Below are 52,497 nucleotides of genomic sequence, written 5' to 3'. Positions count from 1 at the left end.
GAAAAGCTGAAAAGCTGAAAAGCTGAAAAGCTGAAAAGCTGAAAAGCTGAAAAGCTGAAAAGCTGAAAAGCTGAAAAGCTGAAAAGCTGAAAAGCTGAAAAGCTGAAAAGCTGAAAAGCTGAAAAGCTGAAAAGCCAGAACTCTAAGAAGCTCGCTGAAATGAAAATGACAAAATTGGGCGCTGGTTTATATCTTTGCGCTTCATATTTTTTCTCAAATGGGGACAATGTGCCTGTTTCAGCCGTGCGTTAAATAGATGTTTACGATATATCACTCTCAATTTGGCACGTAAATTTTCAACTTTATACGTAAAACTCGGGTTAGGGCGCAAAGAAATGAACCATTTGATGACTGGTTTGAAGCGCGTAATTTATACTGAGATGTAATATTGATTTGCAGATAGAAGCTGAATGTTAATTTACGAAAAAAGATGGAGTTATTTTAAAAATTTCCCTGCCAGTATATTTTCGTTTGCCACAGTCTTTGTGTCTGGGCTGGCAAGGAGTGAGCTTTTTGTCAATGATTGTTTTCAATATGATTAAGTGCAAACGATAACACTGGGTAGACCCTTTAAAGATGCTGCCAAAAGCAGGTTAATTTTAAAGGCATGTCTTCCATGAAATTGAACATAAAAAATTTTAACGGGGAGGAAAAGATATGAGCAAAAAGGGCAAGGATGTGAAGTTTTTCTTTTTTTACAAAATGCAGACCTGAAAATAATTTTCAAAGAATGGATAGCTATTTTAAAAGAGGGGAAAGGCTTCCATGGTAGCAGAGAAGAGCATTATCAATAGGGAGAGGTTTATTGATAAAATTTACTTTCTCTCTTAGAAGCTTTCTTAGAAAATTGTATAGAACAATCTTTTATTTCTCAATAAGAGTCTTTTGAGGATAGGATTTTGAGAGTTAAAAATGTCAGATTTGAGAAAGTAAAAGTGTAAATTAGGATTTTTGAGAAGGGCTAAGTAATTTGCTTCTTAGCTTTTATTTAAATACAATTAGTAAGCACTTCTGTTTTGAAAACAAATCCTGAAGATTGTAGATGTTTAACAAGTTGTGGAAGCGTCTCTTTTACGTGGTCATTGAAAGGAATGTATATAATTCCGCTCGCATCTGAAGGAATTTCAAGGCTTTGTTTTTTTAGAATGGCAACATTTTTACGTGTAAGCGCGGCAATTAACATTCCCATTTCAAAAACAACATTTTGTCGAGCACGAGGTTGAATTTCTTTTTCACCAGCAGATTTAGCGTAACCCATGTCATCGGGTGTAAGGAGAACAATACCAAACTTAGCAGAATTATCTTGCGTACAAATTTCTTTTTCCAAAGCTTCAATAATAGTTAAACTACCATTGCTACCATTTTGCAGAACATATGGCTCAAGTCCAAGCTTGTGAATGATAAGCTCAAGTTGTTCCTGAGCAGTGGAATCATAACCATGGACATAAAAATTTTGTCTTTTACTGGAGGAAATTCAGGTACAGAAGCTTTGGGAGGTTCAGATATAGTAGCTGATAGAGTTCTCTCTATATGTTCACGTAAGTCTGCTTTTAGCTTTTCTTTGGCGTTTTTTTCGCCTTGGAAGTGGATTGTCCCTGTTGATTCATACCGGTTAATGACTGCTCTCTTGAGAGTTTTGATCTGACACTGCCCATTGCTATGTCAATTACTTTTCGTAATTTTATATTCCAGCTTTGCGAACTATTTGTGTTAAGTTCTCAAAAGTTCCATTGTACTTCATTTTTCTTATAATCCGAGTGTTGTGGTGAAGATGGAGATCAACATAAAAATCTCTTTTTTCTGCCTTAATTTCCAAATTCACCCAGCGAAAATAAATGAAACACCCCTCAATAACCAATCTGTTTTTCCAGTGGTTTTGTCGCGATTTACAATGAGAAATAGGATTTTAAATACCCAGATTACCGAAACGATTTTTAAATTTAGAAACGCGTCCACCACGATCCACCAATGTTTGAGACCCTCCTGTCCACGCTGGATGCGTTCTTGGATCAATATCCAGATTAAGGGTGTCCCCTTCTTTTCCCCAAGTAGAGCGTGTTGTATATTGGGTACCATCCGTCATAACAACGGTAATTTTGTGATAGTCAGGATGAATATTCGGTTTCATGTGGCAAACTCTCTGCTTTCATATATATAACGAAGTGGCACATGCTCTATTTTTTAAGTGCGCTTTTTTCGTCTTTTTGATAAATTTATTAAAGTTTTTTCTCTATAACTGAGCACGCATAAAAAAACAAGTGTCCAAGATGTACCACTGCATCAGAGTTATAACAATCTAATATCTAATATATAAGCGAGATTCCATGAAGCTCTTTAATCATTCAGAAAAATCTGCAAATTCTTCTCATACGAAACCTTCATTCTCGGTTCTTTCAAGTTTTTTTCCTTATATTTTGCGCTATCGCTGGCTCATTATCTTTGCTTTTTTGGCTTTGTTTGTTGCTGCCCTTGTTACACTGGCTTTGCCTGTTGCTATTCGCCAAATGCTCGATCACGGTTTTTCTGCTTCGAATCAGGGCAATATCAATTTTTACTTCGGTATTTTGTTTGTACTCGCTTTGCTTCTCGCACTTGCTTCGGCTTGCCGTTACTATTGTGTTATCACGTTGGGTGAGCGGATTGTTGCTGATTTACGACGCGATGTTTTTGCACATGTCACGCAACTTTCTCCTGCTTTTTTTGATCAGTCCCATTCTGGTGAAATTGTTTCGCGGCTTTTAACAGATACGACTCAAATAAAATTGGCAGTTGGTTCAACCGCGTCTACAGCTTTGCGTCATCTCATTGTGGTGATTGGAGCAGTTGTGATGATGGTTATCACAAATGCTAAATTATCTTTGCTTGTTCTGTTTGCTATCCCCTTTGTTGCCATTCCCTTGGTTATTTTTGGGCGCAAGGTTCGCAAACGTACACGCGCTGCGCAAGATCGTTTGGCAGATGCTCATGCCTTGGCAACAGAACAAGTAAGCGCTATGCGCACTGTGCAAGCTTTTACTGCTGAAAAACACATTTCTGCACGTTTTTCAGAGCTGGTGGAGCGTGCCTTTCAAACAGCACGCTCTTGCGTAACCTTACGTTCTTTTTTTACAGGTTTTGCGATTTTTCTGGTTTTTAGTAGCGTTGTTGCTGTTTTGTGGATTGGATCCCATGATGTGCTCAATGGCACCATGTCAGGCGGTGCCTTAGGTCAATTTGTCCTCTATGCAGTTTTTGGAGCTTCAACTTTTGCGCAGTTATCAGAACTTGGTGCAGAATTAATACAAGCAGCAGGTGCTGCGGAACGGCTTGCCGAATTATTGCAACAACAGCCCACAATTTTGGTTCCAAAAGTGCCTGCACCATTGGCACAACCTGTTCAAGGAGCAATCGTTTTTAATCAGGTTGATTTTACCTATCCTTCTAGACCAAAAGAAAAGATTTTACGCTCTCTTTCCTTTTCTGTGAAAGCAGGCGAAACTGTTGCTTTTGTTGGTGCTTCGGGGGCAGGGAAAAGTACCATTTTTTCTTTGATTCTTCGCTTTTATGATCCGACCAGCGGTAAAATCCAGCTTGATGGCATGGAGATTAATCGCCTTGCTCTTCATGATTTACGCAGCGCAATTTCTTATGTTCCGCAAGATGTTGCTATTTTTGATGGCACGTTACGCGATAATATTGCTTTTGGAAGCGAAAATGTCAATGAAGAACAAGTCATTGCTGCAGCAAAAACAGCCAATGCACTTGAATTTATCGAAGCTTTACCACAAGGCTTTAACACTGAAGTGGGAGAACGCGGTATCATGCTTTCGGGGGGGCAAAAACAACGCATTGGTATTGCACGAGCGATTTTAAAAAATGCTCCCCTTTTGTTGCTGGATGAAGCAACATCTGCTTTAGATGCGCACAGTGAAAAATTAGTGCAAGAAGCGCTAGAAGGGCTGATGCAAAACCGAACAACATTGGTGATTGCCCACCGTTTGGCAACGGTTTTAAAAGCAGATCGCATTCTTGTGATGGATAAAGGTGTTCTTGTTGAAGAAGGAACCCATGCACAACTTGTTGCACAAGAGGGAGTTTATGCAAATTTAGCAAAATTACAATTCGCACCCGAGTAAGCTGTCGTCAATCAATGTTAGCAGTGTTGGCAATATTAGCAGTGTTGGCAATATTAGCAATATTTCCAAATTGGCAATTTCTTCTTAAATTTATTGCCATTCATCGTCGCTGGGTTCAAGAAATATACAAAAAACTTCCCTCAATATAGCTTGTTTCTCAAATAAGCTGTTTTGAGGGCTAGATGCCTTTTTTGAGTGTTTTTTCTAATTTGATTCGGATGCGTTCATTGCCAGCGATGATATTTTTTTTGCCAAATATATCGTTCCCACCTTCTTTATCTGTGACAAAACCACCAGCTTCACGCACGATTAGCATTCCAGCAGCCATATCCCAAATTTGAAGATTATCTTCCCAAAATCCATCTGTTCGCCCAGCCGCGACATAAGCCAAATCAAGAGCCGCAGCTCCAAAACGCCGAATTCCAGCAACCTCAGCCATGACATTGCGCAATTCGATTAAATATGCCCCATGATGAGGACGGTTTAAATGGGGCATTCCTGTGGCAATGACACAATCTTCTAATTTGCGTCGTGCAGAAACACGGCAACGTCTGTCATTGAAGAAAGCACCGCCCCCTCGTTCAGCAGTAAAAAGCTCATCACTGACAGGATTATAGATCACACCAGCAACAATCTGTCCTTGACTCTCTAAAGCAATTGAGACAGCAAAAAAAGGAATGCCATGTAAAAAATTCGTTGTTCCATCCAAAGGATCGACAATAAAACGGTGCTGAGAATCTTCTCCAATAATTTCTTCCGATTCTTCCATCAGAAAGCTAAATTTTGGTCGTGCTTTACTCAATTCATGGAAAATAATTTTTTCAGCTTTGCGATCTGCTTGGCTGACATAATCTGCAGGTCCTTTCAAGGATACCTGTAAGTTTTGCACTTCACCATAATCGCGTATCAGAGAGCGTCCCGCTTTCATTGCAGCTTGCACCATGACATTCATTATTGCAGAATGAGCCATATTTTATCTCTTTATTTTATTTATCTTTTTCGTTTGCGCGGCGCAAATAAATCAGTTCATTGGTGTCGACAATGACACGTTCACCAGCATTGATAAAAGGTGGCACAAGAATACGAATGCCATTTTCAAGAATTGCTGGTTTATAAGAGGACGTGACCGTTTGTCCTTTAATTGCAGGATCAGCCTCAGCAATTGTTACAATGACTTGGTCGGGAAGCGATATGCCAATGGGTTTTTCTTGATAAAGTTCAACGGTTACTGTCATGCCATCTTGCAAAAAAGCAGCGCGCTCACCAACAAAATCTTTTTGTAATTCAAGTTGCTCATAGGATTGTGAGTCCATAAAAACCAAAGCGTCACCTTGTTGATAGAGGAAAGTAAAATCTTTTTGTTCAAGGCGCACTCTTTCAACAGTTTCGGCAGCACGAAACCGTTCATTGAGTTTTGTACCATCAATCACATTCTTCATTTCAACTTGATTAAATGCTCCCCCTTTTCCTGGTTTTACAGCATTGCATTTAACAGCTACCCATAAACCTCCTTGATGCTCTATCACATTACCAGGTCGAATTTCATTGCCATTAATTTTCATAGTTTATATCCAAATTTCGTTCTTGCAAAAAGAGCTTTCTATAGTTGTTTTGCACGAGAGAGTTACACTGTCTTTGCAGAGAAAAAAGCTTAAAAAGAATTTTTGTGTATCCTCATCTGTTTGCTTTTTGCAAGACCATAAAAATCATTGAGACGCAAGTCTTTTAAAAGTTTCCAAAAGATTTTTATGAAAATTGATGTGTTTATAGTAAAACGCGCCTTTTTATTAAACATATATTTAAAGAAAAGGAAGGTGTTTTATTGCTACTTTGCGCGCTTCTTCCAATTGTGTGCTACTCATACCTTGGAGCATCATTTCAAGGTCAGGCGCTTGCATTTTTGCTTGTTGTGCAACCATATACCATGCTGCGGCAGTTATAATATCGCCTTTTGTTCCTATTCCATCCCGATACAGTCTTGCAAGAGCAATTTGTGCTGGTGGGATCATGTTGATGGCATTGGTGAGGAGCAAATGAAATGCACGTTGAAAATCAGGCTTGCCTCCACGACCTTGCACAAGCCATTGGGCTAAAAGAATTTGAGCCATGAAATGGTTATTTTGAGCCGCAATCTCCATAAGTTTGCGCGCATTACGATCGTCCTTTGGTCGTGTTAAAGTTCCCAAAGAGAGAACCTTTGCAGCTGCAAAAGCAGCTTCAGAATCACCAAGAGCTGCACCTTTTAAGAACCATTTTAATGCGTGTTCAATTGCTTCAGTTTCGCGGGTTGGGGAAGAGACACCTGCAAGAGCTTGCTTTTCTTGCAAGGCTTTGTAAAGAAGCAGTTGTCCATAATAAAAATAGGCTTCTTTCACATCAGCTTCTGCAGATTTGCGAATAAATTCTTCACCAAGTTTTTTATTTTGTGTAATAAAATGACCATCAAACAACATGAGACCATAGCGCAGTTGCGCTTGTGGTTCACCTTGTTTTGCTGCACGCCCAAACCACAAAGCAGCGCGTGCTCCATCAATAGGAACAGCACATCCTTCCATATAAATTCGTGCAACCAAGGTTTGTGCGAAGGGGTCATTTTTTTCAGCGCGCTTGAGCGCTTCACGGAAAGCTTTTAAATAATAGCCTTGGATGTAATAGTCATAAGCTTGATCGTATTGTCCAGCTTTTAGGGGCTGAAAAGGCTTGTTAGTATTTGATGTATCTTGAATGGTATTGAAAGAACGCTCAAAATTTGACATTGCAGCAGTGGTTACAGGAAAACTTGTAACAACAACCACAAACCACATCCTCATCAGAATGTGCAGTCTGACACCTCTCTTTATCATGGGTGATATCCCCTTCCCATCAACAAGGGAGAATTTTTACATTTTTCTTTCATCATATCAAGCGCGCGTAAAGAATTATCGTGTGCAAAAAGCATTTCTTCAACGGCAATAAATTCACATCCCACTTTTATTACCTCTTCAAAAGCGGCAAAATCACTTCCTGCTTGGAGAACAGCAGGGATCTCCATAATTTCTGCCCACCATTGCGCTAATTGGATATTGCGGGGGTGCGCGTGGGGTTTTTTATCAGCGCCTAATTTGCCAAAAAACAGATAATCAGCGCCAGATTCAGCAGCAATCATTGCACAATGGCGATTACGTAAATTTCCAAAACCTTTAATTTTTTGTTCCTTATCCTGATTGTTGAGATTTGCAAGAGCGTGAAGATCATTCTCTAGATGCAAACCATCAGCTTTTATCCGTTCAGCAATGCGTCTCTCACCAGAAATGAGAAGTGCGGCGCCATTATATTGAATATCTTTGGCGTAAATTTGCGCTTGTTTTTGTAAAAAAGCGTTATCATCTTTAACGCCGTGGGAATCGTAAAGGATAACGCTGGCAAAAGACGCTGTTTGCATGATTTGACGCAAAAAAGCAGGGTCTAAAGTACGTCGAACATCTAATGTCAAAATCAATTGAGGAAAAAGATAGGGCTCAATTGGTTTATTGTTTTGTTGTGTCATACAAAATCCTTGACTGTAAGAAAAAATTCGTCTTATGAAGCACTGTTTGCTAAAATATATTCCAAATTATGACTGATGGGGGTCAATTTATGGGATACCACGGTGCTTTTAACCATGATATGCACATTTCTAACCGTGATACACGCATTGATGTTTTTCGTTCTTTAGCTTTGTTGACAATTTTCATCAATCATATTCCTGGAACTTTGTATGAGTATATAACACATAAGCATTTTGGTTTTTCCGATTCAGCAGAAATATTTGTTTTGCTTTCAGGTGTCTCTCTTGGGCTCAGTTTTCGTATACGTTTACATGGAAAACCTTTTTCTTTTATTGTACGCAAACTTTGGTACAGGGCTTTTCAACTGTATGGGGCATATCTTTTTACCACCTTTGCAACGTTAAGTCTTTTTTTAGGTGCTTTTTTATTGTGGCATGTAGAAAAACTGCTATGGATGAATAATGTGGGGTTATTTGTAACACAGCCCATTGTCGCATTTTTTAGCACCCTGAGCCTTGGGCACCAATTGGGATATAATAATATTCTTCCACTTTATATTGTTTTAATGATTTTTGCTCCTTTTGCGCTTTATTTGAGTTGCAGGCAGAAAGGGTTTCTGCTTTTGGGGTCGTTCCTGCTGTATTTGATATGCGGAATTTATAAAATTGCTCCTCCTTCTTATCCAATACAGGGGAAGTGGTTTTTAAACCCTTTGTCATGGCAATTCCTTTTTGTTATAGGGCTGGTGAGCACTTTATCTCTTAAATCAGGAAAAACAATCGTTTGCCAGCCTTTGTTGGTTATTTTATCAGCTGCGTATCTTCTGTTTTCGCTGCTATGGGTTCGTTTAAGCTGGTGGGGCGTGTTGGGGTGGCTGCAGTGGTCTTCTCCACTGGTTAACTTTAATAAAACATTTTTAAGTTTGCCTCGTTTACTCCATATTATTGCGTTATCATCCCTTATTCTTTGCTTACCGCGTGTGCATAAGTGGTTTTGTGTTTCACCACGGCACCCCTTAGCAATCTTAGGCAAGCATAGTTTACCCGTTTTTGTAACGGGAACCGTCTTTGCGATGTTTGGGCAAGTTTTAAAAACAGTAATGACGGGAACATTTTTGTTAGATAGCCTCTTGATTATAAGTGGTATTGCGATACAATTCTGGGTCGCTTTTTATTGTGAAAAACGCCAACTCTTTGAGCGGGCTTGTGTAAAAAAACCAGTGAGTTTATAAAAACACCTTATGACGTATTAACCCTAACGTAAAAAGCACGTTGCGTCAGTGTTTTAAAAGAGGTACTCAATTTTAATAAGGCATTTTATCTAGCACAAAAGAAACTTTTTAACTCTCTATTCGTTGAGTTTTATAATTTTTGTGCTGATATTGGAGTATAAAAGCGTGAGCGCATATAAATGTCCGTATGATGAACCCATTATCATGATTGAGCACGATGCTTTTGAGAGTGCTTTCAACCGTCTCTACGAGGAGACAATGACGCTGATCGAAGAGACAGCAGTTTATATTGACACAGAAGGAACATTAGTGACACGCTCTGTGTCAGCAGAAGTTGCTGCACTTTATGCAAAAGAAGCAACCTATTTGAGTACACGGCTTATGCAAATCGCTTCTCAACTTCTCCTTCTTCGCGCAGAACGTGAAGGAGAAATGTCTCCAGAACAAATACAAAAGGAGATCGTTAAAGTATCACGGTATACGCCAACGCTTAAATTTGAAAGCACATATTGGCAAGAATTGCCAGAAACTTTTCGTCACTTTGTTACCCGTTCACTTCGTCTGGAAGAGCGAATGCAGTATATGAACTATAGAAAAGAGCAACCATCTTCCCACATGTTGGAAGATGACAATCCCGTGAATAAACAAATCGAAATGCTTAAAACTGCTTTTAAACGTTCTTAGAAAATTTAAAATTTCATTTTTTCTACCTTCCTGCTGCTACCTTCCTGCTGCTACCTTCCTGCTGCTACCTTCCTGCTGCTACCTTCCTGCTGCTACCTCCCGCCTTGTTGCTGTCTTCCGCTTTTATGCCATCCTTCCTCTATGAGGCGCTTTTTTCTAAATTTTTCTCACGCTTTTTTTCATATTTTGCGCTTTGCTTTTGTTTTCTTTACTTTAAGTTCAGTGTCTAGGCAAAAGCAGAAAAATAGCATAGATTAACCCTTATGGCAGAAACGATTCGTATTATAGGCATTGATCCCGGATTACGGCGAACGGGATGGGGAGTGATCGACTTTTCTGGCAATCGTTTACAATTTGTTGCAGCAGGTACCGTCTCTTCTGATGCACAGCGCGATCTTGCTTCCAGATTGTGCCAGCTTTATAGAGGACTTTCCGAAATTTTGCATCAATTTATGCCCCATGAAGCCGCTGTAGAACATGTCTTTGTCAACAAAAACGCTACGGCAACTTTAAAACTTGGTCAGGCGCGTGCTGTTGCACTCCTTGTGCCAGCGCAAGCAAATTTGCCTGTTTTTGAATATGCTCCAAACACAGTAAAAAAATCAGTTATTGGCGTTGGGCATGGCGATAAAGAACAAATTCACATGATGGTGAAAGTGTTGCTTCCACGGGCTGAATTCGATAGCAGTGATGCAGCTGATGCGCTGGCACTGGCTCTTTGTCATACAACCCACCGCCAGACAACCCACAATGTAAAGCTCCCTTCTCATTTAGGAGTTACGGTATGATCGGTAAGTTAAAGGGTATTCTTGAGCATGTCTTTGATGATCATATTATTTTGAATGTGCAGGGTGTGGGCTATATTGTTTTTGTGTCAAATCGGCTTTTTCCTTCTTTACCAGCTGTGGGGGAAAGTTTAAGCCTGTTTATTGAAACGCACGTGCGTGAAGAGGCTATCCGCTTGTTTGGCTTTGCCACAAAAGATGAGCAGGAATGGTTTTGTTTTTTGCAAAATGTCCCTGGAGTGGGAGCAAAAGTTGCTTTGGCAGTTTTGGGCATTTTATCGCCAAATGAACTGGCACAAGCGATTGCATTAAACGATACTGTCATGATAAGCCGTGTCCCAGGAATTGGGAAAAAAGTCAGTGAAAGAATTGTCAGAGAACTCAAAAGTAAAACATTGCCATCCAACAACAACGCATTTTCTAACAACGCATTTTATTCTGCTCCAAGCCCCCATTTGGAAACAGCCGATCAACCTGTCCATGATGCACTGGCAGCTTTGGTCAAGCTCGGTTTTGAACGCGATCAAGCAGCAAGTGCTCTTGCTTCAGCAAAGAAAGCTCTTGAAGATGAAGGACAAACCATTTCTTCTGCATTGCTTATTCGTCAGAGCCTCAAATTGCTTTCTCTCCCACTTAGCACAAGGTCACAATGAATAAAGATGAAGATCAGCGCCTTTTGAGTGGCGCTTCCTTTCCAAGCGACCCAGATCGCTCCTTAAGACCACAAGTGCTTGATGACTTTATTGGTCAAGAAGCCGCGCGTGCAAATTTAAAAATATTTATCGAAGCGGCAAAAACGCGCAAAGAAGCGCTCGATCATGTTTTGTTTGTTGGTCCTCCTGGTTTAGGAAAAACAACGCTTTCACAGATTATGGCAAAAGAATTGGGGGTTAATTTTCGCTCTACCTCAGGTCCCGTTATTGCCAAATCAGGAGATTTAGCTGCTCTCTTAACCAATCTGGAAGAACGCGATGTTTTGTTTATTGATGAAATTCATCGTTTAAATTCATCGATTGAAGAAATTCTTTATCCAGCCATGGAGGATTATCAGCTTGACCTTATCATTGGTGAGGGACCTGCAGCACGCTCAGTGAAAATCGATTTAGCTAAATTTACCTTGGTTGCAGCAACCACACGGTTGGGGCTCTTGACAACACCATTGCGCGACCGTTTTGGCATCCCTATTCGATTGAATTTCTATACTATTGAAGAGTTAGAATATATCGTTCGACGCAATGCTCGCCTTTTTTCAGTACAAATTAGTGATGATGGTGCCCATGAAATTGCACGTCGTGCACGCGGTACCCCACGGATTGCAGGACGGCTTTTACGGCGCGTGTGTGATTTTGCCTTGGTCAAAAAGGTGGAAAAAATTGATCGCAGATTGGCTGATGAAGCTCTTTCTCGTCTTGAAGTTGATCATTTGGGTCTCGATCCATTGGATCGTCGCTATTTGCTGCTTATTGCAGAAACTTTTTTAGGCGGTCCTGTGGGCATTGAAACCATCGCTGCTGCTTTATCAGAAGCACGTGATGCCATCGAAGATATTACTGAACCCTATCTGCTGCAACAAGGCTTTATTCAACGAACTGCTCGTGGACGAGTGCTCACAGAAAAAGCTTGGTCCCATTTAGGACTTTGTGCTCCAGATTCCACGATTTCAACACAAAAAAACGCTCAAATGTCTCATATAAAAAATAATTCTCAATTACAGGCAACTTTATGGGACGCAGAAGATGACTGAGACAACTTCTTTCAAAAATGATTATGATTATGACTATGTCAATAATTTACAAGTACGCGTTTATGTTGCCGATACAGATTTTTCTGGCGTGGTTTACCATGCACGATATCTAGAATTTTTTGAACGCGGTCGTTCAGAATTTTTGCGGGATACGGGATTTAATAACAAGTTGTTAGCGTCAGGTGCTCAGGGGGAAAAACTGTTTTTTGTTGTGCGCCATATCGAAATCAATTTTTCTCGACCAGCACAGCTTGATAATCTTTTAACAGTTAAAACGCAGATAAACCACATCCAAGGGGCACGCTTTTTTATGGGGCAATCTATTTTACGTGATAATATCATGTTGGCTGCTGCGAAGGTTGAGGTTGCTCTCATAAATGAAGAAGGCAAACCACGGCGTTTGCCTCAAGGGCTTTTTTCAACACTTCTTGCTTAATTTTTTGCTGAAAAATGCTCTGAGTGAAAAAATACGGATAGGGTGGGTTTGTTCGTAAAAAAAACTGAAATTTGCTTTCTTAAGTTTATAGATTTATAAAATAAGCTCTAAAAATAAACTTTTTATTGAATTTTGATCGATAAATTTTTCAGTGAGAGGGACAAAATGATGCCGAGTACAGAATTAACGAGCCCTGATGCAATTGGAGTGTTCAGCTTGTTTTTGCAAGCCAGTTGGGCTGTAAAAGCTGTTATGGTGGGATTGTTTTTGGCTTCTATATGGAGCTGGGCAATTATTTTTGATAAAATATTGACCTATCGAAAAATACGACGTGAAATAAAACAATTTGAACGGACATTTTGGTCAGGTGTGCCTCTAGAAGAACTCTATGTAGCGTGTAAAAATCAACGTTCCAATAGTATCTCAGCGGTTTTTATGGCAGCAATGGCAGAGTGGAAAAAATCCCTTGCAAAAGGAATTCACACATCAATAAGTCTACAAAATAGGATTGATAAAGCAATGTATCTTATTTTAGAGCGGGAAAGTGCAAAAATAGAATCAAAATTAAGCTTTTTAGCCACACTTGGGTCGGCAGGTCCTTTTGTGGGGCTGTTTGGAACAGTTGTTGGCATTATGGGGTCATTCCTTTCTATTTCAGCATCTCAAAATACGTCGTTGGCAGTTGTCGCACCAGGTATTGCAGAGGCACTTTTGGCTACTGCTATCGGTTTGTTTGCAGCAATTCCAGCGGTAATTGCCTATAATAAACTGATTAATGAAAGTGCACAGATTATCACACAAATAGAAAATTTTGCTGACGAATTTTCGACAATTGTATCACGGCGCATTGATGAGACACGTACGTCCCATTCATCATTATAGAAGCCATATTATAAAAAGGAGCCGTTTATGGGCGTTTTTGTTGCTTCTTCTTCTCGTAAAAATACACGCAGGCGGTCTCGTTCGCGCAACAGACTCATGAGCGAAATCAATGTAACGCCTTTTGTTGATGTTATGCTGGTCTTGCTCATTATTTTCATGGTTTCTGCGCCACTTTTGGTCAATGGTGTTCCTCTTGATTTGCCTCATAGTCAAGCTGGACCTGTGCAAATGAAAGACTCTCCACTTACGGTTTCTCTTGATGCACAAGGGCGTTTGGCAATCGGTCAAGATTATTACGATACCTCAGAGGCTTTGGTTGCACAGCTCAAGGCTAAATTAATGACGGATCCTGCGCAAAAAAAACAACGTATTTTTGTGCGCGCTGCTAAGACTGTTGAATATCAACAAGTGTTAAAATTGCTCGCAGATATTCAAAAAGCAGGGTTTTCACAGGTTGCTTTAGCCAGTTTAGCGCAGACAAGTCATTGAAAGTAAAACACAAGGCACGGAGATGAATAAAAACTCTCATTATGGCATGAAACGAGGTTTGATTTTATCTCTTGGAGTGCATACAACCCTTCTCAGTTTGGGAGCTATGCACTTTACAGATTCTGTCTCTTTACAGCAACAACAATTGGAAGCAATTCCGATCATTTTTGCCCCTCTGGATCAAGAATTTTCTTCTCAACAAGGGACATTAGATGCACCCGTACAGGCAATCTCTGCAGTAAAACCAACCAATAAACCACAAGAAAAAGAAGAGGCTCATCATTTCGGAGATGGACAGGTCGATAGTATTGCACCCTTCATGCCGAAAGAAAAACCACGCAATGTTGAGACAACGCCTTTGTCATCAGGAGAGGAGCGCGCAACAGAGGAACCTTTAGTTTCTCCCGAGGTTACAGAAGCTGTTGTCCCCGATGAGCCTGCAGAGTCTGTTTCCGAGGTTGCAGAAGCTGTTGTCCCTGATGAGCCTGCAGAGCCTGTTTCCGAGGTTACAGAATCTGTTGTTTCCGATGAGCCTGCAGATTCTGCTCCCGAGGTTGCAGAAGCTGTTGTCCCCGATGAGCCTGCAGATTCTGCTCCCGAGGTTGCAGAAGCTGTTGTCCCCGATGAGCCTACAGAGTCTGCTCCCGAGGTTACAGAATCTGTTGTCCCCGATGAGCCTGCAGAGTCTGCTCCCGAGGTTACAGAATCTGTTGTTTCCGATGAGCCTGCAGAGTCTGCTCCCGAGGTTACAGAAGCTGTTGTTCCCGATGAACCTGCAGAGTTTGCTCCCGAGGTTACAGAAGCTGTTGTTCCCGATGAACCTGCAGAGTTTGCTCCTGAGGTTGCAGAAGCTGTTGCTCCCGATGAGCCTGCAGAGTTTGTTCCCGAGGTGATAGAGTCTGTTGTGCCAAAGGCATCTCCAAAAACGCTTAAAAATGAAGAGGTGATATTACCACAAAATTCAGCTCCGATGATACAAAAAAAGCCTGTAGAACAAACACCAGAACATCAACAAGCTCCCCAAAAAATGCTGTCAGAAAAATTGCCTCTCCCGCAGGTTAAGCCAAAACCTGATAAACATTTTGCAAACCAAAATGCGCAGACTGCAAAAAAACAAAATCAACAAACAGCTGAGCAGACAATTGAGCATGTTTTAGCAATGGAAGAAAAACATCTGCTTAATCATGCTCGCACGCAAGGAGGTGGAGCAAAACGCTCCAGCAAACCAGAAGCTTTTGGTGGACAAAAAAATACTAAAGATGCTACAAAAATAGCACAAACATTAGTAAGCATCACTGGTGCGTGTATTCAAAGAAAGCTGAAGCTTGTTGCTCTTGGTGGAGATTTTAGAAATCGTCCAGTTGTGCGTTTACGGTTTTCTCTCAATTACGATGGAATGGTTGTAGGAGATCCGATTATTGATCCACTCAGTGGTGATGAGAGCCAGAAAGCTATTATGACAAGGCAGGTGTATGCGGCTGTTTTTTCGTGCCAACCTTACGCAGACCTCCCACGCGATCAATATGATTTGTGGAAGCAAGGTTTCGATTTTAATGTTGATCCCTTCCAAGAGATAAGTCGATGAGACGCAAATATATTTTCTCTCCAATAAAAGGATACATTCCCATGGCTATAACGAGATACACATTTTTTTCTTGGTTTATTGTCACCGCAGGTTTGTGGCTTTCGAGTTTTTCATTTGCACATGCGCAACTGAAAGGTACCATTTCAAGTGCTGACTTTAATCCCATTCCAATTGCAATTACGGATTTTTTTTCCAATGATTCAATAGGAGAGAAAATAGCTGCTGTTGTGACTGCTGATCTTGAACGATCGGGACTTTTTTCTCCGCTTAACAAGGCATCTTTTTTTGAACAAATCCCCAACCCTGATATTGAGCCAAATTTTTTCGGTTGGAAAAAAACCAATGTGCAAGGTTTGGTGACAGGACAAGTGATAAGAGAAACTGACGGGCGATTGAGAGTCGATTTTCGTTTATGGGATGTCTTTGGACATAAGCAATTGAAAGGACGGCGCTTTTATACAGCCACAGAACGTTGGCGGCGTGTTGCGCATATGATTGCAGATGAAGTCTACAGTCAAATGACAGGGGAAAGTGGTTATTTTGATACGCGGATTGTTTTTATCGATGAAACGGGCCCCAGAAATGCACGTATTAAACGTTTAGCGATTATGGATCAAGACGGCGCAAATTTGATTTATATTTCTAAAGGTCGTGAATTGGTGCTGACACCGCGGTTTTCACCGAAGCGACAAGAAATTACTTATATGGCTTATGGGCACAAACAAACGCCCCATGTTTATCTTCAACAACTTGAAGTGGGGCAAAGAGAATTGATCGGAGCCTTTGATAATATGACAATTGCCCCGCGTTTTTCTCCTGATGGGCAAAAAGTGATTATGAGTTTATTACAAAATAATGGCAGTGCAAATCTTTATACCATGGATTTGCGAACGCGCACTATGACGCGGCTCACAACAACTTCAGCCATTGATACATCGGCTTCTTATTCGCCAGATGGGACACAAATCGTCTTTTCATCAGACCGCAATGGAAAACCACAAATCTACACGATGAATGCTGATGGCAGCAATATTCAGCGTATTTCTTCAAATGATGGCAGTTACTCTACGCCCATTTGGTCTCCGCGTGGAGATTATATTGCTTTTACAAAACAGTCTGAGGGACAATTTTCCATCGGAGTTATGCGTCCTGATGGGCTAGGAGAGCGGATTTTAACCACAGGGTTCCACAATGAAGGACCAACGTGGGCGCCCAATGGTCGTGTCTTAATGTTTTTCCGCCAAGATCCTGGTATGGGACCTAAAATTTACACAATTGACATTACTGGACGTAATGAACGCCAATTGCCTACACCCAATGATGCCTCTGATCCAGCGTGGTCGCCGTTGTTGAAATAAATAATCGTTTCATAAAATGAAGAGCTATTTAACGGTTGTGAGGTTCATGGAAACGTGTGTGTTTGGTTTAAAAGTGGTAAGTGGGCGTTTTTACAATCGACTTATACAAGTCGATTGATCGCTCTGAAATTCTGTGCTGCTGTAGAAAGGGCATAGAGAAAAGATTATGCCCGTCGATGATGACGTAAAGATGCCGTTGCTTTCGTTGTGCTGCTGTTTGTGTTGATGAAAATTTTTTAGGGAAGGATTTCTTAAGAGATTTACGTTTGAGCGTTTTGTGGAAAGTGCATGAGAGTATTTTCGCACCACGCATTTGATCCCCCGTTTAAAGCGAGGGGGGGGATTGTCGTGTGCAAAAACAAGGTTGATAATAGTTATGCAAGTTTGTGATAAGAGGTGTATAAAAGAAGGGTATAGAGAAAAGATTATGCCCGTCGATAATGACGTAAAGATGCCGTTGCTTTCATTGTGCTGCTGCTTGTGTTGATGTTTAGGGAAGGATTTTTAAGAGATTTACGTTTGAGCGTTTTGTGGAAAGTGCATGAGGGTATTTTTGCACCACGCATTTGATCCCCCGTTTAAAGCGAGGGGGGGGGGATTGTCATGTGCAAAAACAAGGTTGATAATAGTTATGCAAGTTTGTGATAAGAGGTGTACAAAAGAAAGGGCATAGAGAAAAGATTATGCCCATCGATAATGATACAAAAAGAGGTGACACCCTAAGGAGAGAGTGACTTTCTGGAGAAATTTATGCAGAGAGTTTTGCTAAAATTTCATCGCTGACATCAAAATTGGCATAAACATTTTGCACATCATCATCTTCTTCCAATGTTGCGATGAGCCGTAAAATCGATAAAGCTTTTTCTTCATCTACGGGTGCAAGAGTGGTTGCTTTCCAAACAGTTTTGATCGATTCTGCTTCGCCCAATTTTGCTTCCAATATTTTAGAAACTTCGCCAATATCTTCAAATGCGCAGATAATGTGGTGTCCTGTTTCTTCTGACTGCACATCTTCAGCACCCGCTTCGATTGCCGCATCCATGATATGGTCGGCTGTGCCTGCTTCACACTTATAGATGATCTCACCAATCCGATTAAACATAAAGCTTACGGAACCTGTTTCTCCCAGTGCTCCACCCGATTTGGTAAAGGCAGCGCGCACATTTGAAGCGGTACGGTTTCGGTTATCGGTTAAAGCTTCGACAATGACTGCAACGCCCCCTGGACCATATCCTTCATAGCGCACTTCATCATAATGTTCGACATCAGCGCCTGAAGCTTTCTTAATGGCACGCTCAATATTGTCCTTTGGCATCGATTGTGCTTTAGCATTTTGAACAGCAAGCCTTAAGCGTGGATTCATGGCAGGATCGGGAGCGCCTTGTTTGGCTGCAACTGTAATTTCACGTGCAAGTTTAGAAAATATTTTCGAGCGCATTGCGTCTTGACGCCCTTTACGGTGCATAATATTTTTAAATTGTGAATGTCCTGCCATAGCTTCTCTTTCTGTTTGGGGTTTCCCTTATTTGCTTGAAAGATTTTTTCTCAGTTTCAAGGTAGATCCAGCACCCCTGTTCAGAGAACAAATATGCCGCAAATGCGCCGCAATATGGGATGAAGAAATCGCACGAACCCTTTATAAGAAAATTCACGTTAAAGGTAAAGATACTCTCTTGAAGATCATCACAAGACAGGTGCTCTTGTCGTTCATTAAAAATCAGGCTATAACGAGGTGTGATTTCATGGCAAAAATGATTTATTCCGTGTTTCGCTCTTATAAAAATGGGGGAGCAGGGACTGATATACTAAGGGGAAAGAAAAGCTCTTCAGTTCCCAAAGTGGGTGGTAATCTGCCTTAAAAAAGGCAAACAAGAGGATAATAGAAATGGCAACACAACTTTTGATGCCTAAAGCTACGGCGGTTTGGCTGGTTGATAATACCGCACTTTCTTTTGATCAAATTGCAGATTTTTGTAAATTGCATGTGTTGGAAGTTAAAGCAATTGCAGATGGTGAAGCTGCGCATGGTATTAAAGGTTTGGATCCTATTAGCTCTGGGCAGTTGACGCGTAGTGAAATCGCACGTGTGGAAGCTGACGAAACTGCGCGCTTGAAAATTTCAGAATCAAGGGTTCATATCCCTGAAAAAAAACGCAAAGGTGCCCGTTATATTCCTCTTTCTCGGCGACAAGATCGTCCCAATGGTATCTTATGGTTGGTGACCAATCATCCTGAGTTAAAAGATGCACAGATTGCACGCTTGATTGGAACAACAAAAGCAACAATTGAGCAAATTCGTCAAAGAACCCATTGGAATAGCGCTAATTTAACGCCTTTGGATCCTGTGGGGCTTGGTTTGTGCTCGCAAATTGATCTGGATTTTGAACTTCAGCGCAGCGCAAAAAATCGTCCCATCTCTTCTGAGGAAGATAGATCCTTGCTTCCAGCATCAGTTACAGAAAATGTTGCTTTCAGTGAAGATGAGGATGAACAACATCTCAACAAAAATTTCGATGCAGATAAAGTGTTTGCAAAACTCAATGCGCTGCAAAAAAATCGTCAGGATGATACAGAAGAAAAGTCGTAAAAAAGCCGCTCAGATAGCGCATAAAGAAATTCCGTGTGTTGCGTGTAAAGTGTTTATACAGCTTAATACCCCCCATGTTGGTGCTTAAAAAGATTGTAGAGAAAAAACTTTAGAAGGTAAAAAGCAGCTGATAAAATGAAAAGATGCGCCTATCTTCATGAGAAACGGGATATCACTCTTGAAGGGTGGTGAAGTAATCTATTCCCTTCAATTTTAGCGCTTGTAACAAGGATACCAATATATGTATTTTATTAAGAATATTCTTTTTCATCCATTAATAGTCGTTTTGTCTTTTGCGGTGTTACTTGTTGGTTGTGGTAAAAAACATACCAATACTGCTGCGCATGGTATAAATAGCGCCTCTTTAAATGATGCAAGTTTTCAGCAGACGCCAGAAGTGGCAAAACAGTATTTTACTGTGAATGTTGGGGATCGCATTTTCTTTAGTCTCGATTCCTCTTCTATCGAGCCTGATGCACAACGCGTTTTGAGACGGCAGGCTGAGTGGTTGCTTCGTCATCCTTTCTTCTTCGTTACAATTGAAGGTCATGCCGATGAGCGTGGTACGCGTGAATATAATTTGGCTCTTGGGCAGCGTCGTGCTGTTGCTGTGCGTGATTATTTGATTTCTCTTGGTGTATCTGCGCAGCGGATGCAAACAATTTCTTATGGAAAAGAAAGACCTGTGGCAGTGTGTAACGATCTTTCTTGTTGGAACCAAAATCGACGCGCTGTTACGAAAATCAGTGTTGTGCGCGGTGGTTGAAAAAACAATATTTAAGGGTTCAAATTTATTTTAAATTAAACTGTTGAGGAAGAAAGGTATGTATGTATTGAAAAAACAAAATTGGAAAGTTTTCTTTTTAGCATCAAGTCTTATTGCGTGTTTCGCTTTGTCTGCTCAAAGTGCATCGCGAAGCCCTAAGCATTTTTCTACCTATGATACAGATTCCTCTGCACAAGATGCAGCCCCTTCTGATAAGGGGGCAGATTCTTCTGCGCAAGATGCAGCCCCTTCTGATAAGGGAGCAGATTCTTCTGCGCAAGATGCAGCGCCTTCCGATAAGGGTGCAGATTCTTCTGCACAAGATGCAGCGCCTTCCGATGAGGGGGCAGATTCTTCTGCACAAGATGCAGCGCCTTCCGATGAGGGAGCAGATTCTTCTGCACAAGATGCAGCCCCTTCTGATAGGGGAGCAGATTCTTCTGCGCAAGGTGCAGCCTCTTCCGATGAGGGAGCAGATTCTTCTGCACAAGATGCAGCCCCTTCTGATAAGGGAGCAGATTCTTCTGCGCAAGGTGCAGCCCCTTCTGATAAGGGAGCAGATTCTTCTGCGCAAGATGCAGCGCCTTCCGATGAGGGAGCAGATTCTTCTGCACAAGATGCAGCCCCTTCTGATAGGGGAGCAGATTCTTCTGCACAAGATGCAGCCCCTTCTGATAGGGGAGCAGATTCTTCTGCGCAAGGTGCAGCCTCTTCCGATGAGGGAGCAGATTCTTCTGCACAAGATGCAGCGCCTTCTGATAAGAGTGCAGGTTCCTCCGATCTGAGTGTGATTAAAATTAAAGAAATGGCTTTAGAAAATAAGGCATCTTTGCTTCAAGACAATGATTTAGATAAGCTCTTGAATATGATAGAAGCAGTGCTTGAGCATAATAGTCTGGAAGATACCCAAAAACAATTTCATAAGCTTTTTGATAAAGACGGTTCTGCTTTTTATTCTTGTTTTTCTGATAATCCTTCCTTGGATAAAGAGTTGTCTCTTCTCTCTCCCCAAGTGTTGTATAAAAAGGGCTACGATTTTATTCTTTCTGCCAATTATGTTGAAGCCGAAAAGGCTTTTTGTGTTTTTCAAGACCGTTATCGTAAAGATCCTTTGGCTGGTGATGCTTTATTTTGGCTGGCAGAATCCTTATTGGGACAAAAACGCTATTATGAAGCGGCACAAACTTATCTCACTGTATGGTACACAGATAAGAAGAAACTCTATGGTTCTGAGATTTTGCTAAAATTAGCAGTGAGTATGGCTGCTCTTGGTCAAAATAAAGAAGCTTGTGCTTTATTTGACAACATATCAAACCACTATAAAACGTTAGATTGTATTTTTTGTAAACGTCTTCAAGAGGAGCGGAGTCGTGCACGGTGTTCGTTAGATTAGCAAAAAATCTCTTTAAAACATCAGATTTTATCCAGTGTCAAAAGTTAATTGTTGCAGTTTCGGGGGGGAGTGATTCGTTAGCTTTATTGTTTTTAGTTAAAGATCATTTAACAACCTTGTCTCTTCCTCCTGAGATGATTGTCGTGAGTGTTGATCATCAATTGCGTAAAGAGTCTGCGCGTGAAGTGGAGGATGTCGCAAGAATTTGTCGTGCGCATCATATTAGACATGTGACTCTACGCTGGGATGGCAAAAAGCCAAAAACCCATATCGCTGAAAAAGCGCGTGTGGCACGTTATAATCTCCTATTTCAGGAAGCGCAAAAACAAGGCGCAACGCTTATTATGACAGGGCATACGCTCAACGATCAAGTTGAAACTTATCAGATGCGTAGCCAACGGATTTCAAAAAATGTCGATGCTTTGCAGCAAGCAATCTTTGAAGATATTCAAGGGGAAGATTGTGCTGCAAAAATGACAGCAAATATTGCAGAAATGACAGGAAAAAACTGTGTATTGGTGCGTGAGCGTGGATTATCTTGTATTCCGCGTGAAGCGTTGTTGCGTCGAAAAGTGCGTTTGATCCGTCCTCTTCTTGGCGTAAAGCGTAAAACATTGCGTGCTTATTTGCGTTTGCAGGGAAAAACATGGATTGATGATCCAACAAATGAGGATCTCAATTTTGAACGCGCGCGTGTGCGCCAATCCCTTCCACAAAAAAAAATTGCCAATATTGCTAAAAAAGTTAATGAAGCCGCGCTTAAACGTCGTAGACAGGCGCAAAATATTGCTGATTTGATTTTGGCTTTAGATATTGCTGTAGAACATGGACGTTGTTTTATTGAAAAGCCTGTGCCATTTTTACATCAACATCCAAATTTTCCGTTCGTTGTTGGGCTTTTTGCAGTGTTGATGGGAGGAAGCTCTTATTTGCTGCCCTATAAAAAATTGACCACTCTCGAGCAGAAATTATGTCTCTCTTCTCCCAAAAAACAGCGTTTCACTTTGGCTGGATCTGTTATTGAATGCAGCATCAGCGGGATCGCCTTTTGGCGTGAATCTCGAAATATTAAAGAGGCAATTGTTGCACCCAAAAAAACTATTTTATGGGATGGGCGCTATCAGATTGCCAATCATACATCCAGTTCTATAACGGTGAAACCAGCTGATTTGGAGCACCTGAAATCTTTGTGTCAAATGGAATCCCAAATGGAATTTTTGTACCAAAACAGCATATGTGGTCGCAAACACCCACATTTCCCATCTCTGCAATCGCTTCCAATGATTTTAAAGGATAAAGAGATCAATATTCCTGAGCTCACTTATCAAGGCGCGTTTGAACAAAAAGCTCTTTTTCAACAAAATGTTCTCATAAAACGAATCCTCGCTCCCTTTGATTGGCTCTTGTCATGCGAAGATGCTGCTCTTGTACACACTATTGAACCTTTTTTTAATGTTGAGATAAGGATATAAGAAGAATCATTCTAAAAAAAGATGATAAACACCTCCTCATACCTTGGCAAGGGGCAGACGAGGTTATATGTTAAAGACAACTGTTTTAAGAACCTGTATTTTTATTAAGTGGATCTAATATGAACTCCAATTACCGCTCTCTCCTCATTTGGGGAGTCATTGCTTTAATTTTGATTGTGTCATTTTCTCTCTTTAATGGAGAGGGTCAGCGTTCTGGAAGTGGAGAGATGTCCTATTCCGAATTCTTGCAGAAAGTTGAGAATAATGAACTGAAAGCTGTGACCATTCAAGGTCAAAAGTTAACAGGACAAACTGTTGAGTATAAAGTTATTTCAACTTATGCACCACGAGATCCAAATTTGATACAAAAATTGGAAAGCAAAAATGTGAATGTTAAGGCTATTCCTGAAAGCTCAAGCAATAGTATCTTCCTTAATTTGTTATTTTCACTGTTGCCTGTGATTATTATCGTTGGGGTGTGGATCTTCTTTATGCGGCAAATGCAAAGTGGATCGCGCGGTGCTATGGGGTTTGGAAAGTCAAAAGCAAAATTGCTCAATGAAGCGCAAGGACGTGTCACTTTTCAAGATGTCGCGGGTGTTGAAGAAGCAAAACAAGATTTACAGGAAATTGTCGAGTTTTTACGGGAACCACAAAAATTTCAACGCCTAGGGGGGCGTATCCCACGGGGTGTTTTGCTCGTTGGTCCCCCTGGAACGGGTAAAACCTTGTTGGCGCGCTCCGTGGCAGGTGAAGCTAATGTGCCGTTCTTTACAATTTCAGGATCAGATTTTGTTGAAATGTTTGTTGGTGTTGGTGCAAGCCGTGTGCGTGATATGTTCGAACAGGCTAAAAAAAATGCACCTTGTATTATCTTTATCGATGAAATTGATGCTGTTGGGCGCCATCGGGGTGCAGGATTGGGAGGCGGAAACGATGAGCGTGAGCAGACATTAAACCAGTTGCTTGTTGAAATGGATGGGTTTGAGCCCAATGAAAGCATCATTCTCATTGCTGCAACAAACCGTCCCGATGTGCTCGACCCTGCTCTTTTAAGACCTGGACGTTTTGACCGACAGGTTGTTGTGCCAAATCCTGATGTTGCTGGGCGGGAACAAATTTTGAAAGTTCATGTGCGCAATGTACCTTTAGCTCCTAATGTTGATTTGAAAGTGCTGGCAAGGGGAACCCCAGGGTTTTCTGGTGCCGATCTGATGAATCTTGTCAATGAAGCTGCTCTCATGGCTGCTAGTCGCAATAAAAGAGTCGTGACGATGCAAGAGTTTGAAGATGCCAAAGACAAGGTGATGATGGGCGCTGAACGTCGATCAACTGCCATGACACAAGAAGAAAAAGAATTAACTGCCTATCACGAAGCGGGACACGCTATTGTTGCTTTGAATGTGCCTGTGGCGGATCCTGTTCACAAAGCAACAATCGTACCAAGAGGAAGAGCGTTGGGAATGGTCATGCAATTGCCCGAGGGGGATCGCTATTCCATGAGCTATCGGTGGATGATTTCGCGTTTGGCTATTATGATGGGAGGAAGAGTGGCTGAAGAATTGAAGTTTGGGAAGGAAAATATCACTTCTGGAGCTTCCTCGGATATCGAACAAGCGACAAAGTTGGCGCGAGCAATGATTACGAGATGGGGGTTTTCTGATCTGCTTGGGAATGTTGCCTATGGTGATAATCAAGATGAAGTTTTTTTAGGGCATTCTGTTGCACGGACACAAAATATCTCTGAGGAAACCGCACGCATGATCGATGCTGAAGTGCGTAAACTGATCGATGATGCTTATACAAGCGCTACGAAAATTTTGAAAACAAAAAAACAAGAATGGTTCGCTCTTGCGCAAGGTTTGTTAGAATATGAAACCTTAACGGGAGCGGAAATTAACGAAGTCATTGCAGGAAAGCCTCCTTCACGCACACAAAAGGATGAAAGTGCTTCTGTGCGCATTTCGTCTGTGCCAAAAACTGGAACAAGCAAAACTGAACTTGGGAAAGTTATGCCAGATGAAACAGATGATCGTGAAAAAGGAGAAGAAAAAGCACAGCGCAAAGTTGAACATGAAACAGAAAAATCAACGAATGCAAAACATGATACAAAGGCGCAATTAAAAAGCGCTCAGTCTCAAAAATCTGAGAAAAAAACACGAAGCACAAAAACGACAGCCAAAGCAGTAAAATCTTCTGAACACGGTGCAAATACAAAGAAAGATGCAAGCACAGAGAAAAATGTAGAAGCTGTTGAAAGTAAAGGAAAACAAACACCTTCTAACGATGCTTGAAGAGGCTGTGTTTTTTGAAAATTTCTCCACGCAGCAAATGTGTGGGATTGCAAAAAAAGAGGTGCAAAGTTTACTTTGCACCTCAAAAATAATATGCAAAAAAATAATATGCGAAAAGCAAAAAACAGTAATATGCAAAAAATTATATGGAATAAGTGGTGAATGATCCTACAAACAAATCTTTAAAAAACAGCTTTTTAAAAAATGAAAATTTTTAACAATAAATGGGTTGTCTTTTTACAAAGTTGTCTTTTTACAAAAAAATATGTGTAATTGTAAAATAATATGGGCTTTTAAGGTTGTTTGATAGTGGGATTTTAAGCGTGGAGTGCATCAGGAAAGCAGGGGAAATACGGTTTCGTGGGGTTGTTTAAGTCCACGGCCTTTGGATTTTTGGAGAGAACGAGCGTTTTTTTAAGGGGGGGAATGCGTGATGTTTTAAAAAAAATGCGCAATTTGTTTTGGGTAAGATTTGTTTGGGACAAGATTTATGGTGGGTGTCTTGATTATCTTGAAAAAATAAAGCGCTGCAAAATGATCTTACGGCTTTGAGGAGATCTTGCTGTACCAAAATTTTCTATGTCGCAACTGCGAGAGAAGCGATGTCACAACCGCGAGAGAAAAGGGTGCGTATAAAGGAAAAGTAAGAATGGCACAAAAATATTTTGGTACAGATGGAATTCGAGGAAAAGCCAATTCTTTTCCTATGACACCAGATTTTGCTATGAAAGTGGGAATGGCTGTTGGGGTTTTGTTTCGGTCGCAACATCAGTCGTGCCGTGTGGTGATTGGAAAAGATACTCGTTTATCGGGTTATATGTTGGAAAATGCTTTGGTTTCAGGATTTACTGCTGCTGGAATGGAAGCTTTTTTGTTGGGACCTGTGCCAACACCTGCTGTTGCTATGCTTTGTCGTTCGCTGCGTGCTGATATTGGGGTGATGATTTCTGCTTCTCATAATCCCTTCTATGATAATGGAATTAAACTGTTTGGTCCCGATGGCTTTAAGCTTTCAGATGAGGTAGAAAAAAAAATTGAACAATTAATCGATACCGATCTTTCAAAATCTTTAGCAAATTGTGCGGAAATTGGTTACGCAAAACGGGTTGAGGGTGATATTTATCGTTATATCGAATATGCCAAGCGAACTTTGCCGCGCGATGTTCGTTTGGATAGTTTGCGCATTGTTGTAGATTGCGCCAATGGTGCTGCTTATAAAGCGGCACCGCGTGCTTTATGGGAATTGGGAGCTGAAGTTTTTGCTATCAATAATACTCCAGATGGTTTCAACATTAATCAAAAATGTGGCTCAACCGATTTGGCTTCCCTGAAACAAAAAGTTCATGAAGTGCGTGCTGATGTGGGAATTGCCCTTGATGGAGATGGAGATCGTGTTTTAATTGTCGATGAAAAGGCGCAAACCATTGATGGGGATCAGCTGATTGCGGTCATTGCGGAACATTGGCATAAAACAGGACGGTTGCAGCGCAACGGTGTGGTGACAACAATTATGTCCAATCTTGGGCTTGAGCGTTTCTTACACTCCAAAGGGTTGGAGCTTATTCGGACAAAGGTTGGGGATCGCTATGTTGTCGATGCGATGCGTCAGAAGGGATATAATGTCGGAGGTGAGGTTTCTGGGCATATTGTGCTGAGTGATTTTGGAACAACAGGTGATGGATTGGTGGCTGCCTTGCAGATTTTATCTTGTATGCAGGAGAGTCAAAACTCTATGAGCCAGTTGTGTAAGCGATTTGAGCCGGTGCCACAAATTTTGCAAAATGTTACAGTTAAAAACAAAAATGTGCTGACAAAAAATGCGGTCAAAACTGCAATAGATCAGGCAACCCAGCGTTTGGGAAAAGAATCACGATTGGTGATACGCCCCTCTGGAACCGAGCCAATGATCCGCGTGATGGCAGAAGGCGATGATCGAGAAACTCTTGATACTATCGTGACAGAGATGATCGATGTTATCGCGCATCATGATGTCGCTTCAAAGAGCGATTCTCTTTGAAGAAGTTATGGTGAGGCTGAAAAAGTTATGGTGAGGGAGGGTGAATGTTTTTTATCCAATTTATCAGAAATGTTGAATCGCAAATAATATAATTTAATCATTTTTTTCGTGCGCTTTGATCGTTGCGTGCGTTCGTTGTTTGAGTCTTTTCATCATTGAGCGCAAAAGTCCAAATATGGGCTTGTGTTATGAGGCAAGAGATTGGTCGTGGATATCTTCATCAAACCTTGCATATAGTTTGTGCGCATATAAAGGTGAATTAAGAGTGTTATGATGAATGATGGTGATTTAAGTGGTGCTGTTTTTTTTAAGCAATATGTTCGACTATTTCCCCTGAAAGTTTTGACAGTTGTGGGTTGTCTTAAACCATCCCGTCTATATTTATGGGTGGGGGGTGGCAAAAAAAGGTGCTTTTTTTCTCTATCGAAAAAAAGCACCTTATGAGGGATAAAATGATAAAAAATTTCTTTTAAGAGCGGTTTTTTTTATCTTTTTTCCATAAAAGATAGGTCGCAAGCCCAAGAACTGAAACGCCCAATTTGGCAAAAGGCAGATGCTGACTGAGAAGTGCAATGCTAGAAAGTGTTGCGTCTGTCATAAATTTTTGCTGTTGTTGCTTCAATTGTTTTTGTTGATTGTGAAGCTGATGAGCTCTGAGAAGTCGATTCACCAAAATACCTAATCCTGCAATAAAAAGCCAAATGAAAAACATTGTGCTGGCTGCAGCAAGGGGCGTCATGACCGAGCATAATGCAATAAAGCCAATGGTACACAAAAACATCAAAGATATGAATAAAGACATTCCAATAATTCCACAGCAAATGGCTTGACGACGCATTTGCTTAACGGTGTTTTTTAGTTCTCCATTGACAAGAGAATTAAAAAGGGGAGCGATGAGCATATACATTGATTAACGACGCAATAATTGGGCAAGAACAAAGCCAATCCCTGCTGCAAACAAAACACTTTTGCTTGGATTTTTGCGGACGCATTTGTTCATGGCTTGTTCAAAATTGTTGATTTTATCTTTCGCTTGCGACATGATCTCTTCGCTGTTTTCCTTTGCAGAGCTGTAAAGCTTTTCAGCTTTATCTTTGGCTGTGTCTAACTTATTTGCCCCAAGATTCGTCAATGTTGAAGTGATACCAGAAATTTCATTGCGTAATTTCTCTAGTTGTGTTTGCAAGTTCTTTTCTTCTGTTGTCTTGTGGTTTGCCATGGTGATATTTCCCTCTCTTGGTTTATTGTTATTCATGATTGTATATTTTTTGTGATAATTTGTGTGGGAGCCAAACAAATTTCACTGCCAAATTTACTGCTTGAGTAACGTCCAACAATTGCTTTAGTTCCATTTTCTCATTTCATTTGAAAATGTTTTTATCAAATCAGTTTTGTCTGTAAAATCACTTTGAAAAGAGGTGCTTGGGGGCTATCTTTGAAAAAATCGAAGTTTTAAAGTAAAACTATACTTTATTTATCAAGTTTTATTCCTTAAATTGAACATAGTTATATTATAGGAGGGGAACGCTATAAAAGCGGTAAAATCAGAAGTGTAAATCCAAAATGGTGTGAGGTGTAAATGGAACCTGAGACAGTACCCTTAGGCAGCATGTCTGCTGCATTTTCTCCGCACGATCTTTCTCCATTCTCTATGTTTATGGCAGCTGATTGGGTTGTGAAAGCTGTTATTGTCACTTTGCTTGTGGCTTCTGTGATGTCTTGGACAATTGCTTTTGTCAAAATCGTTGAAATTACTTTAGCAAAACGAAGAGCACGTTATGAACTGCGCTTGGCTCTGCATGCCCAAACCCTTACGCGCTTGGCTGCTAGCTTGAAGGAGAGCAAAGGAGCGGGGGTGGGTTTCTTAAAAGAAGTGCTGAAAGAGGTTTATCTTTCTGCACAACAAATCACTCCTCTTGGAATTGAAGATCCCTGTGGGAGACAATATGAGCCAATGGATATCAATGAAGATATTATTTCCAATGAGGAAATTTTTCGCTATGGTGAGGTTGTCCGTGACATTAATGAGGGCGTGAAGGAGCGCGTTCATTTGCTTTTGTCGCGCTGTTTACTGGCTGCTACGCGGCGTGTTGCATGTGGGAGTGCTGTTCTTGCAACCATTGGCGCTATTGCTCCCTTTGTTGGTCTCTTTGCAACCGTTTGGGGGATCATGAATGCTTTTATTGGAATTGCTGAATCTCAAACAACGCGACTCGATGTGGTTGCCCCAGGAATTGCTGAAGCTTTGTTGGCAACTGCTATCGGGCTTTTTGTGGCTATTCCTGCTGTTGTTATGTATAATAGCCTGATGCGGGCTCTGAGCGGTTATCGCAATGATTTAGGCGATATCGTTGCTGCGATTGAGAGGCTCTTGAGCCGTGAACTCGATAAACGCAGACAGCAAAAGAGTTACAAATAATGAAAACAGATTTTAATGATGATTGGGATACAAATGAGAGTGGGTTGCACAATGAGATCAATGTGACCCCCTTTATTGATGTGGTTTTGGTGTTGCTCATTGTTTTTATGGTGGCAGCGCCTCTAGCGACATCTGTTATTCCTGTTCAGTTGCCTTCTATAACGCAGGCACCTGCTGTTGTGGCACAGCCCGATGATCCTCTCTATGTGACTTTGCAAAAAGACAATTCCCTTTATGTCGGCAATAATCTTGTCAGCCAAGCAGGGTTTACTGAAGCCTTGCTAAAGGAAACAAACCGAAATCTAGATACAAAGATTTTAATCAAAGCTGATAGCGAAATCGATTATGGTGCTGTGGTGGGTTTGCTCAATCAGGTGCGGGTTGCTGGATATACTAAAGTCGGTCTGATGGGGCTGCAAACATCTTCTAATGTTTTGACTGCAAAGGAAGAGGCAGGTAGCGTGGCAGAAAGCACAATTGGTGGTGTGGTAGGCACAGCAGATAGTGCTATGGAGCATACAGCAGAGAGTGCATCAGCAAGTGTGGTGGATGATGCCCCAGCATATACAACACAGAATGCGGATGCACAGTAGGTGATGTGATAAAGCAGTAAAGGGCGTATCAACACTCCTTAATGTATGGGGGTGGTGCCTTGTGTTCTCCACAGAGGAAACGAGAGAAATTTGCTGTTTATTGCTGATAGCGAAATCAATTATGGTGCTGTGGTGGATTTGCTCAATCAGGTGCGGGTTGCTGGATATACTAAAATCGGTCTGATGGGGCTGCAAACATCTTTCAATGTTTTGACTGCAAAGGAAGAGGCAGGCAGCGTGGCAGAAAGCACAATTGGTGGGTGTGGTAGGCACAGCGGATGGTGTTATGGAGCATGCAGCAGAGAGTGCGTCAGCCAAGTGTGGTGGATGATGCTCCAGCATATACAACACAGAGTGCGGATGCACAGTAGGTGATGCGAAAAGCAGTAAAGAACGTATCAACACCCCTTAGCGTATGGGGGGTGCTTTGTGTTCCTGACAGAGGAAACAAGAGAAATTTGCTGTTTATTTCGGCTTAACGGTCTCCTGTTGAGCCAAAGCCACCTGCACCACGACCTTCATCTGATGTATGGGGGCTGTCTTTTTGCTCCAGTTCAATTTCGCAAACATTAACTTGAATGACAGGTGCAATAATTGTTTGTGCAATGCGCATTCCCCGCTCAATGGAGAAATTTTCTTGTCCTAAATTAATCAGAAGAACTTTAACTTCACCGCGGTAATCGCTATCAATCGTTCCAGGAGTGTTTAGACAGGTGATTCCATGCTTTAAAGCTAGCCCAGAACGTGGACGTATTTGTGCTTCATAACCACATGAAAGATGAAAGATTAATCCCGTTGGAATAAGAGCCCGTTGCCCAGGTGCAAGGGTAATAGTTTCATTTTCAGCAAGAGCTGCGCGCAAATCAAGCCCAGATGAGCCCGCTGTCGCGTAAAAAGGAAGCTCTAAACCTTGCCCATGTTCAAGGCGTTGAACCGATAAGGTTACTTTGGAGGAAGAGATATTCTCTTGGCTCTTTAAATTTATATTGGTTTGCGTGTGAGGCATGGTTAAAACTTTTTCAAAAAATAAAAATAAACGCTCTGTGTCAATTTACGATAATGTACTCATTTAACATAAAAGTGAACACCTCTTTAACGGCTTAATATACATAAAACTATAAAAATGTTTGCCTCAAGGGGTGTTGACATAAATTTTCTTAAAATCTCTCAACAATTTTAATGGCTGAGAGAGCATTATTCTTAGTGTTTGCTCATATATTGTTTATTGCTGATAAAAAATTTGTCTATAAAAATTCCTGTGGTAAAAACAAGCACCTCACGCAATGCGCTGTAAAGACTTTGTCAAAAGGGGGCGTTAACGTGAATTTTTTTTCAATCTAGAGCAAGATTAAGTCCTGTAAGATGGGAGGGTGTTTAGTATTTTGGGAGAAGCGTCCCTTTTACCCTCCAGTGCTTCTTTTATATAGCGCTATTTATATAGTGCTATATACTGCCGATGAGAATTCCTGTCACAAAAACCAGAGTTCCACCAATGATAACTTGTAAAGATGCCCGCCAAAAGGGGGTCGACATATATTTGTTTTGGATCCAGACAATGGCGCCAAGTTCAAAAAACACAACGATAAATGCAATAATCGTCGCAATATAAAAAGAATGAATGAGATAGGGAAGCGTGTGCCCTAATCCTCCCACTGTGGTCATGATACCACTGGCTATGCCTCTTTTAAGTGGGGAACCACGACCTGATAATTTTCCATCATCATGAGCTGCTTCTGTAAAACCCATTGAAAGACCAGCTCCAATCGAAGCCGAGAGCCCGATCAAAAAAGTTTTATACGTATCTCCCGTTGCAAAAGCTGCTGCAAAAATTGGTGCAAGGGTGGAGACAGATCCATCCATTAACCCTGCAAGACCTGGCTGAATCCACGTTAAAAGTATTTGTTTTTGTGTTTTCGATGGATGTTTGGTGGTGCGGTTTGCTACTGTTCTGGTTCGAGAGTTTGTATGCAGGGGCTTATTTTTCATAAGAGAAGATCGATTGCGTGATACAACTGCTGCTTTTGTGTAGCCGCGAGAAAAAAGAGAAGGATGCTGCTTATAATTTTGAAATTTTTGGGCACTCATTGCTGTTTTCCTCGAAAAATAAGGTTCTAAAGTCCTCACGTATAAAAAGAGAGCTGCATGTTGCTCTTTTTGTTTGAATATACACAACATCATCTTGTCAAACAGCGCTCTTTGCGATGAATACAAGGATAGCGTTTTGCATTGTACAAATGAAAAAAAGGATTTTAACATTTGCTATTCTCTTATTGTTTAGAATAGTTCTAAGATATAAGATATAAAAAATAAAAGTCAATCTAAAATGATGCGCGTTTAAAAAAGACGGTGGTGAGAAAAAAAGAATGCTCATAAAGGGGGGAGAAGAAAAATAGTGAGAAAAACTGGTGAAAAATGAGCACAAAAGAGTAAAAGTCAGCGAAAAAAGGGGATATATGAGAAAATTGGGGGCATGCTAAAAATGCAAAGCAATCATGTTTCTGGAGATTATGCTTGAGGAATTGTACTGAGGGGAAACTGCGAAGGAATCATATTTATATCATGATTTGAAAATTGTGCCGAGGGAAGCGTGCCGTGAAAATTACGTTTGAGAGACCGTGTTTTGAGAAATTGTGTTGAAGAAGAGATGGTGCTGAGGGAAAAGATTTCTCTCCAAGAAGAGAGGATATTTTTATGGAAGATAACTGAGAAGATGTTTGTTGCTTGGTTTGATTAAAGAGGAAAGATTTTCATTGGGCTCAAAAGTACAAAGGCTATTTTGCACGTTCCATTTGTCAATCTATGAGGTGGATTTAAGACAGGTGAAATTAAGGTAAGAATGACAGTAAAATAAAAATGACAAACAGTGCTGATGAAAGATGTTCTCAGAAGTAATGTGTAAGCTTTTGAAGAATTTTTCAAATGATACCTAAAACGACGAAAGGAGCAGTTGCCTACTCCTTCGTTCCTATCTCCCTTTTGGGGAAGCGGTCACCATTTCTGATGCCGTAGATGAGCTATATATAGACGCATTCACTGTAAAAGTCAACTCATTTAATCAAGTTTATTTATTTTTTTAATGTCAATTGCGTTTATCGTTCAAAAAGCTAAGTGAACACTGAAAAAAGAAACGGAGAAGACATATTTTGCGCGGTTTGACTAAAGGGGAAAGATTTTAATAGGCTCAAAAGTGGAGAGCGTTATTTTACGTATTGCATTTGTAAATATTAGCTGGGTGTTTGTGAATATTAGCTAGTGGTTTTGAAATAAGAAACACAGAGAAGAGTTTTAAAGCTGCCTTCGCAAGATAATTTGGAAGATCTTTTCTAAGAATTTTTCAAATCACGCTCCAAAAATTAAAAGAAGAAACAGCTCTCTGCCCTTCGCTCCCTGTCTGGCTTTTGCTGGGAAATCGCTATCATTTTTAATGCTATGGGCAGATAAGCTTATATGCGTTAATTACAGCCATCAATGGCGTGGATCAATTTTCTTTCAATGTAAATTACACCGATTCCTTCAAGGTTTAATGCTATAAATGGGGTAAATATTGGAACATAAGTGTAATAACTTTGTCAAAATCTTCCTTAGGCAATCTTGGAACAGTGTGCGAACAGCTTAAGCGACTTACAGAAACTGTTGTGACATAGTTACAGATAATCCACGCTTTTTTATTTTCTATGGGAGATTGCAGTGGGTACGCGGCTGGATTATTGGGTTGCGACTTTGTCGTAAAGGGTAAAACGATGACATTCCCATATAATTTTGCATTCTTCGAGAGAATTAAAACAGGTCGCTTTTTCCAAAATTCGGGCAAGATCGCATCGTGAGGAAAATCACACCAAAAAACTTGTCTAATGCGTGGTGCCGATTTGATCCGCGGCTTTATATGGGGCGGTTTCTGGTAAGGGGCATTGAGGTCACTTTTTTGCCTATGTTCTCGCCACGCATCATGGTCATGCTCCATCATGTCATTTGGAGGGTCAAGGTGACTGATATTTGCGCAGGTGATTAGTGGAGAAGAGGAAGGAGGCGTTGTGTTTTCATCTTTAGGCATGGCGAAACCGCTCGCATTTATTGGTTCCCTCACTTAAATCCCACAGCTTTTCAACGTAGGCTTTTATCAAAATATTACAAATAAGTATAGAGGGGGAAATGACAAAATGTAACGCGTCTCTTCACTTTTTGTTATTTATGTACAATTTGCTGTTTGTCTAAAAAGAGAGGATGTGTCTGTTAGAGATGGAGGGTGTGCCTGCTGGAGATGGAGGGTGTGCCTGTTAAGGGTGGAGGGTGTGCTTGTTAGGGGTGGGGGTGTGCCTGCTGGAGATGGAGGGTGTGCCTGTTAGGGGTGGAGGGTATGCTTGCTGGAGATGGAGGGTGTGCCTGTTAGGGGTGGAGAGTATGTCTGCTAGAGATGGAGGGTGTGCCTGTTAGGGGTGGAGGGTATGTCTGCTGGAGATGGAGGGTGTGTTTGTTAGGGGTGGAGGGTATGCTTGCTGGAGATGGAGGATGTGCCTGTTAGGGGGTGGAGGGTATGTTTGCTGAAAAGCTATAGCAATACGCATGAGGAGTGGGGAAAGGTGAAAAAATAAAGCGAAATGTTGGCATGTGGCTTGGATAGAAGGTTGCTTGGATAGAAGAAAGCGCGGATCTGTTGCGTAGTCTCATTTTTGCTTTGTGGTTATCGTTTTTTGCGATTTGAAAGAATCCCTTTTGAAGCAACATAGAGGCTTATCAGCATGTAAAGTAGGCTGGCAACAGCATTCCAACCAGCAAAGGAGAGAAAAAGAAAGCGCGCTGGTGCTGCAGAACAAGAAGGAGGGTGAATATTGTTTAATTGACTGAGCAGTTGGTTAACGTCTGTTATTATCCTTGTTGTGTCTGAACCACAGCTGGGGGGAGCAGGCCAAAAGCCATATTCGATACCTGTATGGTATATCGCTAAGACAAGGCTGATTGTCATCAACAAAAACACGCATAAAAAGAATAGTCGCACCCACAAAGACATGCGAAAAAAACATGCTCCCAAACCTGCTAAAATCAAAAATGCTATGGCAATATAGTAAGGAAAGCGCTCAATGAGGCATAAATTGCAAGGAAGATATTTTCCAATATATTCAAAACCAAGTGCAAGACCGATTGTGGCAGAAAGGCAAAAAATGAGAAAAAAAGCCCATAAACTTTGCTCTTTATTGCTTATTTCTCGATGAAGATGTTGGTTCAAAAGATGCCGAGGAGATAAAGTGCAAGCCATCAAGCATGTTCCCTAAAATGCAAGCTACTTATTGAGGAAAGCGATAATTCCACCGTAAAGCAATAGCACACTAACACAACCAATGAGCACAATCCATTTGAAATGGCGAGAAAGATACTTCACGGCTTTTTGTCCAAAGCGCTGAATCAGCCATGCGAGAAAATAAAAACGTGCCCCACGAGCTAAGATACAGATGATGATAAAAAGTCCAAGATGTAAACCCATGACACCTGTTAAGATCGTGATAATCTTAATGGGTGGAAGGTGGAAAAAGCCTGAGATAATCAGTAAAATTACCAGAAGTTCCAGTGTAGTATCGTTGCGCAGTGCTTGAAAACTTTCATATTTGCCGTAAAACTCTAAAATTGGTTTGGCAATACTGTCATAAGCATAGTGTCCAATGAACCAGCCAAAAATCCCTCCTAAAAGAGAACAAGTGGTGGCAAGAAAAGCATAGCGATAGGCACGACGAGGGTGGACAAAAACCATTGGAATGTACAAAACATCCACGGGAATGGGAAAAATAGAACTTTCAAGAAAAGCAATAAATCCAAGCCAGTGTGGTGCTGTACGACGATCCGCTAAAGAAATCGTCCAAAGTTTTAGTCTGTTTAATATCGTAGGTTTTTTCATCGACTTAAATGAAGAAAAGATTCTTAAACTACGTCCAATAAACCGAATGGGGTAAAAATAATATAAATTTTTAAAAAAAAAGAAAAGTCTGCTGTTGACGAATCTACACTTCTTCATATAGTGCCAAGAAGTAATGGATAAGTCTGTTCTTTATGACAGCCTGCGGGTGTGGTGGAACTGGTAGACGCGCCAGACTCAAAATCTGGTTCCGAGAGGAGTGTCGGTTCGAGTCCGACCACCCGCACCATTCAATTTCAAAAGTCAGATACCATGCGCTCTCTTCAAAATACCATGTGTTCTCTTCAAAAATGAGATATTTCGAAAATCTAATATAAAGTCTGATATTCTCATATTCTGATACTCTAATATATTGACAATGTTGTTCTTTTTTTTTTTGCGTGGGCTGACTGCTTTTGTCACGTATTTTATTTTTATATGATTGGATTTTGCCGTAAGGCTAGTACAGCTTGTAACTTGCTGTGAGGGCATGGCAAGATGTGTAAGGCAAAGTCTTTATTTATTTTGAAGATGAGCGTAATTCTCAAAGTTTTAAACTTTTCATCTTTATCGTAAAATACTCAAATCAATGGAACAATAATGAAACAATATTGTCATAAGAAAAATGCTCAATGAACCAAAGAATAGTTTCTTTAAATAAAATAGATGGCTGCAATAAAAATATATCGATAGCTAAGAATAACAAGAATAGATCAATATTATCAAAATATACAATATAATCTTGGAATGAAAAAAATAAAACTTTCAAGAAAAGCAGTTTTAAAAATAAAGGTGAAAATTTTTATAAAGATTGCTTACACCACGCTAACTTTATGAAATTTTATGAAGGACTACTGAGGGCGCTTTACGCAAGTCTTTCTTAAGCGCGCGGAGTATAAAATTTTTAAAGGTGGGAGAGGTAGTATAACAAGAGCTCTCGTCAGTATAATAAAAGAAAAATAATAATATAAATTTGTTTAGCAGAATAATTTTTCTTTTAAGCGTATAGTTACGCTCTTTTAAGTATAGAGAGTAAATCTTGATATCACATTGAGCTCTTCAGTTAAGGTTTTCTTTTTCAGCATTAATGAAAACTATTTCAGCCTTGATGAAGGCTATTGGCAAAACAACAGCATGATGAAAGGATACATAATAGACTTTTTATCATATTGTGTCTTGATGCGTTGTCATTTATAGGGCAGTCGTAGAAAAACTAAAGGATAAATATTGTTATTTTTATATCGTCACTACTGGATTTTATATAAATATGTGTTTTTATACTTATTCGTATGCAGTTTTTTATACAAAGAAAAATTTCATAAAAATGTCATAAAGATGAGATGAATAAGTATTCATAAAAGTAACAGTGAAATAAAAAAGGCCTAAGATGATCAAAGGCCTTTCTCTATTTTTTAATATATCAGAAGTTTGTTTTGTACTTTAAAGAGTATTATTTAGAATAGTGATTTGAGATAAGTTACTAAAACAGTAATAAAAAAATCAATTACAGCAAATAATAGTCTCTTTCCTTCTTCGTATAATTCGGATGTTAGTAAGGAAATGTTATGATATTGTGCTTTATTTAAATTATCAAATGTACCTTTTGTTTTATCAAGGAGATCTAAGTCTATTTCTGGAGTATTTGAAGGAGTAATAATTTTTGTATCGGGAGAAGGTTTAACAAATTCATGAATAGTCGAGTGGTTAGTAACTGAAGGATAATGTTGAGTGACTATATGATCAGATGATTTAAGAGCAAGAAATAAACCGCTGGTCATTGCCCCGGCTATGAAAAAATATCTGATGTTCATAGTGTTTCTCCTTTATATTTATTTAAAGAAATAAATATCTAAATGGATCATATATAAAATTGCAGTAAATCACTATAGTAAAAATGCAACAGTCATAAAAAAGAACATGATTTGCCTAAAAATTGACAAAATTAACCATATTTTTTAAGTAAAATTACTTCAAAACTTGTTTTATTTTATAATATTTTTGTATCAAAATAGATTATTGAAGATTCTCGTAGAAGCCCTGAAAACTCTTTATTGTATTAAATTAAAATGATCTATAAAGAGCGAAATACTTCCAAAAAAAATATAAATTGAGAGGGGATGAAAAAAAAAGTAAAAATATTAAGAATATTTTTACTTTTTTATTTCAAATCAGTCAGATGTTACAACTCTTATAATATTCTTTTTTCATTATTAATATATTATAAGTTGTATAATTTTAATAATCAGGATTAATTCAATATAAAAGAAAAAAGAATAAAAGAATCTACAGTAATAAATGCAAAACACATGCTGTAATTTGGTTATTTATTAAATTTTTCTTGTTTGCACATGATTTATAAATAGTGACTTTATAAGATATATATCTTGCATAAGATAAACATAATAAAACAATAGTTGGAACGTAAATAACTTAATGTTTATTTTATTTGTTAGTTAATATTATTTTAAGTGTGTTCTTACTTCATTTGCATCATATTTTATGGATCATAGTTAGAGTGTTATTATAAACATAAAAAAGAGTTTATTTCTTCAAGGTGATATTTTTTCGAGAAGAGTGAGTCTGAAAATATATTTCTCCATGAGAAAAGAAGCGTTATATATCCTCAATGGATGAAGAGCTGAAAAAATTTATAAATATTTGCAAGATAGATAATTTTTTCATGAAACTACTTGTACAGAGCATTTCTCAGGTTGGATGATTATCTTGGAAAGTGGTTCTTGGTAGACTGCTTTTTGGTGGGGTGGGTTCTTGGTAGGTCTCTTCTTGATGAGAACAGTTCTGCGTTGGAGCAGTTTTGAGAGAGTGGAGTGGTTTGGTTTCTTCTTGGTGGGAGGAGTTCTCAGTTGGATTGCTGAAGGGTAGCCTCAATGGGATTGGTTTTTATGGAGCGTAAAATGAGATGTGCCCAAGTTGAATGAAAGTTGTAGATTGAGTGAAAGTTGTACACTGCAACTAAAAATGACGCTTTTCTATTATTATTATACGCTCTTTTTCAGATGTTTTACATCGATAATCTCCTTTTATATTCTAGACAACATTTTGAATATTCAATGTGCTTTGTTGGATGGTTGCTGGAGTGGGTGCGTGGGTTTTTAATCTGCTGTTCTTTTTTCTGGAGCAGAGGAGCGTTCAGAGCGCTTATGGCTTGCATATCCCCAGTAAACTGCTAGCAGATCTAAACAATCCCGTAAATGATCCGCCAATGAGTTTTGTTTGCGTTTTGAAGGGCTCAAATCTTTGATTGCTTGACCGTAGCCAACGACTTTTTCAATAAGCGAATAACCCAGAACACCAAGGGGGATTTTGATTGCTTGTAAATGATTTGCTGCCTCTATTTGGCGTTCAATGGGATGCGTATAATTTTGGCTGCTATCAACCTTTTGACGCGTGTAATCAAGGCTCATGTGGAGATCGGATTGACTATGACGCCAGTAAACATAAAAATGTTCTGCTGCTTTATATTGCATTTTGCTGATATGTCCTTTCGCGTATAAAAGTGCAATGGGATGGCTTTTTGCATTGGCAATGGCAATGATGGTGCGTGGATTGCTTTTGCTTGCTTGGTGGGTTGACTGAAAATAAGGATTGCTTGTTTCAATGGAGACTTCTTGTGTTTTTAAGTGACCAAGGCGCTGTTTTTCTTCATCCTGAGAAGAGAGGGGAAAAGCGGATGTCTTTTTTTTTTGCTTCTCTTGGATTTGGGTGTTTTTTTTGTTCTTGTGCTTCATGCTATTTTCTCAAAAATTGTTGTCTTATTTGTGTGTTTAAACAAATGAAATGTTGTATAGGGATGCACTTTCAAAGAAGAAGCTGTGGAGCCTCATGTTCTTGAAAGGGAGTGGGGTCTTTAAAGAAGTTGATATGTTATTTTGTTGCCACAGTAGCTATGGGGGCTGTGTTCTTTTGTCTGTTGTGTTCAAGATAATGTCGCAGGTGGAGGGTGCCCTCAGCAGAACAACGATAACGATAAGTTTGTGGGTCAAACCAAAGACCAACTTTTCCTTCAAAGTCACCTGAACGTTGTTTCGCGATATTCATAATCACGCTCGGGCGTTTGGCTAAATCTGCCTTTTCTTCCCTCCCAGATGCGGCAAAAATTTTGTCTTCTAACGACCGATTGCGCCAAATGGTGATGATATTAAACGCATTGGCTCCAATTTCTGAGGCACCTTTAATATCTTCAGTGTTCGGGACGTCTTTATCCAAGCCACTTTTGCGTGCATGGGCAACAAGATGAATGTGTACGGCGTTTAAAACTGCCCAGTCAACCATTTTATAAACCGCTTGTTCTTGTCCTGCATAATCATCTGAGGCAATGCCAAGACGCATTAAACTGTCGATGATAAATTGATCGCAGCCATAGCGTGCACGGCAATAGTCAAACACATCAAGCAATGTATCGACGCTTGATTTACCAACATGCTCATAAAGAATAAGTCCTTCGTCTAAAAATTGCAGAATCTGTTCAATCATGTCTTTTGTTGGTTGCTCCAAGCCTCCTGTTTGTTTTGTTAAACGGCGCAGGGATTGTTCTCCTTTCATTTCCAATGAGGCTAAGCAAAGGCGGCTCTTTTGCGAAATCCAATGTGGAATGCAGTCCGATAATAGCTGGCTTTTTCCTGCACCACTCGATCCGCTCCAGAGTGTTAACTCCGATGGACGAAAATAAAGTTTGCCGTTGAGTCTAGGGTAGGGAACCGTGTAACCAAGATATTGGTCAGGCTCTGGCCAAAACAACTTTATAACTTGATCTTTATATTCTGAAGCATGCCGTAGTCCTTTTGGTGCAAAGCTTTTCGCTGATGAAAAGGCTGCTGCCATGGTGGCAGAATCAACTCCTGCGGTTAAACACTCATTTGCATCCTTATAGGGCAAGCAGACGCGGTAGCAACGGTGGCGACCAAGCCGATGTGCAATCTCAAGTGCAGCTTCCTCTCCAGGTTTGTCCATGTCGGTGGCTAAAAAAATTGTCTCAAAAGGTTCTAAATGATCAAATTCATTTTCAATCCAATTATGTTTGCCTCCACTGCCCCCTCCAAATGGTACTGAAACTGCTGGATATCCGTAAGCTGCCAATGAGAGTGCATCAATTTCTCCTTCAGTGATGACAATTGTACGATTCGTAGGAATAAAAGCTCGCTCCGTTGGGGGAGCAGCCTGCCCCGTTGGGGAAGTGGCGTGTCCCGTTGAGAGAACGGTTTGTTCTGTTGAGGGAGCAGTCTGCCCCGTTGGGGAAGCGGCGTGTCCCGTTGAGAGAGCAGCGTGCCCTGTTGGGGGAGTGGCGTGTCCCGTTGAGAGAACGGCTTGCTCTGTTGAGAGAGTGGCTTGTCCCGTTGGGGGAGCAGTCTGCCCCGTTGGGGAAGTGGCGTGTCCCGTTGAGAGAACGGCTTGCTCTGTTGAGAGAGCAGCGTGCCCTGTTGGGGGAGCAGCGTGCCCTGTTGGGGGAGCAGCTTGTCCCGTTGGGGAAGCGGCGTGTCCCGTTGTGAGAGCAGCGTGTCCCGTTGGGGGAGCAGCGTGCCCTGTTGGGGGAGCAGCGTGCTCCGTTGGGGAAGCGGCGTGTCCCGTTGGGGAAGCGGCGTGTCCCGTTGTGAGAGCAGCGTGCTCCGTTGGGGGAGCAGTGTGCTCCGTTGGGGAAGCGGCGTGTTCCGTTGAGAGAACGGCTTGCTCTGTTGAGAGAGCAGCGTGCCCTGTTGGGGGAGCAGCATGTCCCGTTGGGGGAGTGGCGTGTCCCGTTGGGGAAGTGGCGTGTCCCGTTGGGGGAGCGGTGTGCTCCGTTGTGAGAGCAGCGTGCTCCGTTGGGGGAGTGGCTTGCTCTGTTGAGAGAGTGGCTTGTCCCGTTGGGGAAGTGGCGTGTCCTGTTGAGGGAGCAGTGTGCTCCGTTGTGAGAGCAGCGTGCCCTGTTGGGAGAGCAGCGTGCCCCGTTGGGGGAGTGGCTTGCTCTGTTGAGAGAGTGGCTTGTCCCGTTGGGGGAGCAGTCTGCCCCGTTGGGGAAGTGGCGTGTCCCGTTGAGAGAACGGCTTGCTCTGTTGAGAGAGCAGCGTGCCCTGTTGGGGGAGCAGTGTGCTCCGTTGAGAGAGCAGCCTGTCCTGTTGAGGGAGTGGCTTGTCCCGTTGTGAGAGCAGCGTGCTCCGTTGGGGAAGTGGCTTGCTCTGTTGAGAGAGCAGCGTGTCCCGTTGGGGGAGTGGCTTGATTTAGGGGAACAAGAGCTTGCCAGCCAAATAAAATCGGTTCACATTGTGATGCTGTCGGTTTTGTTTTTGCACCCGCTTGTGCTAAGCGCTCTTTTACCAAGGCAAGGGTACCATCAGGTTTGTAAAATGGAAAAATGATCTTTTCGCCATCTTCCCTTATGTGGTAACGCTTTAAAACCTCAAGCGGAATACGGCGCTTTTGGTTGAGGTAAGTTTTTACCAAATTCTGTGGTGTGTTCCCTGTGGGGAGGGGTGGGTGCCGATAGGTACGATGGGGCGCCATGAAAGGTTTGGGACGTGTCAGGTTAAGATAGGTGCGCGCTTCCTCTAACGCTTGAGAGAGGGTAATCCCTTTCACAGCGCACCAAAGGTCTAGAAGGTCACCGCCGATGCCTTCCGCAAAATCATACCAAAGACCTGCTTTATTACCGCTCAAACATACCGATAAACTTTGACCAGCTTCGCCTTGTGTGTTCCCCACAATCCAGTCATTGCCGCGTTTTCGTCCCCGTGGAAGAAGCATTTCTGCAATCGTGCTTGCTTGAGACGAAAGCTTTTGTTTGATCTCAAAAATCGTGCTCATGTTATGATACGCGGTAATTGATGAGACTCCGATAAAGAGCATCATTGTTGTTGTTATTATTACTGCTGCTGCTGTTACTGCTGGGTGCAGATGAGGGCGAATGAGAGGAAAAAGTCGCAAGCTTTTCTTGATTTTCTTTGAGTCGCTCAATCTCACGGCGAAACCAATTGCGCCACGTGGCTTGCCAGTCAACTTTCAGCGCGTCTTTGCCGCTTTTGGCACGCCAGTAATCGCGAAACTTCTTTTCTTGCCAGTGTGCTTGCTCTTGACTTAAACCTTCTGCAATTGCTGCGCGGATGTCTGCTGTCCAATCGGCAGGAAGACGTTGCCCTTTGGGGGCTGTTGTGCAACTCTCGGCTTGCTTTTGAGCGCTGGAAGGTTGCTCGGTTAATTCTGGTTTTATAGACTGGGGAAGAAGAGGAGAGAGACTTGCAGATGTTCCCCCCCGCACTCTCTCCTCCTGTGGCTCAGAGGAAGAAAAAAACTTCTTTTCTGAAACACCGTCAGGTGTTTCCTTTTCTTCTTCTTTCTGAGCTTCTAAGTTATGTGTATCATCTTTTGCACTCTTGTTGAACGCCTGTTGAAGTTTTATATTGATTTTCTTGCGTTTTTGAGCAGAAGTACGACCCGCAAAGGATTTCTGTTCAAGCAATTTTGCGCGCTCGTAAAAAACATTTTCGCAGCGCTTATTCCATAAACCATTCGCTAAATTTAAAATTTTACCCTCTGCAATCAACATTTCTAAAACATTCACAAATGTTCGCTTGTCACAGCCACAAAGACGTGCTAAACGCTCTACCGATAATTCCAAAGGACGACCGCGCGCATACATTTCATTAAGCAAGATTGTATAAATTCCAATCTCGTGTGCACGCATACCGCGTACACCACCGAGAAAATCATTTTGGTACCAGCAAACGTAAGGAAGCGTAGACGATTCATAATGAGGAGTTTCTTGTTGATTTACATGTTTCATGTTTCAATCCGCTTTCTGCTTTTTTATGTGTTTCCATTCGCAATAAAGTCTAACCCAATGTTTTGGGGGCTGTGCAGGACTGTAGATTCAAATTTTTACTTCGAGTAAAATGTTTCAGTTTGTGTTGCCGTTTATTTTGTTAAATAGTCATTCTGTCGCTATCCCTTTTGACAGTTTAAGAGGCAATTATACGTGCGCGAGTATATGCAATATTACGATTTTTGGTTGCATAAATGGCAAAGGACCAATAGGAGAATATTGGAGATACATAGGTTTTCGGGGGCGCTTTTTGCACTCTTTGCGGTAGTGAATTGTGTTTCTAACCTGAAAATGAGCTTTTGTCCCCGAAATAAATTTTATCTTCTTAATATTATCCGTTTTAGAGGATAATGCAAGTCCATTTTATAAAAAGGACGTGTCTTTTTTTTTGAGACGCGCTATATGGTGAGACTATGAATATTGATGGTTGGCGTAAAAGATTGAGTGAAGCACTTAAAAAAAGTGGTCGCTCAAAAAGATCTGTTTCTCTCGCTGCTGGAAAAGGAGCTGGATATCTTCATTCTATTCTTACCGAAGGAAAAGAACCAACAATTGAATCTCTTGCGCGTATATGTCATGAAATTAATATCAGTATGAATTATATCCTTTATGAAGATGGTGCAAGTCTTGAAGATAAAGAGTTTATTGATCTTGTTTCAAAGCTTTCTCCTGAGGAACGACAGGCGATTTTAACTCTCTTGCGGAGACCAACGCACGAAGCATTAAAATAATCTCTTTTTGTGTTTTTTGATCAAGGTTACACCAGTATTCTATTAATTTTAAGTCGCTCATTTTAACCCCCCTGTCTGTTGGTGATTGGTTACATTTGATAAGAACAAATAGAGAACACTAAAAGGATATGAGGCGAATAAAATCGGCAGGGTTTTTATTCACATATGCCATTTAAGTATTATAAAGACTGAAAATATATTCATTATTAAAGATAAAATGATTTGACATCTCTTCCATAGAGGATATAAGACTAACGCTATATTTGACCATGTCAAGACAAAGCTACGTTTTATCAACTATGCAGGGGGAAAAATCATGAAAAATATTCCATTTGTTAAAGAGGATGAAATTATCGTCATTCTCTGTGAGGACGAAAGGGGTGATACTTATGAAGGACCTATCGAACAGATTGAGGAAGTTCTCGAGCTCGTCGAAGAACACGAGACTGTTCACAAACTTTTACGTCTTGATCTTGTCACATTGCATGCAGAAGATGTGAGTGAGCAACTTGCGGATGCTTATGTTGCAAATCATGATCTTGATGAAGAAAATACGCAGCTCCAGCCATTCATTCTCAATAGCGATATTTACCATGCTTGTTTAGACGAAAAAGTCGCACAAGAGTACGAAGAAAATCTTTATGGCTCTTACGAAAAACAGCATCGCTTGCGTCCTTGCGATGTGTTGACAGACTATTGGTGGTAAAAAAATGCCAAGCTATCTCAAAACAGTTTATCAGGGGATTCCACTTTATTATGCTGGACGTATTCAAAATACAGTGAAACTAGAACCCAAAAAATACAATGCACTCCCCTTTATATCGCAAAAGGCTGCTGAGTATGTTGCAAAAAATTTGGCAGAACAATATCTGCGCGATGATTTTTCTGTCGTTCAACAAAATGATTGAGAGATATCAAAAATATTTAAGAATTGTAGCAATCCAATGCAAAAATATACCAAGCGCTACAAGGATATACAAACGCTAAAAGAGTATAATAAGCGCTACAAGAGTATAATAAGCGCTAAGGGCATATAAGAGGCAAAAGCAAGAGACAAAAGACGCTTTGGGGGAAGAAGCCGTTGTGCTTGATGGAGGAGGGAATGGAGGGCGTCAAAATCAAAAAGCATGGGGAAAAATTTAAAAATTTTGCACAGGAGATATAAGATGGGGATATGGGATGGGGGAAAAATTGGAGATGGGCAGAAGTTGAAAATGGAAAAATATTGCAGTCCTATCATTACAGGAAATAGAGAAAAAATAAGGGAAATTTCCATCGGAAAAAGTGATTTAAAAGCAGAAAAGAACATCACAACGAAAATCACAATGCTCTGAAAATGAGAAAAATTGCTTTTGATAAGTTGAAAAAGCAAAAAATGAAGACTGATTTATTACAAACGCGTTTCAAAAAGAGGGGACGCTGCAAAATAAGGGATAAAATACCATGCCAGTCATTATCGATTGTGTTCAGGGGACGTCTGAATGGCAAAAAGCGCGCAATGGCTTAATCACTGCTTCTTTGTTTGAAATGGTTATGGCACAAAAAAAGCAAGGACAAAAAACCCAAAAGTACCATGCTGTCATGATGAAACTTGCTGGAGAAAGGATCACAGGAAAAACCGTTGAAGAGGGGACAACCCTTTCTATGCGGCGCGGTACAGAATTAGAGCCAGCCGCACGCCAGCTTTACGGTACGATGACGCATACAAATCCCGAATGTATTGGGTTTGTTTTAGCCGATGATGGCATGAAAGGATTTTCTCCCGATGCCTTTATCGGAACAGACGGATTGTTGGAAATTAAAACCAAAAAACCTGAAATTCTCATTCCTCATTATTATCAAAAAAATTTTCCAGAAGAGCATAAAGCGCAGTGTCAGGGAGGATTATGGATCACGCAACGCGAATGGGTAGACTTAATGCTTTATTGGCCTGATATGCCGCCTTTGATTAAACGTGCTTACCGTGATGAAGCCTATATTCGTAAGCTGGAAAGTGAGATTGACCGTTTTAATGAGGCGTTGGAAGTGATGGTGCGTCAAATTAAAAATGCCAACATGGACGGGGTTAAGGAGAGAGGGGGGATGACGAAAGTGGAAACTGCTGTGGAGGAAAGGGCAGTTTTTTCACGTTTGGAAGTAAAGCGTGGGAGAGCTGCAAGGAGAGTGGGCACTGTTTGGGCAAGAAAAGCAAAGCCGCTTTGAGGGGGAAGGTGGAGTTGCTTAGAGGGGATGAGAGCTCCTTTGAAGGAAAGGGCAGTTTTTTCACGTTTGGAAGTAAAGCGTGGGAGAGCTGCAAGAAGAGTGGGTGCTGTTTGGGCAAGAAAAGCAAAGCCGCTTTGAGGGGGAAGGTGGAGTTGCTTAGAGGGGATGAGAACTCCTTTGGAGGAAAGGGCAGTTTTTTTCACGTTTGGAAGTAAAGTGTGGGAGAGCTGCAAGAAGAGTGGGTGCTGTTTGGGCAAGAAAAGCAAAGCCGCTTTGAGGGGGAAGGTAGAGTTGCTTAGAGGGGATGAGAACTCCTTTGGAGGAAAGGGCAGTTTTTTTCACGTTTGGAAGTAAAGTGTGGGAGAGCTGCAAGGAGAGTGGGCACTGTTTGGGCAAGAAAAGCAAAGCCGCTTTGAGGGGGAAGGTGGAATTGCTTTGAGGGGATGAGAACTCCTTTGAAGGAAAGGGCAGTTTTTTTCACGTTTGGGAAGTAAAGTGTGGGAGAGCTGCAAGGAGAGTGGGTGCTGCTTGCTTAAGGGAAAGGGTAAAAAAGCTGAAAAAAAACAAAAAGCCAACACCGCACTGAAGGTGCAAAAAAACTTCCCACATAATGGTGCTGCGAGAGAGGATTGAACTCTCGACCTCTCCCTTACCAAGGGAGTGCTCTACCACTGAGCTACCGCAGCAGTTTTCAATCTTTGCGCTGCCTTGTGCCATATTGTCGTAAAATAGGCAAGAGAACATTTGTGCATTCTTGCAAGAAAATCCTTCTTGTGTCATGACATAAGTTCTTTACATTAACAAAAATGCGTTGCTTAAAGACGCTCAAGACTGCTCAAAGGTTGCGCAATGACACAAATATCTCAAAATCAAAAAGATGAAAAAAATAGTCATCAAGATGAAAAGGAAAGAAAACGTCAAGAAAGATTGGCAAAGCAATTACGCGAAAACTTGAAACGACGAAAAGAACAAAGTCGGAAAAGAGCACAAACAGAAAATTAAAAAACGAATATTTACGGCATTTTTGCAACTAACTTTTGCATGCTGCGTTTAAAAACCATTGTCAAAGAATAGCTTCCCAAAGAGCCAAAATCTTTGGAAGAGGAAACTCAAAGGGAAAGAGTGGAGAATTATGGATTCTATTCAGATCGTTGGTGGAAAAAAACTTAAAGGAATTATTCCTATCTCAGGAGCAAAAAATGCTGCATTGCCTCTTATGGTTGCTTCTTTGCTCACACAGGAGCCCTTTACTTTAGACAATGTGCCTCATCTTGCTGACGTCGAACTGTTAATTCGTATCCTCAATAATCATGGGGTTGGATATGCAGTTGAAGGACAAAAAACGAATTTTGATAATGAAAACTCAAGGACAATCCATTTTACTGCGCAAAAAATAACCACAACATGTGCACCCTACGAACTGGTGAAAAAAATGCGTGCAAGCTTTTGGGTGATCGGTCCACTCCTTGCACGGTGTAGAGAAGCCTATGTCTCTCTGCCTGGAGGATGCGCTATCGGAACAAGACCTGTCGATTTTATCCTTGAAGGACTCAAAACGTTAGGGGCACATATTGCTATCGAAAATGGATATGTTCATGCAAAAGCTCCAAAAGGATTGAAAGGTGCTCACTACCGTTTCCCTAAAGTCACTGTCGGGGGAACCCATGTGATGCTTATGGCAGCAGTTACTGCAAATGGAAAAACCGTCCTTGAAAATGCTGCTTGTGAACCAGAAGTCACAAACCTTATTCAAGCCCTTAACGCTATGGGGGCAAAAATAGTTGGGGAGGGAACATCAACGCTCACCATCGAAGGTGTGAAAGGGCTCAGCGGTGCAAGAATACGGGTCATCGCTGACCGAATCGAAGCTGGAACTTATGCAATGGCTGTGGCAATGACGGGTGGAGATGTTTTGCTGAAAAATGCCAATTTTCGTCATCTCACGCAAGTGTTGAAAGTTCTCCAAAAAACGGGACTCGATATCGAAATAAAACCACAAGGAATCCACGTGAAACGAGACAGACAACAAACAAAAATAATGCCCGTGGATATTAAAACAGGACCTTATCCCGACTTTCCAACCGATCTGCAAGCGCAATTCATGGCTTTGATGACGCGTGCTCATGGAACTGCACGTATCACTGAAACAATCTTCGAAAATCGTTTCATGCATGTTCAGGAACTGACACGTTTGGGAGCGAATATAAAACTTAATGGACAGACTGCAACCATTTCGGGAACAGAGCATTTGCAGGGGGCACCTGTGATGGCAACCGATTTGCGTGCTTCCGTCTCTCTTGTGATTGCTGCACTGGCAGCAAAAGGAGAAACAATCATCAATCGCGTCTATCATCTTGATCGTGGTTTCGAACGATTGGAAGAAAAATTAGCACAGTGTGGTGCAACAATTCAGCGCATAACGGGGTAATTCCTGCGAGGGAATCATACCTCTTTAAGAGGGGAGCTTTGCTTTAGAAAGGAAGCTCCCGAAGGGGGTTGAAGGGAGCTCTGCTTGAGGAAAGAAGCCTCCGAAGGGGGTTGAAGGGAGTTCTGCTTTAGGAAGAATATCCCCCGAAGGGGGTTGAAGAGAGCTCTGCTTAAGGAAGGAAGTCTCCGAAGGGGGTTGAAGGGAGCTTTGCTTAAGGAAGGAAGCCTCCCGAAGGGGGTTGAAGGGAGCTCTGCTTGAGGAAGAATATCCCCCGAAGGGGGTTGAAGGGAGCTCTGCTTTAAGAAAGAAGCCTCCTGAAGGGGGTAAAGGGAGCTTTGCTTTAGGAAGAATATCCCCCGAAGGGGGTTGAAGGGAGCTCTGCTTAAGGAAGGAAGTCTCCGAAGGGGGTTGAAGGGAGCTCTGCTTAAGGAAGGAAGTCTCCGAAGGGGGTTGAAGAGAGCTTTGCTTAAGGAAGGAAGCCTCCCAAAGGGGGTTGAAGGGAGCTCTGCTTAAGGAAGGAAGTCTCCGAAGGGGCTTGAAGAGAGCTTTGCTTAAGGAAGGAAGCCTCCCGAAGGGGGTTGAAGAGAGCTCTGCTTAAGGAAGGAAGTCTCCGAAGGGGGTTGAAGAGAGCTTTGCTTGAGGAAGAATATCCCCCGAAGGGGATGGAGGGGTGAGGAAGGGTCACCAAAAATCTGGGATTTCGGGCTTTAAGCGTGGACCAAGGCGTACTGCCGAGATCTTTTCCGCTAAACCCGTTCGATCCGAAAGTTCAACCGCTAAACCGCAAAGTGTGGCAGGACCACGCGCAGGCTCATAACGATTTTGCCTTTTCTTATAAAGAAAACGGTGTAACGGTTCTTCCTTATCCATCCCAAGAGATGAGTTGTAGTCGCCACACATTCCCGCATCCGACAAATATGCACTCCCACCTTCTAAAATCTGTGCATCAGCTGTGGGAGTGTGTGTGTGCGTCCCCACAATAACGCTGACACGTCCATCAAGAAAATGCCCAAAACATTGTTTCTCACTCGTCGTTTCTGCGTGAAAGTCAAAAATAATCGCGTCTGCTTGCTCCATCAAAGAGCAGGCAGACAAAATCTTTTCAGCCGTTTCAAACGAATCATCCGCCTTGCATGGCATAAAAACATTCCCCAAAATATTCGCAACAAGAACACGTCCTCCATTCTTGGCTGTAAAAATACCCGAACCTCTCCCTGGGGTGCCTTGGGGAAAATTGGCTGGACGCAAAAAACGATCATTCTCATACGCATATTGTAATGCTTCCTTGCAGCCAAAAGCATGGTTGCCCGTTGTTACAACGTCAGCTCCTGCTGCTAAAAGATCATGATATGTCTCTTGTGTAATGCCAAAGCCATTGGATGCGTTTTCACCATTCACTACAACAAAATCAAGTTGCCATTTCTCAATGAGATTTGGAAGTTGTTGAAAAACCGCATTGCAGCCCGTCGTTCCGACTATGTCACCTAAAAATAAAAATCGCATAAGCGCTTTAATCATACTTTAGCGCTCTAAGAAACCTTTTTCTGTGAAAATTCCTTGTACAGTTAAATCATGTTGCGCGGGGGGAATCGATACAACTTCTTGACAGGAAAAACCTAAACCCAATAAATGAATTTGGTGCCCTTGTTTTTTAAGAGATGCAACAGTACGATCATAATATCCCCCTCCATAACCAAGGCGGTGGCATTGATTATCAAATGCTGAAAGTGGAACTATAATAAAATTGGGGACGACAACGCTATTGTCTGAATTGGGTCCCATTGTGCCAAAGCGCATCGGCTCTAACACCGTGCTTTTTGAAAATGCACGAAAAACCATCGTGGTTGAATCAAGAATTGCTGGCAATGCTAAACTGCCACCCCGTGACACTATAAAATCAAACAAAGGACGAGGATCTATTTCCGATTTGATGGGCAAATAACCTGACAAAATCATTCGCGAAAAATCTTCACCTCTTTGCTCAAGATAGTGTATCACGTGGGAACAGGCGTGGTGCGAAAAAATCGCACGATTTTGTACTGAAAGCGCGTCGCGATGAGATAAGCCAAGTTTGCGTAAATGTGATCGAACCAAAGAAGCAGATTGTAAATATTGGGTGCTTTGTGCTTTTGTTTGGTCAACCATTATGTAAATTTCTATAAATTGTTATAAATCGCTCGATTGCGCTAAACAAGGTAGCACAAACTGCTACAAATTCCCACAAGTCTGGTAAAAAATCATAAAGATTCGTGCAATGTAAAAAAGACTGATGAATCAAAGGGAGGACGATATTATGGTGCAAGCGCAATGTTGTCGTATAAAGGAGAGTATAATGTTCTCATACAGTGTTGTAATATTGGGGTATAGTTTATTGCATTGCTAAGTGTGGGAGTGAAATTGTTAAATGTATAGGTGAAAAAGGCAGGTACGGAAGGTAGTATGTGTAAACAGCAAACAATTTATCCCCAATTGTGCCAATTACTTCTCCTCCAATTATGCCCATTATTTCCTTTGTGAAAAAAATGATGATCCGCAACAGCCGATGGAAAAGATTGATCCCGAGAACCTACTCAGTGGGTGGGTGCCATATGAAAAAGCCCACGAGCTTTGTGTGGGAGTGAAATCGCTAAATGTGTGGGTGAAAAAGGCAGGTACGGAAGGTGGTATGTGTAAACAGCAAACAATTTATCCCCAATTGTGCCAATTACTTCTCCTCCAATTATGCCCATTATTTCCTTTGTGAAAAAAATGGTGATCCGCAACAGCCGATGGAAAAGATTGATCCCGAGAATCTACTCAGTGGGTGGGTGCCATATGAAAAAACTCACGAGCTTTGTGTGGGAATGAAATCGCTAAATGTGTAGGTGAAAAAGGCAGGTACGGAAGGTGGTATGTGTAAACAGCAAACAATTTATCCCCAATTGTGTCAATTATTTCTCCCCCAATTATGCCCATTATTTCCTTTGTGAAAAAAATGGTGATCCGCAACAGCCGATGGAAAAGATTGATCCCGAGAATCTACTCAGTGGGTGGGTGCCATATGAAAAAACTCACGAGCTTTGTGTGGG

General features: G+C 41.2%; 48 protein-coding genes and 2 tRNA genes. 29 read left to right on the top strand and 21 right to left on the bottom strand.

What is annotated here, in order from left to right:
• Nucleotides 1-988: 988 nt before the first annotated feature.
• Nucleotides 989-1,399, bottom strand: a complete 411-nt coding sequence (locus tag ACMFKV_RS02790) for a TIR domain-containing protein (protein WP_413154457.1) — start codon at nucleotides 1,397-1,399, stop codon at nucleotides 989-991.
• A 39-nt stretch (nucleotides 1,400-1,438) separates the two neighbouring features.
• Here ACMFKV_RS02790 and ACMFKV_RS02785 point away from each other — a divergent pair, with 39 nt between their 5' ends.
• Entirely contained in the window at nucleotides 1,439-1,645 is a 207-nt protein-coding gene (locus ACMFKV_RS02785; RefSeq protein WP_413154443.1) for a hypothetical protein, read from the top strand.
• A 261-nt stretch (nucleotides 1,646-1,906) separates the two neighbouring features.
• Here the strand turns inward: ACMFKV_RS02785 and rpmE are convergent, their stop codons facing one another.
• Nucleotides 1,907-2,128 (bottom strand): 50S ribosomal protein L31, encoded by a 222-nt coding sequence (gene rpmE, locus ACMFKV_RS02780; protein ID WP_332060165.1) that lies wholly within the window; start codon nucleotides 2,126-2,128, stop codon nucleotides 1,907-1,909.
• A gap of 196 nt (nucleotides 2,129-2,324) precedes the next feature.
• Here rpmE and ACMFKV_RS02775 point away from each other — a divergent pair, with 196 nt between their 5' ends.
• Nucleotides 2,325-4,115, top strand: coding sequence for an ABC transporter transmembrane domain-containing protein (locus ACMFKV_RS02775; RefSeq protein WP_336287465.1), 1,791 nt, complete (start codon nucleotides 2,325-2,327; stop codon nucleotides 4,113-4,115).
• A gap of 178 nt (nucleotides 4,116-4,293) precedes the next feature.
• Here ACMFKV_RS02775 and ACMFKV_RS02770 read toward each other — a convergent pair whose 3' ends face one another.
• From ACMFKV_RS02770 to ACMFKV_RS02755, 4 genes are all read right to left on the bottom strand, one after another.
• Nucleotides 4,294-5,085, bottom strand: a complete 792-nt coding sequence (locus ACMFKV_RS02770; RefSeq protein ID WP_336287463.1) for an inositol monophosphatase family protein — start codon at nucleotides 5,083-5,085, stop codon at nucleotides 4,294-4,296.
• A 16-nt stretch (nucleotides 5,086-5,101) separates the two neighbouring features.
• Nucleotides 5,102-5,677: an elongation factor P gene (gene efp, locus ACMFKV_RS02765; RefSeq protein WP_336287462.1), complete on the bottom strand. Its 576-nt coding sequence runs from the start codon at nucleotides 5,675-5,677 to the stop codon at nucleotides 5,102-5,104.
• 237 nt (nucleotides 5,678-5,914) lie between these two features.
• Entirely contained in the window at nucleotides 5,915-6,919 is a 1,005-nt protein-coding gene (locus ACMFKV_RS02760; RefSeq protein WP_413154456.1) for a tetratricopeptide repeat protein, read from the bottom strand.
• 35 nt (nucleotides 6,920-6,954) lie between these two features.
• Nucleotides 6,955-7,641 (bottom strand): thiamine phosphate synthase, encoded by a 687-nt coding sequence (locus ACMFKV_RS02755; RefSeq protein ID WP_413154442.1) that lies wholly within the window; start codon nucleotides 7,639-7,641, stop codon nucleotides 6,955-6,957.
• A gap of 89 nt (nucleotides 7,642-7,730) precedes the next feature.
• Between ACMFKV_RS02755 and ACMFKV_RS02750 the strand changes: the two genes are divergently transcribed.
• The 10 genes from ACMFKV_RS02750 (at nucleotide 7,731) to tolB (ending at nucleotide 16,836) form a co-directional block, all read left to right on the top strand.
• Complete coding sequence (locus ACMFKV_RS02750) at nucleotides 7,731-8,873, top strand: OpgC family protein (RefSeq protein WP_336287459.1); 1,143 nt, start codon at nucleotides 7,731-7,733, stop codon at nucleotides 8,871-8,873.
• 165 nt (nucleotides 8,874-9,038) lie between these two features.
• Complete coding sequence (locus tag ACMFKV_RS02745) at nucleotides 9,039-9,557, top strand: DUF1465 family protein (RefSeq protein ID WP_336287458.1); 519 nt, start codon at nucleotides 9,039-9,041, stop codon at nucleotides 9,555-9,557.
• A gap of 263 nt (nucleotides 9,558-9,820) precedes the next feature.
• Nucleotides 9,821-10,345: a crossover junction endodeoxyribonuclease RuvC gene (gene ruvC, locus ACMFKV_RS02740; protein WP_413154441.1), complete on the top strand. Its 525-nt coding sequence runs from the start codon at nucleotides 9,821-9,823 to the stop codon at nucleotides 10,343-10,345.
• Complete coding sequence (gene ruvA, locus ACMFKV_RS02735; RefSeq protein ID WP_336287456.1) at nucleotides 10,342-10,995, top strand: Holliday junction branch migration protein RuvA; 654 nt, start codon at nucleotides 10,342-10,344, stop codon at nucleotides 10,993-10,995. Before ruvC ends, ruvA begins: the two co-directional genes overlap by 4 nt.
• The gene (ruvB, locus tag ACMFKV_RS02730; protein WP_413154440.1) at nucleotides 10,992-12,086 is read left to right on the top strand and encodes a Holliday junction branch migration DNA helicase RuvB; all 1,095 of its coding nucleotides are present in this window, start codon (nucleotides 10,992-10,994) and stop codon (nucleotides 12,084-12,086) included. The genes ruvA and ruvB overlap by 4 nt, the downstream gene beginning before the upstream one ends.
• Complete coding sequence (gene ybgC / locus ACMFKV_RS02725; RefSeq protein ID WP_336287454.1) at nucleotides 12,079-12,522, top strand: tol-pal system-associated acyl-CoA thioesterase; 444 nt, start codon at nucleotides 12,079-12,081, stop codon at nucleotides 12,520-12,522. The genes ruvB and ybgC overlap by 8 nt, the downstream gene beginning before the upstream one ends.
• 168 nt (nucleotides 12,523-12,690) lie before the next feature.
• A complete protein-coding gene (gene tolQ, locus ACMFKV_RS02720) occupies nucleotides 12,691-13,404 on the top strand; it encodes a protein TolQ (protein ID WP_336287787.1) in 714 nt (237 codons plus the stop codon).
• 27 nt (nucleotides 13,405-13,431) lie between these two features.
• Nucleotides 13,432-13,893, top strand: coding sequence for a protein TolR (tolR, locus tag ACMFKV_RS02715; protein WP_336287453.1), 462 nt, complete (start codon nucleotides 13,432-13,434; stop codon nucleotides 13,891-13,893).
• A 22-nt stretch (nucleotides 13,894-13,915) separates the two neighbouring features.
• Nucleotides 13,916-15,478, top strand: a complete 1,563-nt coding sequence (locus ACMFKV_RS02710; RefSeq protein WP_413154439.1) for a hypothetical protein — start codon at nucleotides 13,916-13,918, stop codon at nucleotides 15,476-15,478.
• A 41-nt stretch (nucleotides 15,479-15,519) separates the two neighbouring features.
• Nucleotides 15,520-16,836, top strand: a complete 1,317-nt coding sequence (gene tolB / locus ACMFKV_RS02705; protein ID WP_413154438.1) for a Tol-Pal system beta propeller repeat protein TolB — start codon at nucleotides 15,520-15,522, stop codon at nucleotides 16,834-16,836.
• A gap of 748 nt (nucleotides 16,837-17,584) precedes the next feature.
• On the opposite strand, the gene ACMFKV_RS02700 is transcribed toward tolB, so the two are convergent.
• Nucleotides 17,585-18,331 carry a YebC/PmpR family DNA-binding transcriptional regulator gene (locus tag ACMFKV_RS02700; RefSeq protein WP_336287450.1) on the bottom strand — a complete coding sequence of 249 codons (747 nt, stop codon included), beginning with the start codon at nucleotides 18,329-18,331 and terminating at the stop codon, nucleotides 17,585-17,587.
• Between the two features lie 390 nt (nucleotides 18,332-18,721).
• Here ACMFKV_RS02700 and ACMFKV_RS02695 point away from each other — a divergent pair, with 390 nt between their 5' ends.
• The 6 genes from ACMFKV_RS02695 to glmM all read left to right on the top strand — a co-directional run bounded on the left by ACMFKV_RS02695 (nucleotide 18,722) and on the right by glmM (nucleotide 27,365).
• Nucleotides 18,722-19,423 carry a DUF1013 domain-containing protein gene (locus ACMFKV_RS02695; RefSeq protein WP_336287449.1) on the top strand — a complete coding sequence of 234 codons (702 nt, stop codon included), beginning with the start codon at nucleotides 18,722-18,724 and terminating at the stop codon, nucleotides 19,421-19,423.
• A 241-nt stretch (nucleotides 19,424-19,664) separates the two neighbouring features.
• Nucleotides 19,665-20,189: a peptidoglycan-associated lipoprotein Pal gene (gene pal / locus ACMFKV_RS02690; protein ID WP_413154437.1), complete on the top strand. Its 525-nt coding sequence runs from the start codon at nucleotides 19,665-19,667 to the stop codon at nucleotides 20,187-20,189.
• Between the two features lie 58 nt (nucleotides 20,190-20,247).
• Nucleotides 20,248-21,582: a tetratricopeptide repeat protein gene (locus tag ACMFKV_RS02685; protein WP_413154436.1), complete on the top strand. Its 1,335-nt coding sequence runs from the start codon at nucleotides 20,248-20,250 to the stop codon at nucleotides 21,580-21,582.
• A complete protein-coding gene (tilS, locus tag ACMFKV_RS02680) occupies nucleotides 21,567-23,054 on the top strand; it encodes a tRNA lysidine(34) synthetase TilS (RefSeq protein WP_413154435.1) in 1,488 nt (495 codons plus the stop codon). The genes ACMFKV_RS02685 and tilS overlap by 16 nt, the downstream gene beginning before the upstream one ends.
• A gap of 119 nt (nucleotides 23,055-23,173) precedes the next feature.
• On the top strand, nucleotides 23,174-25,348 hold the full coding sequence (gene ftsH, locus ACMFKV_RS02675; RefSeq protein ID WP_413154434.1) for an ATP-dependent zinc metalloprotease FtsH: 2,175 nt from the start codon (nucleotides 23,174-23,176) through the stop codon (nucleotides 25,346-25,348).
• A 649-nt stretch (nucleotides 25,349-25,997) separates the two neighbouring features.
• Nucleotides 25,998-27,365: a phosphoglucosamine mutase gene (glmM, locus tag ACMFKV_RS02670; protein WP_336287444.1), complete on the top strand. Its 1,368-nt coding sequence runs from the start codon at nucleotides 25,998-26,000 to the stop codon at nucleotides 27,363-27,365.
• Between the two features lie 469 nt (nucleotides 27,366-27,834).
• Here the strand turns inward: glmM and ACMFKV_RS02665 are convergent, their stop codons facing one another.
• Together ACMFKV_RS02665 and ACMFKV_RS02660 are read right to left on the bottom strand one after the other, a co-directional pair.
• Nucleotides 27,835-28,272: a phage holin family protein gene (locus tag ACMFKV_RS02665; protein WP_336287443.1), complete on the bottom strand. Its 438-nt coding sequence runs from the start codon at nucleotides 28,270-28,272 to the stop codon at nucleotides 27,835-27,837.
• 3 nt (nucleotides 28,273-28,275) lie between these two features.
• Nucleotides 28,276-28,620, bottom strand: a complete 345-nt coding sequence (locus ACMFKV_RS02660) for an ElaB/YgaM/YqjD family protein (RefSeq protein ID WP_413154433.1) — start codon at nucleotides 28,618-28,620, stop codon at nucleotides 28,276-28,278.
• Between the two features lie 324 nt (nucleotides 28,621-28,944).
• Between ACMFKV_RS02660 and ACMFKV_RS02655 the strand changes: the two genes are divergently transcribed.
• The 3 genes from ACMFKV_RS02655 to ACMFKV_RS02645 all read left to right on the top strand — a co-directional run bounded on the left by ACMFKV_RS02655 (nucleotide 28,945) and on the right by ACMFKV_RS02645 (nucleotide 30,752).
• On the top strand, nucleotides 28,945-29,784 hold the full coding sequence (locus ACMFKV_RS02655; protein ID WP_336287442.1) for a MotA/TolQ/ExbB proton channel family protein: 840 nt from the start codon (nucleotides 28,945-28,947) through the stop codon (nucleotides 29,782-29,784).
• On the top strand, nucleotides 29,784-30,377 hold the full coding sequence (locus ACMFKV_RS02650; RefSeq protein ID WP_336287441.1) for a biopolymer transporter ExbD: 594 nt from the start codon (nucleotides 29,784-29,786) through the stop codon (nucleotides 30,375-30,377). The genes ACMFKV_RS02655 and ACMFKV_RS02650 overlap by 1 nt, the downstream gene beginning before the upstream one ends.
• Before the next feature lie 132 nt (nucleotides 30,378-30,509).
• Complete coding sequence (locus ACMFKV_RS02645) at nucleotides 30,510-30,752, top strand: hypothetical protein (RefSeq protein WP_413154432.1); 243 nt, start codon at nucleotides 30,510-30,512, stop codon at nucleotides 30,750-30,752.
• Nucleotides 30,753-30,852: 100 nt separating this feature from the next.
• Here ACMFKV_RS02645 and dut read toward each other — a convergent pair whose 3' ends face one another.
• The 5 genes from dut to ACMFKV_RS02620 form a co-directional block, all read right to left on the bottom strand.
• Nucleotides 30,853-31,383, bottom strand: a complete 531-nt coding sequence (dut, locus tag ACMFKV_RS02640) for a dUTP diphosphatase (RefSeq protein ID WP_336287440.1) — start codon at nucleotides 31,381-31,383, stop codon at nucleotides 30,853-30,855.
• A 437-nt stretch (nucleotides 31,384-31,820) separates the two neighbouring features.
• On the bottom strand, nucleotides 31,821-32,633 hold the full coding sequence (locus ACMFKV_RS02635) for a VIT1/CCC1 transporter family protein (RefSeq protein WP_336287439.1): 813 nt from the start codon (nucleotides 32,631-32,633) through the stop codon (nucleotides 31,821-31,823).
• A 1,270-nt stretch (nucleotides 32,634-33,903) separates the two neighbouring features.
• A complete protein-coding gene (locus ACMFKV_RS02630; RefSeq protein ID WP_413154431.1) occupies nucleotides 33,904-34,428 on the bottom strand; it encodes a type II toxin-antitoxin system PemK/MazF family toxin in 525 nt (174 codons plus the stop codon).
• Between the two features lie 627 nt (nucleotides 34,429-35,055).
• Nucleotides 35,056-35,628: a disulfide bond formation protein B gene (locus ACMFKV_RS02625; RefSeq protein WP_413154430.1), complete on the bottom strand. Its 573-nt coding sequence runs from the start codon at nucleotides 35,626-35,628 to the stop codon at nucleotides 35,056-35,058.
• A 24-nt stretch (nucleotides 35,629-35,652) separates the two neighbouring features.
• Complete coding sequence (locus ACMFKV_RS02620) at nucleotides 35,653-36,261, bottom strand: YqaA family protein (RefSeq protein WP_413154429.1); 609 nt, start codon at nucleotides 36,259-36,261, stop codon at nucleotides 35,653-35,655.
• 162 nt (nucleotides 36,262-36,423) lie between these two features.
• Here ACMFKV_RS02620 and ACMFKV_RS02615 point away from each other — a divergent pair.
• Nucleotides 36,424-36,508 (top strand) — tRNA-Leu (locus tag ACMFKV_RS02615).
• Between the two features lie 1,204 nt (nucleotides 36,509-37,712).
• Here ACMFKV_RS02615 and ACMFKV_RS02610 read toward each other — a convergent pair.
• The 4 genes from ACMFKV_RS02610 to ACMFKV_RS02595 form a co-directional block, all read right to left on the bottom strand.
• Nucleotides 37,713-38,069, bottom strand: coding sequence for a hypothetical protein (locus ACMFKV_RS02610; RefSeq protein ID WP_336288683.1), 357 nt, complete (start codon nucleotides 38,067-38,069; stop codon nucleotides 37,713-37,715).
• Nucleotides 38,070-39,371: 1,302 nt separating this feature from the next.
• The gene (locus ACMFKV_RS02605) at nucleotides 39,372-40,007 is read right to left on the bottom strand and encodes a hypothetical protein (protein WP_413154428.1); all 636 of its coding nucleotides are present in this window, start codon (nucleotides 40,005-40,007) and stop codon (nucleotides 39,372-39,374) included.
• Between the two features lie 136 nt (nucleotides 40,008-40,143).
• The gene (locus ACMFKV_RS02600; RefSeq protein ID WP_413154455.1) at nucleotides 40,144-43,053 is read right to left on the bottom strand and encodes a toprim domain-containing protein; all 2,910 of its coding nucleotides are present in this window, start codon (nucleotides 43,051-43,053) and stop codon (nucleotides 40,144-40,146) included.
• A 1-nt stretch (nucleotide 43,054) separates the two neighbouring features.
• Nucleotides 43,055-44,029, bottom strand: a complete 975-nt coding sequence (locus ACMFKV_RS02595; RefSeq protein ID WP_413154427.1) for a YdaU family protein — start codon at nucleotides 44,027-44,029, stop codon at nucleotides 43,055-43,057.
• 452 nt (nucleotides 44,030-44,481) lie between these two features.
• On the opposite strand from ACMFKV_RS02595, the gene ACMFKV_RS02590 reads away from it, so the two are divergent.
• From ACMFKV_RS02590 to ACMFKV_RS02570, 5 genes are all read left to right on the top strand, one after another.
• Nucleotides 44,482-44,799, top strand: coding sequence for an XRE family transcriptional regulator (locus ACMFKV_RS02590; RefSeq protein WP_336288176.1), 318 nt, complete (start codon nucleotides 44,482-44,484; stop codon nucleotides 44,797-44,799).
• Nucleotides 44,800-45,115: 316 nt separating this feature from the next.
• Entirely contained in the window at nucleotides 45,116-45,505 is a 390-nt protein-coding gene (locus tag ACMFKV_RS02585) for a hypothetical protein (RefSeq protein WP_336288175.1), read from the top strand.
• Nucleotides 45,506-45,509: 4 nt separating this feature from the next.
• The gene (locus tag ACMFKV_RS02580; protein ID WP_336288174.1) at nucleotides 45,510-45,707 is read left to right on the top strand and encodes a hypothetical protein; all 198 of its coding nucleotides are present in this window, start codon (nucleotides 45,510-45,512) and stop codon (nucleotides 45,705-45,707) included.
• Nucleotides 45,708-45,965: 258 nt separating this feature from the next.
• Complete coding sequence (locus ACMFKV_RS02575; protein WP_336288173.1) at nucleotides 45,966-46,133, top strand: hypothetical protein; 168 nt, start codon at nucleotides 45,966-45,968, stop codon at nucleotides 46,131-46,133.
• A 109-nt stretch (nucleotides 46,134-46,242) separates the two neighbouring features.
• Nucleotides 46,243-47,001 (top strand): lambda exonuclease family protein, encoded by a 759-nt coding sequence (locus tag ACMFKV_RS02570; protein WP_336288172.1) that lies wholly within the window; start codon nucleotides 46,243-46,245, stop codon nucleotides 46,999-47,001.
• Nucleotides 47,002-47,612: 611 nt separating this feature from the next.
• On the opposite strand, the gene ACMFKV_RS02565 is transcribed toward ACMFKV_RS02570, so the two are convergent.
• Nucleotides 47,613-47,687 (bottom strand) — tRNA-Thr (locus ACMFKV_RS02565).
• A gap of 163 nt (nucleotides 47,688-47,850) precedes the next feature.
• Between ACMFKV_RS02565 and ACMFKV_RS02560 the strand changes: the two genes are divergently transcribed.
• The gene (locus ACMFKV_RS02560) at nucleotides 47,851-48,003 is read left to right on the top strand and encodes a hypothetical protein (RefSeq protein ID WP_336288170.1); all 153 of its coding nucleotides are present in this window, start codon (nucleotides 47,851-47,853) and stop codon (nucleotides 48,001-48,003) included.
• Between the two features lie 130 nt (nucleotides 48,004-48,133).
• Nucleotides 48,134-49,429 (top strand): UDP-N-acetylglucosamine 1-carboxyvinyltransferase, encoded by a 1,296-nt coding sequence (gene murA / locus ACMFKV_RS02555; protein ID WP_336288169.1) that lies wholly within the window; start codon nucleotides 48,134-48,136, stop codon nucleotides 49,427-49,429.
• A gap of 681 nt (nucleotides 49,430-50,110) precedes the next feature.
• Here murA and ACMFKV_RS02550 read toward each other — a convergent pair.
• Nucleotides 50,111-50,947, bottom strand: a complete 837-nt coding sequence (locus tag ACMFKV_RS02550) for a TIGR00282 family metallophosphoesterase (RefSeq protein ID WP_336288168.1) — start codon at nucleotides 50,945-50,947, stop codon at nucleotides 50,111-50,113.
• Between the two features lie 3 nt (nucleotides 50,948-50,950).
• A complete protein-coding gene (locus ACMFKV_RS02545) occupies nucleotides 50,951-51,574 on the bottom strand; it encodes a 5-formyltetrahydrofolate cyclo-ligase (protein WP_336288167.1) in 624 nt (207 codons plus the stop codon).
• Nucleotides 51,575-52,497: the final 923 nt, after the last annotated feature.

It is taken from the genome of Bartonella propinqua (assembly GCF_047263965.1).
Classification (GTDB): Bacteria; Pseudomonadota; Alphaproteobacteria; order Rhizobiales; family Rhizobiaceae; genus Bartonella.
Note: the sequence above shows the minus strand (reverse complement) of the source record. Positions and strands in the feature narration are given on the sequence as shown.

Bases quoted from the DNA above. Each gene is read 5' to 3' on its own strand.
- ACMFKV_RS02560 (WP_336288170.1), top strand. From the start codon at position 47,851: ATGACACAAATATCTCAAAATCAAAAAGATGAAAAAAATAGTCATCAA.
- ACMFKV_RS02595 (WP_413154427.1), bottom strand. From the start codon at position 44,029: ATGAAACATGTAAATCAACAAGAAACTCCTCATTATGAATCGTCTACG.
- tolQ (WP_336287787.1), top strand. From the start codon at position 12,691: ATGCCGAGTACAGAATTAACGAGCCCTGATGCAATTGGAGTGTTCAGC.
- ACMFKV_RS02620 (WP_413154429.1), bottom strand. From the start codon at position 36,261: ATGAAAAAACCTACGATATTAAACAGACTAAAACTTTGGACGATTTCT.
- murA (WP_336288169.1), top strand. From the start codon at position 48,134: ATGGATTCTATTCAGATCGTTGGTGGAAAAAAACTTAAAGGAATTATT.
- ACMFKV_RS02610 (WP_336288683.1), bottom strand. From the start codon at position 38,069: ATGAACATCAGATATTTTTTCATAGCCGGGGCAATGACCAGCGGTTTA.
- ruvB (WP_413154440.1), top strand. From the start codon at position 10,992: ATGAATAAAGATGAAGATCAGCGCCTTTTGAGTGGCGCTTCCTTTCCA.
- ybgC (WP_336287454.1), top strand. From the start codon at position 12,079: ATGACTGAGACAACTTCTTTCAAAAATGATTATGATTATGACTATGTC.
- ACMFKV_RS02580 (WP_336288174.1), top strand. From the start codon at position 45,510: ATGCCAAGCTATCTCAAAACAGTTTATCAGGGGATTCCACTTTATTAT.
- ACMFKV_RS02685 (WP_413154436.1), top strand. From the start codon at position 20,248: ATGTATGTATTGAAAAAACAAAATTGGAAAGTTTTCTTTTTAGCATCA.
- ACMFKV_RS02700 (WP_336287450.1), bottom strand. From the start codon at position 18,331: ATGGCAGGACATTCACAATTTAAAAATATTATGCACCGTAAAGGGCGT.
- efp (WP_336287462.1), bottom strand. From the start codon at position 5,677: ATGAAAATTAATGGCAATGAAATTCGACCTGGTAATGTGATAGAGCAT.
- ACMFKV_RS02760 (WP_413154456.1), bottom strand. From the start codon at position 6,919: ATGTGGTTTGTGGTTGTTGTTACAAGTTTTCCTGTAACCACTGCTGCA.
- ACMFKV_RS02665 (WP_336287443.1), bottom strand. From the start codon at position 28,272: ATGTATATGCTCATCGCTCCCCTTTTTAATTCTCTTGTCAATGGAGAA.
- ACMFKV_RS02550 (WP_336288168.1), bottom strand. From the start codon at position 50,947: ATGATTAAAGCGCTTATGCGATTTTTATTTTTAGGTGACATAGTCGGA.
- ACMFKV_RS02585 (WP_336288175.1), top strand. From the start codon at position 45,116: ATGAAAAATATTCCATTTGTTAAAGAGGATGAAATTATCGTCATTCTC.
- ACMFKV_RS02570 (WP_336288172.1), top strand. From the start codon at position 46,243: ATGCCAGTCATTATCGATTGTGTTCAGGGGACGTCTGAATGGCAAAAA.
- ACMFKV_RS02605 (WP_413154428.1), bottom strand. From the start codon at position 40,007: ATGAAGCACAAGAACAAAAAAAACACCCAAATCCAAGAGAAGCAAAAA.
- ACMFKV_RS02710 (WP_413154439.1), top strand. From the start codon at position 13,916: ATGAATAAAAACTCTCATTATGGCATGAAACGAGGTTTGATTTTATCT.
- ACMFKV_RS02650 (WP_336287441.1), top strand. From the start codon at position 29,784: ATGAAAACAGATTTTAATGATGATTGGGATACAAATGAGAGTGGGTTG.
- ACMFKV_RS02770 (WP_336287463.1), bottom strand. From the start codon at position 5,085: ATGGCTCATTCTGCAATAATGAATGTCATGGTGCAAGCTGCAATGAAA.
- dut (WP_336287440.1), bottom strand. From the start codon at position 31,383: ATGCCTCACACGCAAACCAATATAAATTTAAAGAGCCAAGAGAATATC.
- ACMFKV_RS02600 (WP_413154455.1), bottom strand. From the start codon at position 43,053: ATGAGCACGATTTTTGAGATCAAACAAAAGCTTTCGTCTCAAGCAAGC.
- ACMFKV_RS02635 (WP_336287439.1), bottom strand. From the start codon at position 32,633: ATGTTAAAATCCTTTTTTTCATTTGTACAATGCAAAACGCTATCCTTG.
- ACMFKV_RS02660 (WP_413154433.1), bottom strand. From the start codon at position 28,620: ATGAATAACAATAAACCAAGAGAGGGAAATATCACCATGGCAAACCAC.
- ACMFKV_RS02545 (WP_336288167.1), bottom strand. From the start codon at position 51,574: ATGGTTGACCAAACAAAAGCACAAAGCACCCAATATTTACAATCTGCT.
- glmM (WP_336287444.1), top strand. From the start codon at position 25,998: ATGGCACAAAAATATTTTGGTACAGATGGAATTCGAGGAAAAGCCAAT.
- ACMFKV_RS02630 (WP_413154431.1), bottom strand. From the start codon at position 34,428: ATGCCTAAAGATGAAAACACAACGCCTCCTTCCTCTTCTCCACTAATC.
- tolR (WP_336287453.1), top strand. From the start codon at position 13,432: ATGGGCGTTTTTGTTGCTTCTTCTTCTCGTAAAAATACACGCAGGCGG.
- ACMFKV_RS02695 (WP_336287449.1), top strand. From the start codon at position 18,722: ATGGCAACACAACTTTTGATGCCTAAAGCTACGGCGGTTTGGCTGGTT.
- ftsH (WP_413154434.1), top strand. From the start codon at position 23,174: ATGAACTCCAATTACCGCTCTCTCCTCATTTGGGGAGTCATTGCTTTA.
- rpmE (WP_332060165.1), bottom strand. From the start codon at position 2,128: ATGAAACCGAATATTCATCCTGACTATCACAAAATTACCGTTGTTATG.
- ACMFKV_RS02785 (WP_413154443.1), top strand. From the start codon at position 1,439: ATGGACATAAAAATTTTGTCTTTTACTGGAGGAAATTCAGGTACAGAA.
- ACMFKV_RS02750 (WP_336287459.1), top strand. From the start codon at position 7,731: ATGGGATACCACGGTGCTTTTAACCATGATATGCACATTTCTAACCGT.
- ACMFKV_RS02625 (WP_413154430.1), bottom strand. From the start codon at position 35,628: ATGGCTTGCACTTTATCTCCTCGGCATCTTTTGAACCAACATCTTCAT.
- ACMFKV_RS02575 (WP_336288173.1), top strand. From the start codon at position 45,966: ATGGGGATATGGGATGGGGGAAAAATTGGAGATGGGCAGAAGTTGAAA.
- ACMFKV_RS02755 (WP_413154442.1), bottom strand. From the start codon at position 7,641: ATGACACAACAAAACAATAAACCAATTGAGCCCTATCTTTTTCCTCAA.
- ruvC (WP_413154441.1), top strand. From the start codon at position 9,821: ATGGCAGAAACGATTCGTATTATAGGCATTGATCCCGGATTACGGCGA.
- ACMFKV_RS02775 (WP_336287465.1), top strand. From the start codon at position 2,325: ATGAAGCTCTTTAATCATTCAGAAAAATCTGCAAATTCTTCTCATACG.
- ACMFKV_RS02655 (WP_336287442.1), top strand. From the start codon at position 28,945: ATGGAACCTGAGACAGTACCCTTAGGCAGCATGTCTGCTGCATTTTCT.
- tolB (WP_413154438.1), top strand. From the start codon at position 15,520: ATGGCTATAACGAGATACACATTTTTTTCTTGGTTTATTGTCACCGCA.
- ruvA (WP_336287456.1), top strand. From the start codon at position 10,342: ATGATCGGTAAGTTAAAGGGTATTCTTGAGCATGTCTTTGATGATCAT.
- ACMFKV_RS02590 (WP_336288176.1), top strand. From the start codon at position 44,482: ATGAATATTGATGGTTGGCGTAAAAGATTGAGTGAAGCACTTAAAAAA.
- pal (WP_413154437.1), top strand. From the start codon at position 19,665: ATGTATTTTATTAAGAATATTCTTTTTCATCCATTAATAGTCGTTTTG.